The organism is Phyllobacterium myrsinacearum, from assembly GCF_014138285.1.
Taxonomy (GTDB): domain Bacteria; phylum Pseudomonadota; class Alphaproteobacteria; order Rhizobiales; family Rhizobiaceae; genus Phyllobacterium; species Phyllobacterium myrsinacearum_A.
The window spans coordinates 1-56,983 of record NZ_JACGXN010000012.1 but is presented as its reverse complement, the minus strand read 5'-3'; the positions used below and the strand labels follow the sequence as shown (position 1 = coordinate 56,983).

Annotated in this window: 55 protein-coding genes, 1 pseudogene and 1 riboswitch (1 of these 57 cut by a window edge); of the genes and pseudogenes, 33 read left to right on the top strand and 23 right to left on the bottom strand. The window is 57.8% G+C overall.

Features of this window, described 5'->3' with window-relative positions; all coding sequences use genetic code 11:
* Positions 1-550: the 3' portion of a GNAT family N-acetyltransferase gene (locus FHW16_RS23770; RefSeq protein WP_182551774.1), read on the top strand. 125 nt of this gene lie to the left of the window's left edge; only the last 550 of its 675 coding nucleotides appear in the window; its start codon lies beyond the left edge, outside the window; its stop codon occupies positions 548-550.
* 67 nt (positions 551-617) lie between these two features.
* The gene (locus FHW16_RS23765) at positions 618-824 is read left to right on the top strand and encodes a hypothetical protein (protein ID WP_182551836.1); all 207 of its coding nucleotides are present in this window, start codon (positions 618-620) and stop codon (positions 822-824) included.
* A 200-nt stretch (positions 825-1,024) separates the two neighbouring features.
* On the opposite strand, the gene FHW16_RS23760 is transcribed toward FHW16_RS23765, so the two are convergent.
* The 5 genes from FHW16_RS23760 to FHW16_RS23740 all read right to left on the bottom strand — a co-directional run bounded on the left by FHW16_RS23760 (position 1,025) and on the right by FHW16_RS23740 (position 5,427).
* Positions 1,025-2,155 carry a nickel/cobalt transporter gene (locus tag FHW16_RS23760; protein ID WP_182551773.1) on the bottom strand — a complete coding sequence of 377 codons (1,131 nt, stop codon included), beginning with the start codon at positions 2,153-2,155 and terminating at the stop codon, positions 1,025-1,027.
* Between the two features lie 4 nt (positions 2,156-2,159).
* A complete protein-coding gene (locus FHW16_RS23755) occupies positions 2,160-2,774 on the bottom strand; it encodes a DUF1007 family protein (RefSeq protein WP_246711931.1) in 615 nt (204 codons plus the stop codon).
* Between the two features lie 112 nt (positions 2,775-2,886).
* Positions 2,887-3,786 carry a LysR family transcriptional regulator gene (locus FHW16_RS23750; RefSeq protein WP_182551771.1) on the bottom strand — a complete coding sequence of 300 codons (900 nt, stop codon included), beginning with the start codon at positions 3,784-3,786 and terminating at the stop codon, positions 2,887-2,889.
* A 1-nt stretch (position 3,787) separates the two neighbouring features.
* Positions 3,788-4,978 carry an amidase gene (locus FHW16_RS23745; protein ID WP_182551770.1) on the bottom strand — a complete coding sequence of 397 codons (1,191 nt, stop codon included), beginning with the start codon at positions 4,976-4,978 and terminating at the stop codon, positions 3,788-3,790.
* Between the two features lie 287 nt (positions 4,979-5,265).
* Positions 5,266-5,427 (bottom strand): hypothetical protein, encoded by a 162-nt coding sequence (locus tag FHW16_RS23740; protein ID WP_182551769.1) that lies wholly within the window; start codon positions 5,425-5,427, stop codon positions 5,266-5,268.
* 92 nt (positions 5,428-5,519) lie between these two features.
* Here FHW16_RS23740 and odc2 point away from each other — a divergent pair, with 92 nt between their 5' ends.
* The 3 genes from odc2 (at position 5,520) to FHW16_RS23725 (ending at position 8,191) form a co-directional block, all read left to right on the top strand.
* On the top strand, positions 5,520-6,653 hold the full coding sequence (gene odc2, locus FHW16_RS23735; protein ID WP_182551768.1) for an ornithine/lysine decarboxylase: 1,134 nt from the start codon (positions 5,520-5,522) through the stop codon (positions 6,651-6,653).
* Between the two features lie 85 nt (positions 6,654-6,738).
* Positions 6,739-7,368 carry a GNAT family N-acetyltransferase gene (locus FHW16_RS23730; protein ID WP_182551767.1) on the top strand — a complete coding sequence of 210 codons (630 nt, stop codon included), beginning with the start codon at positions 6,739-6,741 and terminating at the stop codon, positions 7,366-7,368.
* A gap of 175 nt (positions 7,369-7,543) precedes the next feature.
* Positions 7,544-8,191: a glutathione S-transferase family protein gene (locus FHW16_RS23725; protein WP_182551766.1), complete on the top strand. Its 648-nt coding sequence runs from the start codon at positions 7,544-7,546 to the stop codon at positions 8,189-8,191.
* Between the two features lie 44 nt (positions 8,192-8,235).
* Here FHW16_RS23725 and FHW16_RS23720 read toward each other — a convergent pair whose 3' ends face one another.
* A complete protein-coding gene (locus tag FHW16_RS23720; protein ID WP_182551765.1) occupies positions 8,236-8,844 on the bottom strand; it encodes an alpha/beta hydrolase in 609 nt (202 codons plus the stop codon).
* A 517-nt stretch (positions 8,845-9,361) separates the two neighbouring features.
* On the opposite strand from FHW16_RS23720, the gene FHW16_RS23715 reads away from it, so the two are divergent.
* Together FHW16_RS23715 and FHW16_RS23710 are read left to right on the top strand one after the other, a co-directional pair.
* Positions 9,362-9,925 carry an isochorismatase family protein gene (locus FHW16_RS23715; RefSeq protein ID WP_182551764.1) on the top strand — a complete coding sequence of 188 codons (564 nt, stop codon included), beginning with the start codon at positions 9,362-9,364 and terminating at the stop codon, positions 9,923-9,925.
* Positions 9,922-10,929, top strand: coding sequence for a GlxA family transcriptional regulator (locus FHW16_RS23710; RefSeq protein WP_182551763.1), 1,008 nt, complete (start codon positions 9,922-9,924; stop codon positions 10,927-10,929). The genes FHW16_RS23715 and FHW16_RS23710 overlap by 4 nt, the downstream gene beginning before the upstream one ends.
* Before the next feature lie 132 nt (positions 10,930-11,061).
* Here the strand turns inward: FHW16_RS23710 and gndA are convergent, their stop codons facing one another.
* Positions 11,062-12,480, bottom strand: a complete 1,419-nt coding sequence (gndA, locus tag FHW16_RS23705) for an NADP-dependent phosphogluconate dehydrogenase (protein ID WP_182551762.1) — start codon at positions 12,478-12,480, stop codon at positions 11,062-11,064.
* 90 nt (positions 12,481-12,570) lie between these two features.
* Positions 12,571-13,404 (bottom strand): MurR/RpiR family transcriptional regulator, encoded by an 834-nt coding sequence (locus FHW16_RS23700; protein WP_182551761.1) that lies wholly within the window; start codon positions 13,402-13,404, stop codon positions 12,571-12,573.
* Positions 13,405-13,530: 126 nt separating this feature from the next.
* Between FHW16_RS23700 and FHW16_RS23695 the strand changes: the two genes are divergently transcribed.
* From FHW16_RS23695 to FHW16_RS23675, 5 genes are all read left to right on the top strand, one after another.
* Entirely contained in the window at positions 13,531-14,331 is an 801-nt protein-coding gene (locus FHW16_RS23695) for an N-formylglutamate amidohydrolase (protein WP_182551760.1), read from the top strand.
* Positions 14,332-14,388: 57 nt separating this feature from the next.
* Positions 14,389-15,969, top strand: a complete 1,581-nt coding sequence (locus tag FHW16_RS23690) for an amino acid permease (protein WP_182551759.1) — start codon at positions 14,389-14,391, stop codon at positions 15,967-15,969.
* 82 nt (positions 15,970-16,051) lie between these two features.
* Complete coding sequence (locus FHW16_RS23685; protein ID WP_182551758.1) at positions 16,052-17,422, top strand: glutamine synthetase family protein; 1,371 nt, start codon at positions 16,052-16,054, stop codon at positions 17,420-17,422.
* A 79-nt stretch (positions 17,423-17,501) separates the two neighbouring features.
* On the top strand, positions 17,502-18,887 hold the full coding sequence (locus FHW16_RS23680; RefSeq protein WP_182551757.1) for an aldehyde dehydrogenase family protein: 1,386 nt from the start codon (positions 17,502-17,504) through the stop codon (positions 18,885-18,887).
* 20 nt (positions 18,888-18,907) lie between these two features.
* Positions 18,908-20,074 carry an iron-containing alcohol dehydrogenase gene (locus tag FHW16_RS23675; protein ID WP_182551756.1) on the top strand — a complete coding sequence of 389 codons (1,167 nt, stop codon included), beginning with the start codon at positions 18,908-18,910 and terminating at the stop codon, positions 20,072-20,074.
* A gap of 62 nt (positions 20,075-20,136) precedes the next feature.
* Here FHW16_RS23675 and FHW16_RS23670 read toward each other — a convergent pair whose 3' ends face one another.
* The 8 genes from FHW16_RS23670 to FHW16_RS23635 form a co-directional block, all read right to left on the bottom strand.
* On the bottom strand, positions 20,137-20,526 hold the full coding sequence (locus tag FHW16_RS23670; RefSeq protein WP_182551755.1) for a type II toxin-antitoxin system VapC family toxin: 390 nt from the start codon (positions 20,524-20,526) through the stop codon (positions 20,137-20,139).
* The gene (locus FHW16_RS23665) at positions 20,523-20,792 is read right to left on the bottom strand and encodes a type II toxin-antitoxin system Phd/YefM family antitoxin (RefSeq protein WP_182551754.1); all 270 of its coding nucleotides are present in this window, start codon (positions 20,790-20,792) and stop codon (positions 20,523-20,525) included. The genes FHW16_RS23670 and FHW16_RS23665 overlap by 4 nt, the downstream gene beginning before the upstream one ends.
* 68 nt (positions 20,793-20,860) lie before the next feature.
* On the bottom strand, positions 20,861-21,928 hold the full coding sequence (locus FHW16_RS23660) for an ABC transporter ATP-binding protein (protein ID WP_182551753.1): 1,068 nt from the start codon (positions 21,926-21,928) through the stop codon (positions 20,861-20,863).
* Between the two features lie 15 nt (positions 21,929-21,943).
* Complete coding sequence (locus FHW16_RS23655) at positions 21,944-22,735, bottom strand: ABC transporter permease (protein WP_210278256.1); 792 nt, start codon at positions 22,733-22,735, stop codon at positions 21,944-21,946.
* Positions 22,732-23,547, bottom strand: coding sequence for an ABC transporter permease (locus FHW16_RS23650; RefSeq protein WP_432652081.1), 816 nt, complete (start codon positions 23,545-23,547; stop codon positions 22,732-22,734). Before FHW16_RS23650 ends, FHW16_RS23655 begins: the two co-directional genes overlap by 4 nt.
* Before the next feature lie 262 nt (positions 23,548-23,809).
* Positions 23,810-24,913: an ABC transporter substrate-binding protein gene (locus FHW16_RS23645; RefSeq protein WP_182551751.1), complete on the bottom strand. Its 1,104-nt coding sequence runs from the start codon at positions 24,911-24,913 to the stop codon at positions 23,810-23,812.
* Positions 24,914-25,598: 685 nt separating this feature from the next.
* Complete coding sequence (locus tag FHW16_RS23640) at positions 25,599-27,188, bottom strand: DHA2 family efflux MFS transporter permease subunit (RefSeq protein ID WP_182551750.1); 1,590 nt, start codon at positions 27,186-27,188, stop codon at positions 25,599-25,601.
* Between the two features lie 26 nt (positions 27,189-27,214).
* The gene (locus FHW16_RS23635; RefSeq protein WP_182551749.1) at positions 27,215-28,405 is read right to left on the bottom strand and encodes an HlyD family secretion protein; all 1,191 of its coding nucleotides are present in this window, start codon (positions 28,403-28,405) and stop codon (positions 27,215-27,217) included.
* 145 nt (positions 28,406-28,550) lie between these two features.
* Here FHW16_RS23635 and FHW16_RS23630 point away from each other — a divergent pair, with 145 nt between their 5' ends.
* The gene (locus FHW16_RS23630; protein WP_182551748.1) at positions 28,551-29,225 is read left to right on the top strand and encodes a TetR/AcrR family transcriptional regulator; all 675 of its coding nucleotides are present in this window, start codon (positions 28,551-28,553) and stop codon (positions 29,223-29,225) included.
* Between the two features lie 19 nt (positions 29,226-29,244).
* Here the strand turns inward: FHW16_RS23630 and FHW16_RS23625 are convergent, their stop codons facing one another.
* Positions 29,245-29,649 (bottom strand): Fur family transcriptional regulator, encoded by a 405-nt coding sequence (locus FHW16_RS23625; protein WP_182551747.1) that lies wholly within the window; start codon positions 29,647-29,649, stop codon positions 29,245-29,247.
* Positions 29,650-29,906: 257 nt separating this feature from the next.
* On the opposite strand from FHW16_RS23625, the gene aztA reads away from it, so the two are divergent.
* The 5 genes from aztA (at position 29,907) to zigA (ending at position 35,159) form a co-directional block, all read left to right on the top strand.
* The gene (gene aztA / locus FHW16_RS23620; protein WP_182551746.1) at positions 29,907-30,743 is read left to right on the top strand and encodes a zinc ABC transporter ATP-binding protein AztA; all 837 of its coding nucleotides are present in this window, start codon (positions 29,907-29,909) and stop codon (positions 30,741-30,743) included.
* 5 nt (positions 30,744-30,748) lie between these two features.
* A complete protein-coding gene (gene aztB, locus FHW16_RS23615) occupies positions 30,749-31,615 on the top strand; it encodes a zinc ABC transporter permease AztB (protein WP_182551834.1) in 867 nt (288 codons plus the stop codon).
* A 22-nt stretch (positions 31,616-31,637) separates the two neighbouring features.
* Positions 31,638-32,573 (top strand): zinc ABC transporter substrate-binding protein AztC, encoded by a 936-nt coding sequence (aztC, locus tag FHW16_RS23610; RefSeq protein ID WP_182551745.1) that lies wholly within the window; start codon positions 31,638-31,640, stop codon positions 32,571-32,573.
* Between the two features lie 108 nt (positions 32,574-32,681).
* A complete protein-coding gene (gene aztD / locus FHW16_RS23605; protein ID WP_246711925.1) occupies positions 32,682-33,887 on the top strand; it encodes a zinc metallochaperone AztD in 1,206 nt (401 codons plus the stop codon).
* 66 nt (positions 33,888-33,953) lie between these two features.
* Positions 33,954-35,159, top strand: coding sequence for a zinc metallochaperone GTPase ZigA (gene zigA / locus FHW16_RS23600; protein ID WP_182551832.1), 1,206 nt, complete (start codon positions 33,954-33,956; stop codon positions 35,157-35,159).
* A gap of 172 nt (positions 35,160-35,331) precedes the next feature.
* Here the strand turns inward: zigA and FHW16_RS23595 are convergent, their stop codons facing one another.
* From FHW16_RS23595 to FHW16_RS23575, 5 genes are all read right to left on the bottom strand, one after another.
* Positions 35,332-36,897, bottom strand: a complete 1,566-nt coding sequence (locus tag FHW16_RS23595; RefSeq protein WP_182551744.1) for a TerC family protein — start codon at positions 36,895-36,897, stop codon at positions 35,332-35,334.
* 342 nt (positions 36,898-37,239) lie between these two features.
* Positions 37,240-37,791 carry a DUF924 family protein gene (locus FHW16_RS23590; protein WP_182551743.1) on the bottom strand — a complete coding sequence of 184 codons (552 nt, stop codon included), beginning with the start codon at positions 37,789-37,791 and terminating at the stop codon, positions 37,240-37,242.
* Positions 37,792-37,813: 22 nt separating this feature from the next.
* Complete coding sequence (locus FHW16_RS23585; protein WP_182551742.1) at positions 37,814-39,658, bottom strand: monovalent cation:proton antiporter-2 (CPA2) family protein; 1,845 nt, start codon at positions 39,656-39,658, stop codon at positions 37,814-37,816.
* 138 nt (positions 39,659-39,796) lie between these two features.
* Complete coding sequence (locus FHW16_RS23580) at positions 39,797-40,630, bottom strand: amidohydrolase family protein (RefSeq protein WP_182551741.1); 834 nt, start codon at positions 40,628-40,630, stop codon at positions 39,797-39,799.
* 17 nt (positions 40,631-40,647) lie between these two features.
* On the bottom strand, positions 40,648-41,451 hold the full coding sequence (locus FHW16_RS23575; RefSeq protein ID WP_182551740.1) for an IclR family transcriptional regulator: 804 nt from the start codon (positions 41,449-41,451) through the stop codon (positions 40,648-40,650).
* A 165-nt stretch (positions 41,452-41,616) separates the two neighbouring features.
* On the opposite strand from FHW16_RS23575, the gene FHW16_RS23570 reads away from it, so the two are divergent.
* From FHW16_RS23570 to FHW16_RS23500, 15 genes are all read left to right on the top strand, one after another.
* Entirely contained in the window at positions 41,617-42,933 is a 1,317-nt protein-coding gene (locus FHW16_RS23570) for an ABC transporter substrate-binding protein (RefSeq protein ID WP_182551739.1), read from the top strand.
* Positions 42,934-43,169: 236 nt separating this feature from the next.
* Positions 43,170-44,066 (top strand): carbohydrate ABC transporter permease, encoded by an 897-nt coding sequence (locus FHW16_RS23565; protein ID WP_182551738.1) that lies wholly within the window; start codon positions 43,170-43,172, stop codon positions 44,064-44,066.
* A 1-nt stretch (position 44,067) separates the two neighbouring features.
* A complete protein-coding gene (locus FHW16_RS23560; protein WP_182551737.1) occupies positions 44,068-44,931 on the top strand; it encodes a carbohydrate ABC transporter permease in 864 nt (287 codons plus the stop codon).
* A gap of 1 nt (position 44,932) precedes the next feature.
* Positions 44,933-46,030 carry an ABC transporter ATP-binding protein gene (locus FHW16_RS23555; protein WP_182551736.1) on the top strand — a complete coding sequence of 366 codons (1,098 nt, stop codon included), beginning with the start codon at positions 44,933-44,935 and terminating at the stop codon, positions 46,028-46,030.
* A 2-nt stretch (positions 46,031-46,032) separates the two neighbouring features.
* Complete coding sequence (locus FHW16_RS23550; protein WP_182551735.1) at positions 46,033-47,145, top strand: mandelate racemase/muconate lactonizing enzyme family protein; 1,113 nt, start codon at positions 46,033-46,035, stop codon at positions 47,143-47,145.
* Between the two features lie 4 nt (positions 47,146-47,149).
* Complete coding sequence (locus FHW16_RS23545) at positions 47,150-47,479, top strand: L-rhamnose mutarotase (RefSeq protein ID WP_182551734.1); 330 nt, start codon at positions 47,150-47,152, stop codon at positions 47,477-47,479.
* Positions 47,480-47,689: 210 nt separating this feature from the next.
* Positions 47,690-48,766 (top strand): Gfo/Idh/MocA family oxidoreductase, encoded by a 1,077-nt coding sequence (locus tag FHW16_RS23540; protein WP_182551831.1) that lies wholly within the window; start codon positions 47,690-47,692, stop codon positions 48,764-48,766.
* On the top strand, positions 48,767-49,216 hold the full coding sequence (locus FHW16_RS23535) for a MaoC/PaaZ C-terminal domain-containing protein (RefSeq protein WP_182551733.1): 450 nt from the start codon (positions 48,767-48,769) through the stop codon (positions 49,214-49,216).
* 38 nt (positions 49,217-49,254) lie between these two features.
* A complete protein-coding gene (locus tag FHW16_RS23530) occupies positions 49,255-49,989 on the top strand; it encodes an SDR family oxidoreductase (RefSeq protein WP_182551732.1) in 735 nt (244 codons plus the stop codon).
* Between the two features lie 166 nt (positions 49,990-50,155).
* Complete coding sequence (locus tag FHW16_RS23525; RefSeq protein WP_182551731.1) at positions 50,156-51,001, top strand: fumarylacetoacetate hydrolase family protein; 846 nt, start codon at positions 50,156-50,158, stop codon at positions 50,999-51,001.
* Between the two features lie 38 nt (positions 51,002-51,039).
* Positions 51,040-52,317 carry an enolase C-terminal domain-like protein gene (locus FHW16_RS23520; protein ID WP_182551730.1) on the top strand — a complete coding sequence of 426 codons (1,278 nt, stop codon included), beginning with the start codon at positions 51,040-51,042 and terminating at the stop codon, positions 52,315-52,317.
* 115 nt (positions 52,318-52,432) lie between these two features.
* Positions 52,433-53,143: a DUF1868 domain-containing protein gene (locus FHW16_RS23515; protein ID WP_182551729.1), complete on the top strand. Its 711-nt coding sequence runs from the start codon at positions 52,433-52,435 to the stop codon at positions 53,141-53,143.
* A gap of 111 nt (positions 53,144-53,254) precedes the next feature.
* A riboswitch (cobalamin riboswitch) is annotated at positions 53,255-53,454 on the top strand.
* Between the two features lie 125 nt (positions 53,455-53,579).
* Positions 53,580-54,824: an aromatic ring-hydroxylating oxygenase subunit alpha gene (locus FHW16_RS23510; protein ID WP_182551728.1), complete on the top strand. Its 1,245-nt coding sequence runs from the start codon at positions 53,580-53,582 to the stop codon at positions 54,822-54,824.
* An 8-nt stretch (positions 54,825-54,832) separates the two neighbouring features.
* On the top strand, positions 54,833-55,924 hold the full coding sequence (locus FHW16_RS23505; protein ID WP_182551727.1) for a hybrid-cluster NAD(P)-dependent oxidoreductase: 1,092 nt from the start codon (positions 54,833-54,835) through the stop codon (positions 55,922-55,924).
* Positions 55,925-55,982: 58 nt separating this feature from the next.
* Positions 55,983-56,882, top strand: coding sequence for a LysR family transcriptional regulator (locus FHW16_RS23500; protein WP_182551726.1), 900 nt, complete (start codon positions 55,983-55,985; stop codon positions 56,880-56,882).
* 2 nt (positions 56,883-56,884) lie between these two features.
* Here the strand turns inward: FHW16_RS23500 and FHW16_RS28935 are convergent.
* A pseudogene (locus tag FHW16_RS28935) lies at positions 56,885-56,983 on the bottom strand (formyltetrahydrofolate deformylase); the annotation flags it as partial.

Genomic DNA, 56,983 nt, shown 5'->3' with positions numbered 1-56,983 from the left:
CGTGGCAGATGCGGGAGATCGTTTCCGCTACCTGTTCGAAACGGCGGCGGGTGATCGTCCGGCATTCGATGCATGGCTTGAAAAAGTCTCGGCCAGCAAGGATCCGCTGTTCTTTGCGGTCATCGACAAGAAGTCCGGCAAGGTTGCGGGGCGGCAGACCCTGATGCGGATCGATCCGACATTCGGCGTCATCGAAATCGGCAACATCTATTGGGGACCGCTGATTTCCCGCAAACCGGCGGCGACTGAGGCGCAGTATCTCTTTGCATCCTACATTTTCGATACACTCGGATATCGCCGCTACGAGTGGAAATGCAACAACGCCAACGAGCCGTCCAAGCGCGCGGCGGAGCGTTTCGGTTTCACCTTTGAGGGCATCTTCCGCCAGCACATGGTGCAGAAAGGTCAGAACCGCGACACGGCGTGGTTTTCGATCATCGACAGCGAATGGCCGACCCTGAAAGCCGCCTATCAGGCATGGCTTTCGCCTGATAATTTCGATGCAGATGGAGCGCAGATCAAGCGGCTCGAGGACTTCCGCTCGATGTAGTGCTTGCGTTCGGGCGTAACGGGGCTAAAAAGGCTGCGACTGTTGTACCCTAGGAAAGACCATGACCGTGAGTGATCCCAAAACCCGCAATGCTGCCATCGCCGCAGCCTGTATCATGCTCGGTTTCGGGTTTGCCGCGTTCTACATGCCCACCATGATGCTTGCGCTGGGTGCCCACTCGCCGGTGCTGGCAGGTATTTTTGCCGCTGTGTTTGTGGTCGGTTTTTTTCTGGTGTTCTGGTTGCGTGGCCGGAGCCAGCGCCGCAAGGATTAGGGCACCTCTGCAGTTGCTTGGGTGTGCGTGGTTCGTGGTTCAACAAGCTCACCGTGAGGGAGAGTGGTGCTGTAAAGCCAATCGGAAACATTGCGGCATGAGCAATCTTTAAAAACTTGACTCCCTGCAATCCTCGCTCTCCCTCATGGTGAGCTTGTCGAACCACGCACCATGCGATTGCAAAAGTTCCCTGGCTTCCCCTAAAAACGGATTGCTGCTGTCAAAAGCAGCACGCCGACCAGCACGATAAACAGCGCACCGCCGACTTCGATCGTGTTCTGGACACGGGTTGAAAGCGCGCCGCCGCCGGAAATCTTCAACGCAACATTCTTGGCGGTGACTGCCAGCGTAGCGAGAGCTGCAACGGTGATGAACGTGCCGAAGGCCATGGCGAACACCGAGAGCACGCCGCCGAGCATCAGTCCGTTCAGCAAGGAGAATGTCAGCACGATCAGCGCGCCGGAGCACGGGCGCAGGCCGACGGCAACGATGGCCGACCATGCGGTCTTCCAGTTGAATTCGCCGCCAAGCATAGCCGGATCTGGCGCGTGCGAGTGGCCGCAGGTGGCGCAGACCTCGCCTGCGGCATGTGAATGGTCGTGATGGGCGTGACTATGCAGATGGGCAACGGGCGCGCGTGCTGTATGGCTGTGGCTGTGGCCGTGATCATGCGTGTGGTCATGATGATCATGCCCGCAACCGCAATCGTCATCATGGCTGTGATGATGATCGTGATGGTGATCGGTCAGAACAGAGCCGTGATCGTGCTTTTCCGGCATGAGATGGGCGACGCGCGGGCCAAACAGGAGCGGCAGCTTGCGCCAGAGCAGGGAAAGGCCGAAGGCGATGATCAGGACAAAGCTGGCGATTTCCATGTAACGGGCCGCGTCGTTCATCGACACGGTGGTGCCACGCAGCACAAGCCAGGCGAGGCCGACGATGAACAGCGCCGTGATTGCCTGCAGCATGGAGGAGGCGAAAGAGAGCAGGATACCACGCTTCAGCGTGGTTTCATTGGCCAGCATGTAGGAGGAAATCACCGCCTTGCCGTGACCCGGACCAACCGCATGCAGAATGCCGTAGAGGAAGGACAGTCCGACAAGGACGGAAGCCTGCCAGGGATCTTCGCGCATGGCTTTGAGCGCATGGGTCATGGCGAGGTAGAAATTACGCTGCTGGAGATTGATCCAGAGGATGATTTCGGCAAAGGGCCCAGTGGGTTGCATGGCCACCTCGTTCGAGCCGATACCCAGCGACGAGGTCTGCGCCAATGCGTGGCCGCCAAACAGCGCTGCGAGAACCAAGGCACAAACGAGGGTTGTTTTCCGCATCATCTTATCCTTTTGCCGGGCAGTCTATTTCCAGCCGGGTGGCGAAGATTTTCGACATATTAGTCCCAGTCGGGTCATTAAAGAAAGAATCCGTCAGCGTGGCCTGATTGGCAGCAATGGCTTCATCCGGATTGGGCCGCACGACTTTGGATTTGCAACTGGCGGGCATTCCATTGACGTGGATATCCGTATCGTTGACGTAGTCGATCGCCGTGTAAAACGTCGGATCATAAACACCGAAACTGGTCACCCCGCCGAGCTTCAGGGGCTGCTTCGGTTTGCTCTCGAATATAATAAGCAACTGGTTGTTCTGGAAATCCGCGATCAGGTGCTCCGGGGGGGCCATCGACACCTTTTTGTTGTCGAGTGTCACGGACTGGAAATAATCAAACTCCGAGATCGACGAATTGATCGTATTGCCGAGTTCCGCCAGCTCCTTGTCATCGAGCTTCAGGTCGCCGTTCTTGTCGAATTCGACGAGAACGGTGCTGGAGAAAAGGTCGTCGAAACGCCAGACATGACCGAGTTTCTGAACAGTTCCATCCGGATTGATCGTGATGTCGAGCCGGGCTTCGGCAAAGACGTGAGGATGCACATACGCCGGCGTGGCGATCAACATTCCGTTAGCGAGGGTTGCGACGAAAATCGCGAATCTTTGATGCATCATGCCGCCCGTATACTCAGCGCAAAGGACATTCCGAACGTGTCGAAATTGGGACGATATAACATATTCACGCCTTGCGGTTGTCCTTGAACCATTTGGCGAGGTAATCCACAAGCACGCGCACTTTTGCCGGGAGGTAGCGGCGGTGCGGATAAACCGCGAAAATGCCGCCATCGCGCAGGGAATACTCGTCGAGAACACTGACCAGCCGGCCGCTCTCGATATCGGGTTTGGCGATGAAATCCGGCATCGAACCGAAACCCAGCCCAGCCAGGACCGCGCGGCGGGTTGAAAGCGGGCTGTTGATTTCCATCCGTCCGGACACCTGCACCGAAATCGTCGGGCCGCTATCATTGTAAAATTGCCAGTTGTTGCGCGAGCGGTTGTTGGTGTCGATGATACAGGGCAAAGACGCCAGCTGTTCGGGACGGGTTGGCCGCCCGACCCGTTCAATCAGATCGGGAGAGGCACAAAGCAGAGTGCCGAAGGGGGCGATGCGTTTGGCAATGAGCGACGAATCCTGCAGGCGGGTAATGCGGATGGCAAGATCGAAGCCTTCTTCGACCAGATCGACAAACCGGTCATCCAGACGCACATCGAGAACAATATCGGGCTGCTCGATACAGAAATCGATCAGGCATTGGCCGATATCCGCGTCGGCGAATGTACGCGGTGCTGAGATCTTTATCCGGCCTTTGATGTCGCTGTTCGATTCGCGCACCGTTTCCTGCAGGCTTTCGACTTCGCGCAGAATTTCGCTGGCGCGCTGGTAGTAGGTATGCCCGGCCTCGGTCAGCGAAAACTGCCGGGTCGTGCGATTGAGCAGCAGTGCGCCCAGCTCGTCTTCCAGTTCGCGGACATATTTGGACAGCAGCGCCTTTGACCGGCCGATCTTTCGGGCGGCGGCGGAAAACCCTTCCGCCTCCACCACATCGATATAGGCGCGCATCCGGGTGAGTGTATCCATGTCAGTTCCTTCTTTCGGCGGCTGACAGAATGGCGCTGCCGAGTCGGATGAGGGCGCTGTCGCTGCCCTTGGGGCCCAGCAGGGAAATACCGAACGGCGCGCCATGGACCTCGCCGAGCGGCAAGGTGATTTGCGGAAAGCCGGAGAGGCCGGAGAGGCAAAGCAATCGCAATGCACGTTCCCGGTAGGCCTGCAGCTCATCGAATGTGGAACCGACCATGGGTGCAGCACCGGGAACGGTCGGCAAAACCATGACGCCATCGTCTTTCAGCACATCGGCAAGTTCGCTGCGAAAGAGGTCCCGGCGATTTGTCTGCGTTGCGTAGGTCGCGGCATCAATGGTCGAGCCATACTCGAAGCGCTCTTTCACGCCGGGGCCGAGATGGCGATCCTTTTCCGATATCCAGATGCCATGGGCAGCCCAGGCCTCGAATCCCTGTATCTGCCGGAAGCAGAGATAAAGATCGTCCATGGAGGCCGTTGACTGGCGGGCGGATTTTGCATGGCCGAGATGGGAGGCAACCGCGCCGTACATGGAGCGAAACGCCGTGTCTTCCGCCTCACCGAGCAGGTAATGTTCCAGAAGCGGGATAAAGAGCGGGCGATTGAGCTTGAAGTTCTGCGCGTCGGGCCCGAGCAGGATAGCGCCGACTTTCTCGTAGACAGCCATGTCGCGGGCGAACCAGCCGAACGTATCGAGCGAGGGGGCGAGCGGCATGGCGCCGGAAAGGGATATGCGGCCATGGGTCGTGCGCAGGCCGATCAGTCCGCAAAAGCTTGCCGGTGCGCGTATCGAGCCGCCGGTGTCCGATCCGATGGCGATATCGGCAAGTGCGCCCGCGACCGCCGATGCGGACCCTGAGGATGATCCGCCGGTTACCCGGTCCGGCGCCCTCGGATTGACCGGAAAGGGATAATGGCTGTTTTGACCCATCAGAGAGAAGGCAAGCTCATCGGTCTGCGTCTTGCCGATGAACCGGGCGCCTGAATCCAGCAATTTTTGTATGGAAGGCGCGGTAATACTTGCGGCTGATTCGTGATTTTTCTCAGGATTGCCACATTGGGTCGGCAACCCCGCGACATCGAAAATGTCCTTGACGGCAAGGGTATGGCCGCTCAGCGGACCTTCCACGGCTGGAAAGGCCCGAAAAGGCAGATCCAGCAGGGCATTCAGGGGTGAAATGGTGCTCATCGTTCAATAATTCTATGTGATTTGGCCCCCTTTGTTCAATGAATAAAAAAAATTCGCAGATGCGAGATTTGTCATTGATTGGACACAAGTTTAGACTTATATCGCCCTTGCCCAAAGTCGCACGTGCCCCATGGGTGTCCGCCGATCTTCATTATGGTGAAGAAACGGTATGGTACCTGGAACTAACCCCTCCAGTCAGTTTGTCGGCCTACCGCCAGACTGAGGACATCTTGAAGCAACGACGGTGCGGGCCTTTCTGGTGTCTTTCGGCTGTCCACAAGCCGGAATTACTGAAGAGGCACACCTTCATTGCCGGTAGTGCGGATGGGATCATCCAAACCAAGGCAGACAAAGCGGATCCACGCTGGCTTAGCGTAGATCCATCGCCGCATGAACTTGTCCGTGTTTCCAGCATCTCCAAAGGCTGGCTTCGCGAGAGATGGATTCATGCACTTTGTCCTGGCGGTCATACGGGGGAGAAACCCCTGCGATCGCGACTTGTTGAGGCGGCCGGAAGTGCCGTCACGATTGGAGACCCAAGATGGCTACACAGCGCATTCTCGACTTCATTAATACACGACGCCCGAATGGTCCTTGCATGGTGCTCGACCTCGAGGTCGTGCGCGAAAATTTCCACAATTTCGAGATGGCGTTGCCGGAGTCGAAGATTTTCTATGCGGTGAAGGCCAATCCTGCGCCTGAGATTCTGCGTCTTCTAGCTTCCCTCGGCTCCAACTTCGACACCGCTTCCGTTGCGGAAGTCGAAATGGCGCTGGATGCCGGTGCATCGGCTGATCGTATTTCCTTCGGCAACACGATCAAGAAGGAGCGCGATATTGCCCGCGCCTTCGAACTCGGCATTCGCCTGTTCGCGGTCGACTGCGTTGAAGAAGTCGAAAAGGTTGCCCGTGCAGCCCCCGGCGCCCGTGTGTTCTGCCGTGTCCTGACCGATGGTGCCGGTGCCGAATGGCCGCTGTCGCGCAAGTTTGGTTGCGTGCCTGCCATGGCTGTCGACGTTCTGCGCGCTGCCCAGACGCTCGGCCTCGATTCCTACGGTGTTTCGTTCCATGTCGGTTCGCAGCAGACGGATCTGGCTGCCTGGGACCGTGCGCTGGGCGATGCCAAGCAGGTTTTCGACGCGCTGGCCAAGGAAGGCATCACGCTCAAGATGGTCAATATGGGCGGCGGTTTCCCGACCCGTTACCTCAAGGACGTGCCAACCGCACAGGCCTATGGACAGGCTATCTTCCAGGCCTTGAGCAAGCATTTCGGCAACCGTCTGCCCGAGACCATCATTGAACCCGGCCGCGGCATGGTCGGCAATGCCGGTGTCATCAAGGCGGAAGTCGTGCTGGTTTCGAAGAAGGCCGCCAACGACAATGTTCGCTGGGTCTACCTCGACATCGGCAAGTTCGGCGGTCTGGCAGAAACCATGGACGAAGCCATTCGCTACCAGATCACCACCCCGCGGGATGGCGATCGCAGCGAACCTTGCGTGCTGGCCGGGCCAACCTGCGACTCTGCCGACGTGATGTACGAAAAGAACCCCTATCCGCTCCCCGTTTCGCTGACCATCGGCGACGAGGTTCTGATTGAGGGAACAGGCGCCTACACCACGACCTATTCCGCAGTGGCCTTCAACGGCTTCGAACCACTCCGATCATACGTCATCTAAACCGGCTTTGAGCCCGGTTGGGAAATACTGCCCGGTAACCACTCCGGGCAGCGATGACACGCACATGACTGGATTGGTTGAGACAATGAGCGCAGCAGAAAATATCGAACAGAACCTGGTACCCGACGGCCTCTATTTTGCCGGTGCGGGTGCCTATACAATCGTCAACGAAGTGGCGCAGGACGAGAAAGCCCGCGAAGACCTGCTGGACCGCGCCATGGGCGAGGGCCGCCGCCGCAAGTCGTCGGAAAAGCTGCGTCGCGGCCGGCTTCCGTCGGAAGGCCTTGCCTTTTCCGCACGCGGCGCCGGTGGTGCTCTGCTTGGCACCGTGCGGCTCTGGGACATTCAGGCCGGTCACGATGCCTCGGGCAAGGGCGTTCGCGCCCTGCTGCTCGGACCGCTCGCCGTTGATCCGGCTTCGAAAGATCTCGGCATCGGTTCGGCGCTGATGCATCATGCGATCAGGCAGGCTGCCCGCCTCGGCCACGGCGCCATCATTCTGGTTGGTGATCCGGAATATTATGAACGCTTCGGCTTCAACGGTGCCAAGACGGCAGGGCTTGCCATGCCGGGTCCGGTCGAGCGCCGCCGCTTCCTCGCGCTTGAGCTGAAGCCCGGTCATCTGGATGGCGCCAAGGGCTTGCTGACGTCGAAGGGTCGCCGCTCGTCGCGGGCCATGCGGATCATTCCGGTGTCGCTGCGGTTCTCCGCTTGAGCTGGATTTTTGCCTTCCAGAGGTTTTCTGATTATCGGGTCCCCGTTGCATGACGGGGACCCGATTGCATTTCGGAAGCGGCGCATTTTTGCTTCCACCTCGCAAAGATACCTTGCACCCCTACCCGTTTCATCCCGATAATTGCGCCTGACGCAATGGCGACGGGACGCAAGCAATGTTGAAAATCTGGGGACGGCGCAATTCGTTCAATGTCCAGAAGGTTCTCTGGCTCGCGGGCGAGCTGGGCCTGCCGCATGAACACATTCCGGCAGGCGGCAGTTTCGGCCAGATCGATTCACCTGAATTTCTGGCTATGAACCCGCACGGCCGTGTTCCCGTCATCGATGATGCCGGGACAATCGTCTGGCAATCCCATGCCATCCTGCGCTATCTGGCGGCGCGGTTCGGGAAAGATCAGTTCTGGTCCGATGATGCCGGAAAGCGTTCCGACGACGATCGCTGGATGGACTGGTCGCAGACGGCTTTGCAGCCCGCTTTCCTCACCGACATTTTTTGGGGCTTTTACCGCACGCCAGAGGCGCGGCGGGATTGGGCGGTCATCAACCGGGGTATCGAGCGTTGCTCCCGGCATTTCCAGCTTCTCGACCGCTGGCTGGATGGAAAAAACTACATGCTGGGTGATAGACTCGGCCTTGCCGATATTGCCGTGGGCACGCATCTTTACCGGTACTTCAATCTGGACATCGAACGCCCGCATGTTCCGAATGTGGAAGGCTGGTATCAACGCTTGCAGGAGCGTGCGCCCTATCGGGAGCATGTCATGATCCCGTTCGATGATCTCTATGGAAAACTGGATTTTTGAGCATGATATCGGACAGAACCGGGCGTTCTGCCCGATATGGAGGCTTAGTCCGCCAGAAATTCCTGGATCGCGCCGATCTCGCTCTGCTGGATCTCATGCCCGCCCGGATGCCAGGCAATTTTGACGCTGGTTCCCTGTGCCGCGAGATAATCCGCCAGTGCCTGCGTGCGATCCGGCGGACAAATCGGGTCGCGTTGTCCGGCGGTAACAAGCACGCGCTTTCCCGCGAGTTTCGGCTGTGGCGCGGGCGTCCATGGTATCAGCGGATGCATCAGAATCGCGATGTCAAACAGTTCTGGCTGTTCCAGCATGACCGAGGCCAGAATGTTGGCCCCGTTGGAATAGCCGAGACCGATGGTCTTTGACGGGTTGGCAACATCCTTGTGCGCCCGGATGAAATCCGCCATCGCCCGGGTGCGCCCGGCCAGATCATCCATGTCATAAACACCTTCTGCGGTACGACGGAAAAAGCGGGAAGCACCGTGCTCCGAGACATCGCCGCGCGGGGAGACAATACCCGCCGATGGAATCAGGCGGCGGGCGAAATCAAAGAACTGGTTCTCGTCGCCGCCCGTCCCGTGAAAGACGAAGAAGAGAGGGCTGTTCGGTTCTTGCGCCGCATGGACGCGATGCTGATAGGAATTTTTGGGCATGTCCGGCCTTTCCACCCGGTGTTTTGGTACCGAGCTTCGTAATTGCGTTGTGTTGGCTGACATATGGAGTGGCGGCAGCTCGCGTGAAAGCTACCTGCTGTTTGATGGATTGTCTTCGTGGTGGAGACAGTGAGGAGGTGTTGGGTAAATGTTGATTGACGTAAAAATCCTGATGCCTGCCTGCAAAACCTTTGGTGCGTGGTTCGCCCTTCGACAAGCTCAGGAAGCTCACCATGAGGGAGAGGGAGGATTGCAGGGAGTTATATTCTGCGAGACTGTTCATACTGCAATGTTTCCGGTTGGCCTTGCAGCATCATTCTCCCTCATGGTGAGCTTCCTGAGCTTGTCGAAGGGCGAACCACGCACCAACCTCAGTGCAAGCGTTGGATTATTGAAGAGCACGAATAATACAGCCATATATCATGTCCTTTTTTGTCCGCTTCTCGTCCGATGCATGCGTATCAGCCGATTGCACCGCATTGTAATGTTGGGTATCAACATACAGGAGAAGCAGAAAATGTCCGCAGATACCGCTCTCATCGTCATTGACGTGCAGGAATCCTTCCGCCAGCGTGGCTACTGGAACGAAGCCGAGGCGCAGCCTTTCATTGCCAATGTCCAGCGCCTGATCGATGGTGCCAAGGCAGCGGGCCTGCCCGTTATTCAGATTTTCCACGTCGACGGCGATGGTCCGTTTGCGCTGGAGTCCGGCTTCATAAAGCCCTTGGCCCCGGTTTCGCTCGAGGCTGATGTCGTGTTCAACAAGGCGCGCCACAGTGCTCTTGTCGGCAGCGGGCTTGATGTCTGGCTGACCGAAAACCGCATCCGCAAGTTGCTGGTGTCGGGCATCCGCACCGAACAGTGCTGCGAGACGACCTCGCGTCATGCCTCGGACCTTGGTTATGCGGTCGATTATGTCTCCGAAGCCACCCTGACCTTTGCCATGACCAATGCCGCCGGCCGTACCTTCAGCGCCGATGAAATCCGTGACCGCACCGAGCTGGTGCTCGCCGGACGTTTTGCCCGTATCGTGACGGTGGATGAAGCGTTGAGCGGGGCGCAATCGGCAATGGCTGCATGAAAACGGACAGCATCCGGCATATCGATGTTCTGGTGGTGGTGCCCGCAAGGGCACTGCTGCTGGATATTGCCGGGCCGGTAGAAGTGTTGCGCAAGGCCAATCTGGAGCAGAGCGCGGTACATTTCAATGTCCGCTATGTCGGTCCGCTTGCAAACGTGACCACCTCCATCGGGTTGACGATCAGCGGGATCGCGCCGCTGCCTGACGTGGTGCCCGATGATGCCATGATCATGCTGGCGGGTGATACGACGATATTGCTGGACACAGTAGCGAGCATCGGGGCGGAAGCCCACGGGTATCGCGACATGGAGATCGTCGACTGGTTGAAAGCCCATGTGGGCGAGACCCACAAGCTCGTGACGATCTGTTCCGGTGCCTTGCTGGCCGGTCGTGCCGGGCTGTTCGATGACCGTGCCTGTACCACGCACTTTGCGTCGGTTGATGAACTGCGCGCGCTGGTGCCGACAGCGCGGGTGCTGGACAACCGGCTCTATGTTGAAGATGGCAACCATTTCTCCAGCGCCGGAATTACAGCGGGTATCGACCTGATGCTGCATCTTGTCAGCCAGATTGCCGGTCCGGCCTGTGCGGTAGCCGTCGCGCGCTATCTGGTGGTTTATCTCAGGCGCAGCGGCACCGATCCGCAATGGTCGCCGTGGCTGGACGGGCGCAATCACATCCACCCGGCGATCCACCGGGTACAGGACCGGCTGGCTGCTGATCCGGCACAGCGATGGACGTTGGAAAGTCTGGCGGATATCGCTGCGACCAGTCCGCGGCATCTGTCACGGCTGTTCAATGAACATGCCGGAATGAGCATTCCTGATTATCTCAACCGCCTGCGCGTCGCGCTGGCACAGGAGATCCTCAGTCATACACGGCTTGATATGGAAGGGGTGGCGGAGCGCACGGGCTTTGCTTCCGCACGGCAACTGCGCCGGGCCTGGGGACGAATTCATGCCACACCGCCGAGCGGCGCGCGCGGGGGGGGAGTGAGCGGGTAGTAAGTCGTGGAGTGGGTGAGCTTGTCGAACCACGAACCACGCGCTACCAATATGCCATGCCCCACGCCATCAGCCCAAAAAGAAACCGCCTCGTTTCAGAAGGCGGTTTCAAAAAATCATCTCAATAAATTATCAGCTGACATCGGACCAGGGGCCGTGGAAGTCGCCTTCCTTGTCCACACGCTTGAAGCCATGGGCGCCGAAGAAGTCCCGCTGGGCCTGAATGAGGTTGGCCGTGCCGCGTGCCTGCCGGTAGCCATCGAAATAGCTGAGGGCTGCGGCGAGCGCCGGAGTTGGCAGACCGGCGAGCGCAGCCTTGGCAACCACGTCGCGCAACGCAGTTGATGCTGTCTTCATGCGTTCGACAAAGGATGGTGCCAGCAGCAGATTGTCCTGACTGCCACCTGTGAAGGCCGAGGCAATCTCGTCGAGGAACTGCGAACGGATGATGCAGCCGGCACGCCAGATCTTTGCCGTGGTGTCGAGCGGGATGTTCCAGCCGTGTTCGGTGGAGGCACCGGCCATGACGGCGAAGCCCTGCGCATAGGCGGCAATCTTGCCGGCCAGAAGGCCCTGTTCGAGTGCGTCGATGAAAGACTGGTCCGTGCCCGCAAGCTTGGGTGTGCCGAGCGAGGCATAGGCCTTTGCGGCCTTGGCGCGTTCACCACCGAGTGCGGAAATGGAGCGCGCGGCAACCGCTGCCTCAATGCCTGTTGCCGGAATGCCAAGCATCTGGGCCTCGATGGCGGCCCAGCGGCCGGTGCCCTTCTGGCCAGCGCTGTCAACGATGATCTCAACAGCGGGCTTGCCGGTTTCCTTGTCGGTGGCAGCGAGCACCTTGGCGGTGATTTCGATCAGGTAGGAATTGAGCGGACCCTTGTTCCACTTGTCAAAAATCTTGCCGATTTCAGCAGGTGAAAGTCCAAGGCCATCGCGCAGGATGCCGTAGATTTCGGCAATCATCTGCATGTCGGCATATTCAATGCCGTTGTGGATCGTCTTGACGAAGTGACCGGCGCCATCGGGACCGAGCAGCGCGGCGCAGGATTCGCCTTCATACTTTGCCGAAATGGCTGTCAGGACCGGCTCGATACGCGCATAGGATTCGGGCGTGCCGCCAACCATGATCGACGGGCCGTGCCGCGCGCCTTCTTCACCCCCCGAAACGCCCATGCCGACGAATGTCGGGTCGTTGGCGCCGAGTTCTTTCAGGCGGCGGACCGTATCGTGGAAGTTGGCATTGCCCGCGTCGATGATGATGTCTTCCTTGGCGAGGAATGGCTTCAGCGCTGCAATCTGTTCATCAACGGCGTCGCCTGCCTTCACCATCAGGATGATCGGGCGTGGTGCACGGATGTTCTTGGCCAGCTCTTCCAGCGTTTCGCAGGGAATGATCTTGTCTTTGAGGGCGCCCGCTTCCTGATGGAAGGCGTGGGTCTTTTCGACCGTTCTGTTGAAAACCGCGACGCGATAACCGTTCTCGGCAATATTGAGCGCCAGATTGGCACCCATGACGCCAAGGCCGATCAATCCAATGTCAGCTTGCTGCATGATTATGTCCTTGCTTTATTCGATTCGAACGCAGGCCCTTAGCCCGGGACAGCATTTGTATATCAATGTGCTTTTCGGGCAATGACAATCTCAGCCATCACGCAACTGTTCCATGTCGCGGATGCGTTCGGCACTGCTGTTCTGCAGCTTCTGTGTCACCCCGGCAATCAGGGTTTCCGCCATCAGAAACAGCGTGGTGGAGGAGTCCCAGGGCGAGGGGACGGCGGTGCGTCCGGCAATCACGTGACGGGCAAAACGCGCGATTGGCGATAGCCACTGGTCGGTGATCAGGACGATCTCGACACCGCGCGCCTGCGCCTTCTCGGCAAAGCGGATGAGGCTATCCTGATAGCGGCGGATGTCGAAGATGACGAGGACGTCCTTCTTGCCCATATCGATCAGCTGATCGCGCCAGTTGCTCTCCTGACCGGTCAGGTGGGTGACGCCGGAACGGATGATCTTCAGATGCGCCGCCATGTAGATGGCAATCGGATCGGTGAAACGTCCACCGAGCAGATAGACATGGGTGCGGGTGCGGCTGAGCGCTTCCGTTACGTCGTCGAGCTGCTGGGCCGAGAGATGATGAAACGTTTCACGAATGTTCTCGATGGCCGCTTCCATCAGGGGATAGGCCGCGCTGCCCTTGGGGGACTGGATAATCGTGGTCCGGTTCAACGGCGATTGAAGCTGCGCCGCCAGTTCCTGCTGCAATACCTGCTGGAATTCGGGATAACTCTGAAACCCCAGACGCGACACGAAGCGCAGAATGGTCGGCGAACTCACCCCGGCCTGAGTCGAAAACTCCGCGACCGTGCGCAGGCCGATAAGCGGATAATTGGCGATGAGTGTCTGTGCCGCCTTGCGCTCCGACGCCGACATGGCATCGATTTTTTCGCTGATCAGTTCGGAAATAGTAGTTCCCATCAGACTTCTTTCGATCAAATGTCATTTTCGGATTTGACAATTTTGTGACTTATGTATCAAATCATACGAGAGTGGAAATAAAAATACAAAATGTAACGTAAAGTACAAGTTGCCGAAGAGGGCAAAATGGGATTATCGCAGGCCACGGAAAGTGTCTGGGAGCCGGTCCGGGTATCCAACCCCGATGGCAGCTCGCCGTTCGTCATTCTGTGCGATCATGCCTCAAATCACATTCCTGCGCCCTATGGCCGTCTTGGCCTTGAACCGGACGATCTGCAAAAACACATCGCATGGGACCCCGGCGCGCTTGGCGTGAGCCAGACGATGAGCGCATTGCTCGATGCGCCGTTGGTCGAATCGCGTGTGTCGCGCCTGATCATCGACTGCAACAGGCCGCTTGAGGCGCCGGATCTCATTCCTGCCACCAGCGAACTCACCACGGTTCCTGCCAATATCGAGCTCGACACGGCGGAAAAGCAGCGGCGCATCGCGCTGTCGCACCAGCCCTATCACGCCGCTATCGAAAAACTGGCAAGCAAGCGCGCGAGGAAAGGGCTTCCTGCGCCGATCTATGTGGCGGTGCATTCTTTCACGCCGGTTTACCGGGGCATCGAGCGGCCCTGGCACATCGGTATCATCCACGATGAATATGATCATGTTGCGGCGCCATTGATATCGGGGCTGCAGGCACTTGACCAATTCTGTGTTGGTATCAATGAGCCCTATTCGCCTGCCGATCGCGTCTACTATACGCTTGAACGCCATGCATCGGCGCAAGGGCTTGCTGCCGTGATGATCGAGATCCGCAATGATCTGATCACCAAACCCAAAGAAGAAAAAGCATGGGCCGGGATACTCTCGGCCATTCTGAAGGAAATTGCTCAAGGGCAGTTTTCCGCAACGAGGAAAGCTGCAAACAGGATCTGATTGACACTGGTATCTGACGTTAGAAATCTCTCAAAAATAACGGGGAACGTGAGTACGATGACACACCAAGATTATACGGACGTTGATAAATCGGAGGACGTCAAAGCCCTCCACGGCATGGGATATGCCCAGGAACTGGAGCGGCGCATGAGCCGCTTCTCGAACTTCGCCATTTCATTCTCGATCATCTGCATCCTGTCCGGCGGCATCAATTCGCTGGCGCAGGCAACATCCGGTGCCGGCGGTGCAGCGATCGGTATCGGCTGGCCACTGGGCTGCCTCGTATCGGCGGTCTTTGCCATCGCCATGGCCCAGATCAGCTCCGCCTATCCAACGGCAGGCGGTCTTTATCACTGGGGCTCGATCCTCGGCAATCGCGGCACGGGCTGGCTGACGGCCTGGTTCAATCTTCTCGGCCTGATCACGGTTCTCGGTGCGATCAATGTCGGCACCTATTACTTCTTCGTCGGTGCTTTCGGCGGTTACCTCGGCATGGAAGACACGACAACGGTGCGCATTCTTTTCCTCGTTGTCCTGACGGGTATTCAGGCCCTGATCAACCATATGGGCATCGGTCTTACGGCCAAACTGACTGACTTTTCGGGCTACCTGATCTTTGTCACGGCAATTGCCCTTTCCGTGGTTTGCCTTTCTGTGGCCGATACCTATGATTTCGCCCGGCTCTTTACGTTTGCCAACTATTCGGGCCAGCCAACCATGGCCGCCGATGGATCGTTGACCGGCGCCTCCGTCTGGCCAAGCCTGTCGCAGAGCTGGGTTTTCCTGCTTGGCCTGTTGCTGCCGATCTACACGATCACCGGTTATGACGCTTCCGCGCATACATCGGAAGAAACCGTCAAGGCCGCCCACTCGGTTCCGCGGGGCATGATCTCGTCAGTGCTGTGGTCGGCTGTTTTCGGCTACATCATGCTCTGCTCTTTCGTGCTGATGCTGCCAAGCATGGATGCTGCCGCTGCCCAGGGCTGGAACGTTTTCTTCTGGGCGATGGGCGAACAGGTCAACCCGCTGGTGAAGGATATTCTCTATTTCCTCATCTTCATCTGCCAGTTCCTGTGCGGTCTTGCGACAGTGACATCCGTCTCACGCATGATCTTCGCCTTTGCGCGTGACAAGGGGCTTCCGGCTTCGAGCGTCCTGTCCAAGGTCAGCCCGAAATACCGCACACCGGTTGCCGCCACATGGACAGGTGCAATTCTTTCCGTCCTGTTTGTCTGGGGCTCTTCGCTGGTCTCGATCGGCGATACGCCGGTTTATACGATCGTGGTTTCCTGCACGGTCATCTTCCTGTTCTTCTCCTTCGCTATTCCGATTGCGCTGGGTCTGTTTGCCTGGGGCACGCCGAAATGGAACAAGATGGGACCATGGAATCTGGGTGAGGGCCTGTTCAAGCTTTTTGCAGTTCTGTCGATCCTCGCCATGGCGCTGATCTTCATCCTCGGCATCCAGCCACCGAATGAATGGGCCTTGTACATCACGGTCGGCTTCCTGATCGTGACAGCCATTGTCTGGTTCGGCTTTGAGCGCCGCCGCTTCCAAGGTCCGCCCATTGGCGATGCCGTGGCCAAGCGCGCTGCCGATATTGCCGCTGCTGAAAAGGCCGTCGGTGAGAGAAGCTGATTTCAAAAACAGGGGCGACCGGCTTCGGTCGGTCGCCCTGTCTTTTGACCCTGATCACATTTCTGCTTGAGGATAGATGATAATGCCCGGACATTGGAGTTTCGACGAACTAAAGCGCCACGTAACCAATGGCGAAATTGACACGGTGCTGGCCTGCTTTGTCGATATGCAAGGCCGCCTGATCGGCAAGCGCTTCCACGCAAGTTTCTTCGTCGAATCCGCCCATGATGAAACCCATGGCTGCAATTATCTTCTGGCCAATGATATCGATATGGAACCGGTACCCGGCTACAAGGCTGCCAGCTGGAAACAGGGGTATGGCGATTTCGTCATCAAGCCCGACCTTTCGACGATCCGGCATATTCCGTGGCTGGAAAAGTGCGCGCTGGTTCTGTGCGACATTCTCGACCACCATCATCATGAAGATCTGGCCCATTCGCCGCGCGCTATTCTCAAGCGCCAGCTGGCCCGGTTGAAGGAGCGGGGCTATCTCGCCTACTTCGCATCCGAGCTGGAATTCTATCTCTTCGACGAGACCTACGAGAGCGCCCGCGCCAAGCACTGGAAGGGGATGACGACCGCGTCGCCCTATATCCAGGACTATGTGATCCAGATGACTACGAAGGAAGACGCCGTCATGCGCGCCATCCGCAATGGTCTGTTTGATGCGGGCATTCCCGTCGAGAACTCCAAGGGCGAATGGGGTCCGGGTCAGGAAGAGATCAATGTGCGCTATGCCGAAGCACTTGAGATGGCGGATCGCCATGTCGTCATGAAAAACGGCTGCAAGGAAATTGCCACCCAGATGGGCAAGGCGATCACCTTCATGGCCAAGTACGATTATTCGCTGGCCGGAAGTTCAAGCCATGTCCACAATTCCCTGTGGAGTGCCGATGGCAAGACGCCGTTGTTCTATGACAAGAGCGCGGAATACACCATGTCGCCGCTGATGCGGCAGTGGGTGGCCGGGCAGCTGAAATATGCCGACGATTTCACCTTTTTCCTGGCGCCTTACATCAACTCCTATAAGCGCTTCCAGGCGGGTACGTTTGCGCCAACGAAGAACGTCTGGAGCCTCGATAACCGGACGGCGGGCTTCCGTCTGTGCGGGGAAGGCACCAAGGGTATCCGTATCGAATGTCGCATCGGCGGCGCGGACCTCAATCCTTATCTGGCCTTTGCCGGTCTGATTGCGTCGGGGCTGGCGGGCATTGACGAGAAACTGGAACTCGACAAGCCGTTCCAGGGCGATGCCTATGGCGGGGCGCGCCTGCGCGAAATCCCCAAGACCCTGCGCGAAGCGACCGAAACGCTTGCCAAGTCGAAAATGCTGAAAACTGCTCTCGGCGAGGATGTGGTCGAGCACTATGTGCACACCGCCAAGTGGGAGCAGTTCGAATATGACCGCCGCGTTACCGATTGGGAGTTGCATCGCGGTTTCGAACGGTATTGAAGATCACATCAAAAACCTGTCCCGCAGCTTGGCGCGGCGGGACAGCGCCGATTTTAAAACATAGCCTAGAGGTTTACCCATGACCGAGACGGTCAAACTGATTACCCCCATCGACGGCTCCGTATATGCGGAACGTCCTGTCGCAACGGACAAGGCTATAGACGCGGCCGTGGAAGCGGCAAGGCAGGCGCAGGCCGGCTGGTCGCAGACCAGCATTGCCGAGCGTGGCCGGCTCTGCCTTGCGGCGCTGGATGCACTGCTGGCACTGAATGATGAGATTGTGCCTGAAATTGCCTGGCAGATGGGCCGCCCCGTGCGTTATGGCGGTGAAAAAGGCGGTGTGGAAGAGCGCACGCGCTACATGGTCCGGATTGCCGAACAGGCACTCGCGCCGGTCATTGAAAATGACAAGCCGGGCTTTCGCCGTTATATCAAGCATGTGCCGCTGGGCGTCGTCATGGTCATCGCGCCATGGAACTATCCGTATCTGACCGCCGTCAATACGATCATTCCCGCGCTCATGGCGGGCAATACCGTCATCCTCAAGCATGCGGCGCAGACCCTGCTGGTCGGCGAGCGTTTCGCCCAGGTTTTTGCCAAGGCCGGACTGCCGAAGGGCGTTTTCCAGAATATCGTTCTGGGTCATGCCCAGACCGAGAAACTGCTGGGTTCAGGCCGGATCGATCATGTCAATTTCACCGGCTCGGTCGGCGGCGGGCGGGCCATCGAGAAAGCGGCAGCCGGAACATTCATGTCGCTCGGGCTTGAACTCGGCGGCAAGGACCCGGCCTATGTGCTGCCGGACGTCAATCTGGACCACGCCGTTGCCAATCTCGTCGATGGCGCCTTCTTCAACTCCGGCCAGTGCTGCTGCGGTATCGAGCGCATCTATGTGCATGCGGATGTCTATGACCGCTTCGTCGATGGCTTTATCGACCTGACCAAGCAGTATGTGGTTGGCAATCCCCTCGATGCGGCCACCACCATGGGCCCGATGGCGCAGACACGTTTTGCCGAACTCATTCGCGAACAGAAGGCGGAAGCTCTGCGCAAGGGTGCAAAGGCCCACGTCAACATGAGTGTTGCCGATGACAAGGCGGGATCACCCTATCTCGCCCCCGAAGTGCTGACGGGCGTCGATCACCAGATGAGTGTCATGCGCGAGGAAAGTTTCGGCCCTGTTGTCGGCATCATGAAGGTGCGCAATGACGAGGAAGCGCTGGCTCTGATGAATGACAGCCAGTATGGCCTTACGGCTTCGCTGTGGACCACGGATACGGATCGGGCAGCCGCCATCGGCGACCGCATCGAAACCGGCACAGTCTTCATGAACCGCTGCGATTATATCGATCCGGCGCTGGTGTGGACCGGCGTCAAGGAAACCGGCAAGGGTGCCGCCATGTCTGCCATCGGCTATGGCAACCTGACCCGTCCAAAATCCTTCCATCTGCGCGAAGCGATCTGACTTTCTGAAAGAGACACACCATGAGCAAGCTGATTTCCAAATGGAACTATCCGACCACCGTTCGCTTCGGTGCAGGGCGTATCAAGGAACTGCCCGAGGTTCTCGAGGCAACCGGCATTAAGAGGCCGCTTTTTGTCACCGATCCCGGCTTGGCAAAACTGCCCGTTGTCGCGAGCACGCTGAAAATCCTTGACGATGCGAAAGTGCCCTACGGCGTCTTCTCCGAAGTTAAACCCAACCCGGTTGAATCCAATCTCACCGCCGGTATTGCCGTGTTCAAGAAGGGCAAGCATGACGGTGTCATCGCCTTCGGCGGCGGCTCGGCGCTGGACCTCGGCAAGCTTATCGCCTTCCAGGCGGGCCAGACCCGGCCGGTATGGGATTTCGAGGATGTGGGCGATTGGTGGACCCGCGCCAACAGTGATGTGATCGCGCCGATCATTGCCGTGCCGACAACGGCGGGGACGGGTTCGGAAGTCGGCCGTGCTGGTGTCATCACCAATGAAGAGACCCACACCAAGAAGGTGATCTTCCATCCGAAACTGCTGCCGGCGATTGTCATTGCCGATCCGGAACTGTCGGTCGGCATGCCCGCCTTTATCACAGCCGGTACGGGCATGGATGCTCTGGCGCATTGCCTCGAAGCCTATTGCGCGCCGGGTTATCATCCGATGGCCGACGGTATCGCGGTTGAAGGTATCCGTCTTGTGTTCGAAAACCTGCCCAAGGCCTATGCCAACGGCAAGGATCTGACTGCACGCGCCCATATGATGAGCGCGGCAGCCATGGGCGCGACCGCCTTCCAGAAAGGTCTCGGCGCGATCCATTCCCTGTCACATCCCATCGGTGCCCTGTACGACACCCATCACGGCATGACCAATGCAGTCTTCATGCCCTATGTGCTCGCATTCAACCGCGATGCGGTGGAAGAGCGTATCGCGCGGCTTGCCAGCTATATCGGCATCAAGGGGGGCTTCGACGGTTTCGCCAAGTCGATCATCAAGCTGCGCAAGGAGCTGAAAGTGCCGCACACGCTGCCGGGCCTGATCAAGGATCTCAACATGAGCAAGAAGCAGAAGGAACTGGTTGCCGACATGGCCATCGTCGATCCGACTGCCGGCGGCAATCCGGTCAAACTGACAAAGAAGGCAGCGCTCAAGCTGCTGGATGAAGCGATTGGAGGATAGGCTCTGAGCCTGCTTTCAACCGTCAAATTGAAAGGCGCTGGAAACAGCGCCTTTTTGCTGGTTTATGCAGGGATGACCAGCGTTTGATGATAGCGCCAAAGCTTCTTGTCGGCGGTCAATAGCGGCATCGCTTCATATAGAGCTTGGGCAATCATTATGCGATCAAACGGGTCAGCATGATCCGGGTATTGGGCCAACGAAGTAAGGGCCAGCGTGTGGTCAATGCTGATTGGCAGTTCGATCATTCCTGTCTGATGAAACGATGCCCTGGCCTCAAGTGGGTGAAGAGCTAACTGCCCCTTGCCGTGCATGATCGCGATTTCCCATATGACAGCGCTGCTGATGAACAAGGAATTTTCGGGATCGTCTGCAATATCCTTGATTTTCTGTGAAGCGTTGGGGTTGCCCGCAGCAATCCAGATGGCGATGTGCGTATCGAGCAAAACTTTCATGGAAAGATGTCTTGCTCGCCACTTACTTCAAAGTCAGCTGCTATCTCGCCATCGCCTGCATTAAACTCCTCTACCGTTTCAGGCAGGTTCAAGCCGGCAAGAATATGGTGGGCTGCGCCGAAGCGCTTCGGAGCACTATAAGGCACAAGCCTGGCAACGAGCTTGCCATTACGTGCCAGAACTATCTCGTTTTCGCGGCCCGATTCCAAACCCTCCACCAAGCTTGAAAGCCTGGTTTTTGCATCGTGCATATTCACGGTGACCACGACACTATCCTATTAGCTAATGCAGCTTAGCTAATAGGACATTTGCTGATTGCAAGCAACGTTGCTTGTCAGTGCTCCAGAACCAGCAGATCCTTGGCGGCAAGGCTGACCTTGACGTCTTCACCCGGTACAGGCGGTGGCGCGCTTGGGTCGTTGAACGTATCGAATGAGACCGTATTTTCGCCGAGCGATGCGCGGATGCGGATAACCGAGCCGAGGAAGTGCACGCTGTTTATCCTGCCGTCCAGCGTTGTTTCGCGGCTGCCGGTTGCCGCGCCGAGGCTGACGGCCTCGGGGCGCACGGCAAGTGAAATCTTGTCGCCGGTCTTGTGACCATTGAGTCGCTTCAAGCCAATCGAGACATCCTTGCCGTCAACCGTGATCATGCCTGTGGCCGCATCGCGCACGACCGCGTCCAGCGTGTTGAGCGTTCCGACAAACGAGGCGACAAACCGCGATGAGGGGTGATTGTAAATCTCGAATGGCGCTCCGACTTGCTCGGCTTTGCCTTCATACATGACGACGATGCGGTCGGAGATCGACAGGGCTTCTTCCTGATCGTGGGTGACGAAAATCGTGGTGATGCCAAGCTTGCGCTGGATCGCCCTGATTTCTTCACGCAGCGAAACACGGATCTTGGCATCGAGCGCTGACAGGGGTTCGTCGAGCAGGAGGACCTGCGGCTTGGTGGCAAGGGCGCGCGCAAGGGCAACGCGCTGCTGCTGGCCGCCGGAGAGCTGATAGGGAAAGCGTTCGGCCAGATGGTCCAGCTTGATCAGCGACAGCATCTCATGCACCGTCGCATTGATCTCCGCCTGCGGTTTCTTGGCGACCTTGAGACCGAAGGCAACATTCTGTGCCACGGTCATGTTGGGAAAGAGGGCGTAAGCCTGAAACACCATGCCGATATTGCGCTGGTTGGGCTTGAGGTTGACAACATCCTTGCCGCCAATGCTGATCGTGCCTGACGTCGGTGTTTCAAAGCCGGCGACCATGCGCAGGACGGTGGTCTTGCCGCAACCGCTGGGTCCGAGGAAGGAGATGAATTCGCCTTTCTCGATGTTCAGATTGAAATCATGAACGACCGTTGTCGCTCCAAAACTCTTTTTCAAATGGCTGATAGTGAGAAATGACATTGGCAAGGTTCCCGATTATCGCTTGGTTGCAGCGAGGGATTTGTTGAAGCGAGTGACGATCTGGATCAGCCCCATACAGACCCAGGTTATGGCAAAGGCAATGACTGAAAGCGCCGCTGGCTCATAGGCGCGGTTGGCGCCGAGCAGCTGCAGGAACGGTCCGAAAGCCGGGCGGTTCAGCAGGGCTGCCATGGTGAACTCACCAATGACGATGGCGAAGGTCAGAAACGCGCCTGAGAGAACCGCAACGAGCACATTGGGTAGAATGATGCGCGACATGATGGTTATCCGGCTTGCCCCAAGGCTTTCAGCGGCTTCCGTCATGGTGCGGATATCAATCGCGCCAAGCCCGGTATCCACGGCACGGTACATGTAGGGCAGGGCCAGCGTCGTGTAGCCGAAGCACAACAGGATGTTTGTTCCTATTGCGGAGCCGGTCAGCGGCAGGATGGAAGATGTGTTGTAGAGCCTGATGTACCCGAACACGATGACAATCGCGGGAATGACCAGCGGCAGCAGCGTGATGAATTCAATAAAGGGCCGCCAGCCCGGCAGACGCAGACGCACCCAATAGGCTGTTGGAACCACCAGCAGGACGCCAACCAGGATGGTGGCGATTGCCATCACGACGGAATAGGCGAAGGTCGCCTGAAAACCGGGATCGCTCAACACAACCCAGTAGGCATCGAGCGAATAGACACCGCGCCGCATGCGCAAGGAAAATTCAAACAGGCCTATCAACGGCAGGGCAAAGTAAAGAATGCCGAACGCGAGCGCGATCCAGGACCAGAAGCGATTGATCTTCATTTGAGCCACCGTTCACTGCGGGCGCGCATCCAGATGTAAATCCCATTGGAAATGCCTGTTATGACAATCATACCGAAGGCCAAGGCATAACCGAGCTGCGGATCCTGCAGGACATCGCCCCGAATCTGGGCATACAGAACGATTGGAACGATGCTCAGGGACGAGCCGGTCAGCGCATAGGCCGTGGCAATCGCACCGAAGGAATTGGCGAAAAGCAGAAGAATGGTACCAAGCAGCGCAGGCCAGAGGATCGGGAAAGCAACCATGCGCCAGTACTGCGGTCCGGTCGCGCCAAGAATGGTGGCGGCTTCCTTCCATTCGCGTTTCAAACCGTCAAGCGCCGGCGTGATGATCAGGACCATCAGCGGAATCTGGAAATAGAGATAGGTGATTGTCAGGCCCCAGAAGCTCAGGAGATTGAAACCGTGGGCGTAGAGGTTGAACCCGAAGACATTGACCAGCAGATAGGTAACGAGGCCCGTACGTCCGAGTGTGAACAGGAAGGCATAGGCGAGGGGAACACCGGCGAAATTCGATGCCACGCCCGAAAACGTCATCATCGGTGCCCGGATCCAGCTGGGCAGGCCGCCCAACGTAATTGCCGCAGCAATACAGAAGCCGATGAATGCACCGAGAAGCGCCGATGTCAGCGAAATCTTGATCGAGATCAAGTAGGCATCCATGATGGATGGCTGAAACAGGTTTGCGAGATTGGCTAGGGTCAGATTGCCCTGCGCGTCCTGGAATGCACCGGCAACGAGATAGATCGTCGGCAAAACCAGAAACATCACGGCAAACAGGAAGAACGGCATGACGCCGAGCCAGTCGAGCGACAAGCGCTTGCGCTCCTGGGCAGCGACAGGCGGAACAGAGGGGGTGCTTGCTTCTGAAATCGCGCTCATGAGATTTTGGAAACCGCTTTCTTGGATACAATATAGCCGCTACCGCAAATTTTGCGAAGCGAACAAACTGACCGTCAATTCAAGCAATAAATGTCTGGTCAAGCAATAAACGTCTGGTCTCTGAATAAGGGAATCCCCGCGGATGTTTCCACGGGGATTCGATCTTCAGAGATTATTTGACGTTCGCGCCGACAACCTTGTCCCAGCCCTTGGTGATGACGTCCTTGGCCGCAGCCTGTTCATCAAGCGTCGGGAAGAATGCCTTTTCGTAGGCCGCTGCTGGTGGCAGCTTGTCGAGGACTTCCTTCGGTACCTTGTTGTTCTTTACCAGATCCTTGAAGCGCGTCGGATGGCAATAGCCCTTGAGGTAACCAATCTGGCCCTCATCGGAATAGAGATATTCCATCCAGAGCTTGGCTGCATTTGGATGCGGTGCATAGGCGCTGATGGCCTGGACGTAGACGCCGGCGAGAACGCCGGAGGTCGGAACGACGACTTCAACTGGCGGGTTGCCCTTGAGCGTATCGCGGCCCGAAAGCGCGTTGTAGTCCCAGTTGATGATGATCGGGGTTGCGCCCTGTGCGAGTGTACCCGACTTGCCGATAACCGGAACGAAGTTACCAGCCTTGTTGAGGTCGGCAAAATACTTCAGGCCAGCTTCGGCAGCGGCTGCACCGGGCTTGGCGCCCGTGGATGCACCGGCCGCTTGCACGGCCAGAATGGCCTGGTTCGAAGCGCGCGGATCACCGGCAAGCGCAACGGAATTTGCATATTCCGGCTTGAGCAGATCAGCCCAATCTTTCGGAACATTCTTGACGATATCGGTGTTCACTTCGAGTGACATGACGCCGTAGTAGTCGCCATACCAATGGCCGTCAGCGTCTTTCAGTTCGGCCGGGATCGAATCCCAGGTGGAAACCTTGTAAGGCAGTGTCAGGCCGTCTTTCTTGGCATCGGGGCCAAAGGAAAGGCCTACGTCGATGACGTCAGGCGCCTGCGGCCCCTTGTTGTCCTTGTTGGCCTTGATCGCTTCGACTTCGTCCTTCGATCCGGCATCCGGATTGAGTTCGTTGACCGTCAGGCCATACTTTGCCTTGAAGCCGGCAATGATATCACCATAACCACACCAGTCGTGCGGCAATGCGATCGTCGTCAGCGAGCCTTCCTTCTTTGCAGCGGCAACCAGATCAGCCGGTGCGTCCGCGAAAGAAAGCGTTGTGCTTGCGAACAGCAGAGCTGTCGATAGAGAGAGCAAGCGTTTTGAAGAAACAACCATTTTAACACCCCTGTTTAAGCGACAAACGTCATTGGCTCTTTTTTCGACGTTCCTGCCTCCCGATATAGGGCTCTCATGTCAGTTAGATGACAGGCCCACGAACGTCTTTTCCTGAGCAGTGGAAAGAAGTGAAACATTTTTTTGGTGGCTTAGCAATTCGCAGTTAGTGGAATTCTGGCGTTGCTTCGATCAACGGCTGTATTGCTCTCATAACGACAAAAACATTGGCATGCGCGGCAGTTAGCCGAATAATGAATGTCGCATTTGATTTCCTGCGACATGCTCATCCACAAGGGTCGATCGCGTCATGAAAAATTCTGTTAGGGGACTAATATTATTTTTCATGAATCCGGCGAATGAGCTGCTGTGAAAATCACGCCGTTGCCAGTTTCGGCTGGGCCGGCGTGGCCGGATTCGGGTCGCAATTTCGACCAATCCCTGCTAGGAAATCAGGCGTCATGACGATCAAGGTAGGGACTATGCAGCAGACTTCTGCAGCTGATGGGTTCGTGGTTCGACAAGCTCACCATGAGGGAGAGTGGTGCTGTAACGCTAATCACAAGCATTGCGGGAGATGGCAATCACCTGTGTTGCAGAATATAGCTCCCTGCAATCCTCACCCTCCCTCATGGTGAGCTTGTCGAACCACGAACCGCGCCTCATGCACCGCAACCGCGATGGGATGCTAGTGCCCGCCACCACCACCGCCGCCTGCGGCTGCCGGTTTGCGCATGAGCACGGATAAAAAGGCAAGCGTGGCGAACAACATTGTCAGGATATAGAAGACATCTATAAACGACATCAATGAGGCCTGCCGGTGAACCATCGCGGAAATCTGGCTGAGCGCGGCGGTGGAGCCATCAATGCCGTGGGACGCGAAATTCTTGCTCATGCTGGCCATCAGCTCTTCCGCTTCCGGATTACCCCAGCGGACATTTTCGGAAAGCTGGGCATAATGCAGGACACCGCGATCTGTCAGAACCGTGTTGATGACGGCAAGGCCAACGGCGCCGCCGAGGTTGCGGGTGAGGTTGAACAGGCCCGATGCGTTCTTGAGCCGGGACAGCGGCAAGGTCCCAAGTGCCAGATTGTTGATTGGTACCATGCACAGCATCAGTGAGCAGCCGCGCAGGATCTGTGGCAGCAGCAATTCATAGAAATCCCAGTCGGCGGTGAGGCCGGTCACTGTCCACGTACCTGCGGCAAAGCCGGCAAAGCCAATCATCATCATGAGGCGCGGGTCCATCCGGGTGGACAGGAAACCGGCCACTGGTGCCGTCATGAACATGGCCAGGCCGCTGACAAACAGCGCTTCGCCGATCATGAGTGCGTCATATCCCCTGATCCGGCCGAGATAGACCGGATAGAGATAGGTCAGGCCATAAAGACCGACACCCATGATGAAGGAAAATACAGATCCAAAGGCGAAATTCAGGTTCTTGAAGGCGCGCAGGTCGACGATCGGCTCTTCGGCGGTGAAGGCGCGATAGAAGAACAGCAGGGCACCCATCACAAGAACGATGGCGAAGAAGAAGATCGTGCTGTCCTGCAGCCAGTCGTTGCGCGGACCCTCTTCAAGCACATATTCGAGCGATCCGAGGAATGCGGCCATGCCGGCAAGGCCCCACCAGTCGAACTTGCTGAACAGCGACTTGTCGCCCTTGTCGAAGTCGATGAGGTTCCACGCGGCAAAAGCAACGATGATGCCGGGAATAACGTTGACGAGGAACAGCCAGTGCCAGGAAAAGGCGTGGCTGAGATAGCCGCCGACGGTCGGTCCGATGGTTGGCGCGAGCGTTGCCACAAGGCCGATGATCGGTGAGACGATCGAGCGCTTGGATGGCGGGAAAATAGTGAAAGCCGCAGCGAACACGCTGGGGATCATGCCACCGCCGATAAAGCCCTGAATGGCGCGGTAGACGATCATCTGATCAATATTCGTGGCCGTAGCGCACAGGATGCTGGCGGCGGTGAAACCCGCGGCGGAAACCGTGAAGAGGACACGTGTCGACAAAAGCCGTCCGAGAAAGCCGGACAGCGGGATCATGATGACTTCGGCGATGAGGTACGAGGTCTGCACCCAGGAAATCTCGTCGGAACTGGCGCTCAGGCCCGCCTGAATTTCCGCAAGGGAGGCCGAAACGATCTGGATGTCGAGAATGGCCATGAACATGCCGAAGACCATCGCCACGAAGGCGATGGCTTTCTTCCGGTCAATATGATCGGACGGCACGGCCGGTGCCGCTGGCTTTCCACTGATGGTCGTGCTCGACATGATACCGGATCCGGTGCTGGTTGTGCTTACTTGGCCGGAGCCGTGCGTGTATCGACGTCAACGATGACGCTCAAACCGGCCTGGAGCCTGCCTGAAGCCAGAACGTCGGCGGGCAGGGCTATACGGACGGGCACGCGCTGAACAACCTTGGTAAAGTTGCCCGTCGCGTTTTCAGCCGGAAGCAGCGAGAATACGGCGCCCGAGGCCGGCGCAACTGACGCGACGGTGCCTTCGAACGTGTCGCCGGACAGCGCATCGACACGCACCCGGACTTTTTGGCCCGGTACAATGTCACGCAGCTGCGTTTCCTTATAGTTCGCGTCGATATAGAGCTCGTTGACAGGAACCAGAGCGGCAAGGCGCTGGCCGGGACTGACGAGATCGCCCTTCTTGGCCGAGAGGTTGCCGATGACACCGTCAATCGGTGCGCGGATGACCGTGAAGGCGAGATCGCGCGCCGCCTTGTCCTTGCTCAGCTGCAGCGAGGCAATGGAGCCCTCGGCTTCCTTGAACTGCGCCTCAAGTACGCCGACATTGGCAACGGCTGCCGCAATTTGCGCGTCGGCGGAAACGAGATTGGCCTTGGCCTGATCAAGGGCGGCGGTCGCATCATCCAGCTGTGACTGGGAAGCAAAGCGCGTCGCATGCAACTGGCCTGCGCGGGTTGAAGCAGCTTGTGCATTGGTCAGAACCGCCTGTGCGGCCACTTTGCCGGCTTCGACCTGCTGCACGGAAGCCTTGGCGGCCTCCGTCTGGGCCTGAATACGCAGAAGCGTCAGGCGCTGGGTCGCGATTTGCGCCTCGGCTTGTTCTTCCGCAATCGTATAGTCGCCATTGTCGAGTGTGATCAACGGATCGCCTGCCTTGACGCGCTGATTGGCAACGACATTGATCGTATCGATATAGCCGGTGATCTTCGGAGCAATGGCCGTGATGTCGCCCTGAATATAGGCGTCATCGGTGGAAACCATGAAGCGGCCCGTTGTCCACCATTCGTGGCCATACCAGGCACCGGCGCCAACAGCAGCGATAATAATGACGGGCAAGACAAAGCGCCTTACCGAACGCTTGGGCGGAGCAGGGGTCGCGGTCACGGGCGATGCAACTGCATCATGCTGCGGGGCCTCATCTTTCACCGGTGCTTCCACCTTGGAAGCAGGAGCGGGTGATGGGAACTGGCGAATCTCAGCCTCGTTAGTGGATTTCGGCGCGGACATGAAGAGCTCTTTCTAGAGACGGTCAATCTGAAATCTGATTGAACCAATCGGTTCGATCGTTGACATACCTCAAATGAGAGCGCATATCAAGTGGATCGAACCGCTTGGTTCGAAAAAGAATCGAAAACGAGGAAACTTGACTAATATGTCGTCTACCAAGGCATCTGTTGTTGACCCCGACATGACTCCCATAGAGCGTCCCGGCCGGCTGGCCGCCGGTCAGGACCCGGTCAAACGCCAGCAGATTCTGGATGGGGCCAATCGCGTCTTTTCGCAGATGGGCTTTGATGCGGCCAGCATGAACGACATTACCCGTGAAGCGGGCGTGTCTAAGGGCACGATCTATGTCTACTTCAGCAACAAGGAAGAGCTGTTCATCGATCTGTGCCAGCAATACAAGATTGCGCTCTTTGACGGTATCTATCAGGCTCTGGAGAGTAACAACGGCGACCTGCGCGAAGCTCTGATCCAGTTTGGTATCTCGCTGTCGACGCTGATTACATCGAATGTCGGCATTCAGGCGCAGCGGGTTATCATAGGCGTGGCGGAGCGTATGCCTTCGATGAGTTGCAGCTTCTACGAAAAGGGCCCGAAAAAAGGCCTCGCTCTCGTGCGTGCGCTGCTGGACAAACACGTCGCAGAGGGAATGCTTGTCATCGAGGATACGGAACTGGCAGCCTATCAGCTTTCAGACCTTTTTCATTCGGGTCTGCTGCGCCGGCGTCTGTTCGGCCAGATGGAACGGGAACCGGAACCGGAGCAAATCCGCAAGACGGTGACCGCGGGCGTTGATATGTTCCTGAGGGCCTATAAAGCCTGATCGGGTGGTCCGATAAGAATCAGGCTGTTCCGCAAGCGGCACAAACGCCGCGGATTTCAATCGTCGTCTTGGTTTGCTTGAAACCGTTGTCGGTTGTCCACTGACGGACCCGCTGGGTTATGACGTCGTCGGAAAATTCTGAAACCTGCCCGCATTTCTCGCAAATGGCGAAAGCAGTCATGCCGTGACTATGGCTGTGATTATGGGGATGGGCGCAGGCGACGAAGGCATTGATGCTCTCGAGGCGGTGCACCATGCCATAGTCAAGCAGCTTTTCCAGTGCACGATAGACCTGCAGCGGCGCCCGAAAACCATCACCGCGCAACTGGTCGAGAATCGTATAGGCACTGAGGGGCCCGTCGGCGCGAGACAATGTATTGAAAACCAGCGTCTGGTTTTTTGTCAGCTCATGGGCGGTTGTCATTGCCTTCGGTCTCCTGAAAGTACACTTCCAAGCAGCTATCGCGTGAAACGGCCGCAAACAAGTGTCTTTTCGCTAAAATCTGCTCTCTTTAAAGATAGGCAATGACGGCATTGGCTGCCAGTGGATAAATTAATTTCGCCTGTTCTCAAATTCGCCATTGTTGACTAATGTAATAACATCACATATCGAGACGTCAAGAAAATGCTGGATGGGCGTAGGCGACCGAGTTTCTCCCATCCGGAGCATGCGGATAGACAATGACTGACCAATGCCTGACATTTCGTGACCTTACCCTTGGGTATCGCAGTCACCCCGCCGTTCATCACTTAAGCGGTGTGGTCGAGCGCGGTTCGCTCACGGCCGTCGTCGGTGCGAATGGTTCGGGCAAGTCGACCCTCATGAAGGGCATTGTCGGTGTTCTCAAGCCGATGTCCGGGTCGGTCGTGGTCGAAAAAGGCGTCCGTGTCGCCTACCTTCCGCAGCAATCGGAACTGGACCGGTCCTTTCCGGCCCGTGTCATCGATCTTGTTTCGCTGGGGCTCTGGCCCAAGCGCGGCCTGCTTGGCCGTTTCACCGCCGAGGACCGCGAACAGGTTTCCCGCGCGCTGATGGGCGTCGGGCTGGGCGGCTTTGAAAAGCGCCCCATCGACAGTCTTTCGGGCGGGCAGTTGCAGCGTGCCCTGTTTGCCCGTGTGCTGGTACAGGACGCTGACCTCATTCTGCTGGACGAGCCGTTCAATGCGATCGATGCCAAGACGGTCGGCGATCTCATAGCGCTGATCAAGCGCTGGCATGGCGAAAAGCGCACGATCATGGTTGTGGTTCACGATCTCGATCTGGTGCGGGAGCATTTTCCCGAGACTTTGCTGCTGGCCCGCAAGCCGATTGCCTGGGGCGCTTCCAAAGAGACTCTTCGCGCAGAAAACCTGCTGCATGCCCGGCAGTTTCACGAGGCGTGGACCGAGAGTGCCCCCTGGTGCGAGGATGACGCACAGTCGTCTCCGACCGGTGGCCATAGTCACGATCATGCGCATGATCATAAACACCATGCGCATAATGATGATCATGACCACAGCCGTTCGAGCGGGGCGTGACCCGGATGTATGATTTCCTCATTGCTCCGTTCGTCGACTACAGCTTTATGCAGCGTGCGCTGCTGGGCTCGCTTGCCCTGTCGCTGAGTTCGTGCCCGGTGGGCGTGTTTCTGATGCTGCGGCGGATGAGCCTGACGGGGGATGCCATGTCTCACGCCATCCTGCCCGGCGCCGCTGCGGGTTTCCTGCTCTATGGATTGCAGATCGTACCGATGACCGTTGGTGGGCTGATTGCCGGTGTGATCGTGGCGCTTGGTGCCGGAGCCGTTTCACGCTTTACGATCCAGAAGGAAGACGCCTCCATGGCTGCCTTCTATCTGATATCTCTTGCGCTCGGTGTGATGATCGTTTCCCTGCGCGGGTCGAATGTCGATCTGATGCATGTGCTGTTCGGAACGGTGCTGGCATTGAACAATGATGCATTGAGTCTGATCGGATTGATCAGCGCCGTCAGTGTCGTGACGCTTGGCATATTCTGGCGCGGTCTGGTGGCCGAGTGCCTTGATCCGCTGTTCCTGCGTTCGGTCAGCCGGATCGGCACGCCGGTGCATTTCATTTTTCTGGCACTCGTGGTTCTCAACCTTGTCGGTGGCTTCCAGGCACTCGGGACACTTCTGTCTGTCGGCCTGATGATGCTCCCTGCAGCCGGTGCGCGCTTCTGGACAACCCGTGTTGGCCCCATGTGTGGCGTGGCCATACTGATTGGCATGGCGTCCTGCGTCTCGGGTCTGCTGATTTCCTATCATTTCGCCCTGCCGTCAGGCCCGGCGATTATTCTTTCCGCCGGGGCGATCTACATCGCCTCCATTCTCGTCGGCTCACGCGGCGTTCTCAGTAGCCGCATGCGTTCCCACCGCCACAGAACTGCCTAAACCTAGACAAAGGAGACTACCAATGCGCAAAGCTCTCAAACTTGCTACGGCCTTGAATGTTATACTGTTACTTGGCGCGGGTTCATCCGCCGCTTTTGCTGCTGAGTTGAAGGTGGTTTCAAGTTTCTCGATCATCGAGGATTTTGCCAAAAATGTCGGCGGCGACAAGATTTCGCTCGTCAATCTGGTTGGCCCGAACGGCGACAGCCATGTCTATGAGCCCAAGCCATCGGATGCGGCCGCGCTGGCAAAAGCTGATGTCGTTCTGGTCAACGGTCTCGGATTTGAAGGCTTCCTGCCGCGTCTGGTTGAAGCCAGCGGTACAAAGGCGACCATTGTCGAGCTGACCAAGGGTGTCGAGCCCCTGAAGGCACAGGAAGAGGAAGAAGGTCATGCCGAGGCCGGCGCCGAGCACCATGATCATGGTGCCTTTGATCCGCACGCGTTCCAGTCGATCGCCAACGCCAAGATTTACGTCAAGAATATCGTTGACGCCTTCTGCAGTGCCGACAAGGCGAATTGCGATACGTTCAAGAAGAATGGCGCGGACTATACGAAGAAGCTTGATCAGACCGAGATCGATGTGAAGGCCGGTATTGCTGCGATCCCGGAATCCAAGCGCCTGATCATCACTTCACATGATGCGTTCGGCTATTTCGAACATGCCTATGGGCTGAAGTTCCTTGCCCCTGAAGGCCTGTCGACTGATGCGGAACCATCCGCTGCCGATGTCGTCGCGCTGATCAAACAGGTCAAGGAAGACAAGGCATCCGCGATCTTCGTTGAGAACATCACCAATCCACGGCTGATTGAGCAGATTGCCAGCGAGACCAAATTGAAGGTTGGCGGTACGCTGTTTTCCGATGCCCTTTCCGAGCCGAGCGAAGGTGCCAGCACCTATATCGACATGATGCACCATAATATCAGCGCGTTCAAAAAAGCCATTATCGGCAGCTGATCGACCGAATTGGAAAAAGCGGGGGACGACTCCGCTTTTTTCATTGGCATTGATGTAATGTTATTACATTATATACGCAGGACTCCTACGACGCATGAAGGAACAAGCATGTCACGACATCTGAAAAAAGTGTTGCCCCTCGCCATGGTCTTTGGCTTTGCCGCCTTGCCTGCAATGGCCAACGAGCAGACCGCCTGGCGCGTTTTCGTCTCGGACCATGTGGAGCCGACCGTCCGGGTGCTTGACCCGCAGACGGGCAAAATCACCGACACGTTCAAGGTGAAGGCGCCGGCGGGCCTGTCGCTTTCCGATAGCGGAAAATCGATCTTCGCCGTGCAGCGGGATGGCGGCGAGGTGGCAATCCTGTCGACCGGGATTTCCGTTGAGGACCATGGTGCCCATGGTGATCTCAAGGTGGAGGCGCCGAAGCTGCTCGATCTGAAACTGGAAGGCCAGCGGCCTTCGCATTTCGTCGATCACAACGGCAGTATCGCCCAGTTCTTTGATGGCGACGGCGTGGTCAAGGTTGTCAGGGAGAAAGATATTCTCACGGGCAAGAACGACATTCGCAGTATCAAGCTGGCTTCACCGCATCACGGCGTGGCCATCGCCTTTGGCGACACGGTTCTGGTAACGGAGCCGCATCCGGAAAAGCCGGTGGACGAACTCCCCATCGGGATCAAGGTTCTCGGCGGCGACGGCTATCCGATCGGCTCGCTGCATGCATGCCCTGACCTGCACGGGGAAGCATCATCCGGCAATATTCTGGCCATTGCCTGCAAGACCGGGCTGCTTCTGGTGACATCCGGTTCTGATGCGCCCGAGATCAAGCATCTCGCCTATTCGGCATCGCTGCCGGATGGAAAGATCACCACGCTTCTGGGTGGCAAAGGCCTGCAATATTTCCTGGGCAATTACGGTCAGCAGGCGGTCGTACTGGTGGAGCCGGGTAATGCTGAACCGTTCCGCCGGATCGAACTGCCCGCGCGCCGCGTGCATTTTGCCGTGGATTCGTCGCGCCCGCGGTTCGCCTACATCTTCACCGAGGATGGCCAGCTGCATCAGCTGAACGTCATTACCGCCAAAATCGAAAAGTCGATCCCGCTGACAGAGCCCTACAGCATGGACGGTCACTGGAGCCTGCCGCGGCCGCGCATTGCCGTTGCCGGTGATGAAATCATTGTCAGCGATCCGCTGAAGAGCCGCCTGCACGTGATCAAGGCGGCCGCATTCGAGAAGGACCGCGAAATCGCGCTCGAAGGCAAACCTTTCAATGTCGTGGCCGTTGGCGGCTCTGGCGAAGTTCACGACTGATTTTATCTGGCCTGTCCTTCAGGGACAGGTCATTTTTTGAGGGCAATAGCCATGCAAAACACAGCCATACTCAACCGCCTTCCTGTTACGGTTCTCTCCGGATTTCTCGGAGCCGGCAAGACCACCCTGCTCAATCACATTCTCAACAACCGTGAAGGGCGGCGTGTCGCCGTCATCGTCAACGATATGAGCGAGGTGAATATCGACGCCGCGCTTGTACGCGACGGCGGCGCCAACCTTTCGCGCACGGACGAACAGCTGGTTGAAATGACCAATGGCTGCATCTGCTGCACATTGCGCGACGACCTTCTGCAAGAGGTCGAAGCCTTGGCAAAGCAGGGGCGCTTTGATTATCTGCTGATTGAATCGACCGGTATTTCCGAACCTTTGCCCGTGGCCTCGACCTTTGATTTCCGCGATGAAAATGGTCGCAGTCTGTCCGATGTGGCCAAGCTCGATACGATGGTGACCGTTGTCGATGCGGCCAATCTCCTGAAGGATTATGCCTCGGCGGATTTTCTGAGGGACCGGGGTGAATCGCTGGGTGATGCCGACAACCGGACGCTGGTGGATCTGCTTGTCGACCAGATCGAGTTTGCCGATGTCATCATCCTCAACAAGATTTCCGATTCGTCCCTGTATGACCGCGATCTGGCGCGCAAGATCATCCGGGCACTCAATCCCGATGCAAAGCTGATCGAGACGGACTTTGCCGATGTGCCGCTTAACGAGGTGCTCAATACCGGCCTGTTCGATTTCGACAAGGCACAGGAACACCCGCTCTGGTTCAAGGAGCTGAACGGCTTTGCCGATCATGTGCCGGAGACCGAGGAATATGGTGTTCGTTCTTTCGTTTACCGGGAACGGCGCCCCTTTGACCCTCAGAAGTTCCAGGCATTTCTCGACAAGAACTGGCCGGGGGTTGTCCGCTCCAAAGGTTTTTTCTGGCTGGCGACGCGGCCGGACTATGTCGGTGAACTCAGCCAGGCCGGTGCGCTGGTGCGGGCGGAAAAACGCGGCCTCTGGTGGTCATCGATCCCGCGCAACCGCTGGCCGGAGCACCCGGAGTGGCTGAAATCCATGAAGCCTTATCTGCACAAGATCTGGGGTGACCGGCGGCAGGAGATTGTCTTCATCGGTATGGACCCGATGAATGAGGTGCATCTGCGGGCGCAACTCGATGCCTGTCTGGTGGATGCCGATGAATTCACACCGGGCAAGTGGGAAGATCTGTTTGACCCGTTCCCGAGCTGGGTGCGGCAGGCCGCCTGATTTCGGCCGGATTAATGGGTTTATCGCTGGATATTGAACGATAATGCGACGATTCCACCGTTGGGACGATAGGCCAAATCCATCGGGTTGTGTTTTCGAACGATGTTCCATTCCCGCTCCGGGGTCAGCCGGGGCGGGAATATTTTTTGACACGGATTAATGGGTCCTGACCCTAGATATAGGCGGCGGTCTCGGTCGGTGATATCCGCACCTTGCCTATGTTGCGGCCATCCATTTCAACGATCTCGTACTCGTAATCATCCACTTTCAGCTTCTCGCCCTGGGCGGGAATGTGGCCGAGATTCCACAGGATATAACCGGCAAGCGTCGTGTAGCGGTCGCCATCGTCGACCAGATCACGTTCGATCAGACCACCGAGACGGCGGATGTCTATATAAGCGTCCACGACCATGCTGCCATCGTCTGACCGTTCGAGGATCGGGCTTTCGTCGCCTTCGTCGGGGAAGTCGCCGGCGATTGCTTCGAGAATATCCGTCGGCGTGACAACACCTTCAAACGAGCCATGTTCATCGAGAACGATCGCCATCTGCACCGTCGTTCCGCGCAATTGCTCCATCACGCGCAATACATTGGCATTCTCGTGCAGGATCAATGGCTGGCGGGTTACTTTTTCCCAGTCGATCTTGCCGCCATCGAGAATGGCGAACAGCAGATCCTTGGTCAGGGCGACGCCGACAAACTCGTCGACACGCCCGTGAGCCAGCACCACCCGGCTGTGGGTGAGCGTCCGGATTTCCGCCAGCAACTCTTCGTTTGTCTCGTCAAGGTCGAGCCATTCGACCTCGTTGCGCGGTGACATGATCGAACGCACGGGCCGCTCGACCAGATCGAGCACACCGCGGATCATCTCCTTTTCTTCCGGATGGAAGACCTCACCCGCGGCGGTCTGCTCGGCGATCACATCCAGCGCGTCCGAATGATGGCTCGCATCGCCGGAACGGCCGCCGCCGAGGAGGCGCAAGACCGCACCGGCTGTCCGGTCGCGCAGATCCATCGATGTGATGCGCTTGTCGCGGTTGCGCCGTCCCAGCTGGTTGGCAGCCTCGATCAGAACCGAGAAGCCGATGGCGGCGTAGAGGTAGCCCTTCGGAATATGGAAGCCAAAACCTTCGACGATCAGACTGAAGCCGATCATCATGAGGAAGCCGAGACACAGGATCACCACGGTCGGATGGCGGCTGACAAAGTTCATCAGCGGTTTGGAAGCAAGCATCATGACGCCCACGGCGATCACGACGGCGATCATCATGACTTCCAGATACTTGACCATGCCAACGGCGGTGATCACGCTGTCGAGCGAGAAGACGGCATCGAGAACGACGATCTGGGCAATGACCTGCCAGAACACCGCATGGGCGGTATTGGATTCCTTGGCCGACATATGCCCTTCAAGGCGTTCGTGCAGCTCCATCGTGCCTTTGAACAGCAGGAACAGACCGCCAACAATCAGAATAAGGTCACGTCCGGAGAAGCCGAAACCTGCGACGCTGAAGAGCGGCGTCGTCAACGTTACCACCCAGGAAATGGAAGCGAGCAGCAGCAGGCGCATGATCAGCGCCAGCGAAAGGCCGACCAGACGGGCGCGGTTGCGCTGGCTCGGCGGCAGCTTGTCGGCGAGGATGGCGATGAAGACAAGGTTGTCGATCCCGAGTACGATCTCGAGCACGATCAGCGTGGCGAGACCAATCCAGGCATTGGGGTCGGCAATCCATTCCATTGGGAAGTCGGTTCCTTCTAAGAAATATAGTTAGGGCGCAACATCACGTGCGGATGCGGCTGAAGAAGACAGCGCAAATCCGCCTGCGATGCAGGCCAAATCAGATTTTGGGGAGATGAACGGGAGTTGTTGCTGACGCTGCGTGTGCAGAGTCAGCTTGCTTCGCAAGTCCGGACTTGGAGGCTCTTCAGATTGTTCGTCCGGCATTGATGCGCGGTCAGTCCCTGTTTGACTGGCGTCATTGGTGAAATTTACGGCTGCCAGATGCGCTTATAATGGCAGTCTGCAAGGCCCCGTTCAAGAGGATATGGCGAAAATTCAGCGGGCAGACAGGAAATCTGCCTATCCGGCGAAGCCGCCAGCATCGAGGAATGCCTGTTCTTCCGGCGTGGATTTGCGCCCGAGAATGGCATTGCGGTGGGGAAACCGGCCAAATTGGCGAATAATGTTGTAGTGGTCTTCCGCCCATTCCAGTTGGCTCGGTGCTGATGCCGTATAGAGTTTCACGCAGCGCAGTTGTTCGTCGATGTTCTCCGAATGCATGAACGGGAGATAGAGAAAGCCGCGCACCGACGGCTCGAGGGAAATGTCATGCCCCTTCTCGAGTACTTCCCCTGCATAGTGGCGGGCAAGTGAATCCGTTGCATACATGTGGCCGGTGCCGCGAAAGCAATTGCGCGGAAACTGGTCGAGCAGGATCATCAGGGCCAGCGCCCCTTCGGCGGTTTCGGTCCAGCTGTCATACTCGCGGCGGGCGGCAGCAAAATGCCTGTCGAGAAAGGTCTGGCGGAATGTTTCATCAAACGCCTCATCCTTTTTGAACCAGGCATCGGGTCCGGCCTTGCGCCAGAAGCTCACGATGCCGTCGATGATCGCCTGATCCGTTTCAGCCATTGTGTTTCCTCCTTATTGACAGTCAGTTTGCGGTATCAGCCGTTTGGGCGGCGGGCAGTACGCGCGCGGTTTCCTCGCTCAGGGCTCGTCCCGATTGGCGTGGTTTGACCAGCGGTCCGGGAACCGGCGCATTGCCTTTCATCAGATCATTGCCAGCGCGTATTCCACCCGCAAGCTGCAGGTCGAGGCGGTCCGCATCACGCCGCCGCACATCCTCGATGATTTCTGCGGCTTCCTCCGGCGTAACGCCAAGCCCGACAAGCGTGTTTTCGCCGAACGACAGGGCGGACTCGAATGTCTCCCGGATCTGATAATCGACACCGGCCTTGATGAGTGCCAGCGTATTGCCACGATCGAATGAGCGCGCATAGATCTGCACGAGGGGATATTCCGCTTTGATATGCTGGGCGATGGCAAGACTGGTGTCGGCCTTGTCGACGCAGATCAGGACCGCCTGCGCACGCCCCGCACCGGCGGCATGCAGAATGTCGAGACGTGTGCCATCGCCGTAATAGACCTTGAAACCGAATTCCGCGGCCGCCTGGATCATCTCGATGTCATTGTCGATAATCGAGACGTCGACACCGCGTATCAGCAGGGGCTGGCTGGCGATCTGGCCAAACCGGCCAAAGCCGATGATGAGCACACTGCCGGTCAGGCCCTCGGCCACGTCAACACCATCCAGAGATTGCTTTTCGCGTGGCAGGATATACCGCAGGCCGATGATGGCAATCGGGGTCAGCACCATGGAAATGATGATGATGGCCGTCAGCATGGCGTTGGCGCGGCCATCGAGAATGCCGACGGATGTGGCGGTGGAGTAAAGCACGAAGGCGAATTCGCCGCCCTGGGCCATGACAACGGCACGCTCCAGCGCTTCCGAATGGCTGGATTTCATCAGGCGGGCGACGATGTAGATCGCAATGGCCTTCACCACCATGAAGGCGACGACATAAAAAAGAACAGTCTGCCAGTTTGCGGCGACGACGCTGAGATCAAGCGACATGCCGACCGCAAGAAAGAACAGGCCCAGCAATATGCCGCGGAAGGGTTCCACATCGGCTTCAAGCTGGTGCCGAAAGGTGGATTCGGACAGGAGTACGCCGGCAAGGAAAGCGCCCATCGCCATGGAGAGGCCGCTGACCTGCATGACCAGCGCTGCGCCGAGCACGACCAGCAGGGCTGCTGCGGTCATGACTTCGCGCGCCCGGGATTGGGCGAGAAAGCCGAAGAGGGGGTTGAGCAGGTAACGGCCTGCCACGATTAGGCCGACCACAGCGCCAACGCCGATGCCGATATCCATCCAGCGCAGCCCTGTCGGCGGAGCGTCAGTGGCGGCTATCGGTGCAAGAAAGGCGACAAGGGCGAGGAGGGGAACGATGGCGAGGTCTTCAAGCAGCAGGATTGAGACCATGCGCTGGCCCTTGGTGCTTGACATCTCGCCGCGCTCTTCCAGCAGCTGCATGACGATGGCGGTGGAGGTCAGGACGAACCCGGCTCCGGCAACAAAGGATATGGCAACGGGAAAACCGGTAGCGATGCCGACACCGGTGAGCAGCAGGGCGCAAACACCCACCTGCAGGGCGCCAAGGCCGAAAATCTCCTTGCGCAGGCCCCAGAGCCGCGACGGCTGCATTTCAAGGCCGATGATGAACAGGAACATGACGACGCCGAGTTCGGCGACATGCAGGATCGTCTGCGGGTCGGAGAAGAATTTCAGACCGAAGGGTCCGATCACCAGTCCGGCAGCGAGGTAGCCGAGGACAGAGCCAAGTCCGAGCCGCTTGAAGACCGGTACAGCGATAACGCCTGCACCCAAAAGCACGACAGCACTCAGAAGGTCCGGTCCGTGAAGCTCCGCTGCCATTGTATCTCCCGCTATTGTTTGTGATGCCTGGTAGCAGAGGTAAAGCGCATGGGGCTGGCAGGCAAGGGCTTTGACGGCGGGGAGGAGTATTCACCCCCTCTGCCCTGTCGGGCAGAGGGGGTGATAAACAACCGATAGCTACAGCTTCCACACTCGCTTTGCATTGCCGGAAAACAGCTTGGTCTTTTCGCTCTCGCTGCATCCGGACAGCAGTGCATGGGTTGCCGCGACCCATGTTGCAAGGCCGCCGCCCAGCGTGCAGACAGGCCAGTCGCTGCCCCAGACAATCCGGTCCCAGCCGAAGCTGTCTATGACATGATGCACATAGGGTTTCAGCGTCGCGGCGCTCCATTGCCCGTCGGCATAGGCGACCACGCCGGAGATTTTCGCGATGACATTCGACCGCTTGGCGATCTCCGTGATCCTGCCGTGCCATGTCTCGAAATCATTGCCTTTGATATCGGGCACGCCGCAGTGATCGAGGATGAACGTCACGTCAGGCGCGAGATCAACCAGAGCGATTGCCTTGTCCATCTGGCGCGGCAAGACACAGAGATCGAAGGTCAGGCCGGAGCCGCCAATGCGTCCGATATTCTCGCGGAAGAGGGCGCCCTCGGAGAGTTCATCCGGCATGGTATGCAGAATACGGCGGAAACCTTTGATAAATGAATTGGCTTTCTGCTGCTCAAGATAAGACGCGAAGCCGTCGTCCTCTGGGCGGCATGCGGCAATTGCCCCGGCGATCAGGCTGTTTTCGCGCTTCGACAGCCCGGCAACATAATCGATTTCCGTCTGGATTTCGGCTGGAGCAACGTCCACCTCCATGTGCAGGGCCTGGACTATTCCGGCGCGGCGGGCCTGAAGGGCATAATCCTCGTAGAGAAAGTCACGGTTGAGTGCCTCGACACCGGATAGCCATGGATAGTGCAGGGCTGACTGGTCGATAAGGTGGAGATGCGTATCAATCAACATGCAGAAATCTCTCCCGTCTACGTATGCTTCACAACGCTGGAATGGATGACGTCGGCACCCGCCAGTTCTGACAGTTTTTGCGCCGTTGTCACCAGCATCTCGCGAGCCTCATCCACATCGGGCGCGTCGGGGATATTCAGGAGCTTGATATAGGGGCAGGTCAAGGCGGCGATGGAGCGGCCGTCCGGTCCGAGAATAGGCGCGGAAATATTGAACACACCTGCCGTTTGGGCGCTGGGCATGATCTCATAACCGCGCTCGCGGATATGGTCGAGACGCTCGCGAAAATCGGATGGCTGCGCAATGTCATCGGCATGTTTTTCGTATTCAGCGATCATCATCGCGCGTTCCTCGTCGGAACGGAATGCCAGAAGAACATGACCGGAGCCAGTGTTGAACAGGCTGATATGAGAGCCGACGCGGATGGAGATGCCCCAATAGTCGGGCGCTTCCTGCTGGGCAATGACGACGGCGGCGCCTCGGTCGAAGACACTGAGCTGGTTGGCCTGCTTGGTCAGCACCGCCAGGTCGCGCATCAGCGGTGTGGCATAGGATGCGAGCCGTCGAACGGGGGCATGAAGCTGGGCGAGGCCGAAGAGCTTCAATGTCAGGGAATAGCGATCACCCTCAAGCCGCGTGACATAGCCGCGCCGGACGAGCCGGTCCAGCATGCGGTAGAACTCATTGGGGCTGCGGCCCAGATGTTTGGCGATTTCAGCCTGGGTGAGACCGCCATCGATTCCCGAAAGCAGCTCGAGAATGTCCAATCCCTTGTCGAGTGCCGGGGCGCGATACCGGTCGCTGTCGTCTTCTTCTAACATGGCTATCCCCTCGTTTCACTCAATGCATATACGAAGATTATCTTCATAGGAAAGCGTTTCCGCGCTTGACGGTCAAGCCGCATAATGTTTGTATATGAATGACACGCCCATATATGGGTGAAAGAAAGTGCCGGGAGGCGGCACTGTGGGATCGGGAGGAATAACATGAAGAAGCTTTTGGCCAGTGTTTCGGCGGGTGCCATCGCGCTTTTGAGTACAAGTTTTGCCATTGGCGCGGAGTTGCCGGGCAAGTTTGAAGGCGTGACCATCGATGCCAAGCTTATCGGCGGACAGCAGTATGAACCGCTTTACGAGCGTATCGGCGAGTGGGAAAAGCTGACCGGTGCCAAGGTCAACATCCTGTCGAAGAAGAATCACTTCGAGCTCGACAAGGAGATCAAGTCAGACATCGCTTCGGGCAGTCTGAAATGGTGCGTCGGTTCAAACCACTCCTCCTTTGCGCCGCAATATCCCGATATCTATACGGATCTGACGCAGCTTATTCCCGCCGAGGAAATTGCAGCTTTCGTTCCCGCCAACATCAAGGCCTCGACGCTTGACGGCAAGCTTGTCATGCTGCCGCGCGCCCAGTTCGATGTTTCGGCGCTGTATTATCAGAAGAGCATCTATGCCGATGAAGCCAACAAGACGGCGTTCAAGGCAAAGTATGGTTATGATCTGACGCCGCCGGATACCTGGCAGCAGGTGTCGGACCAGGCGCTGTTCTTCACCAAGGCGCCGGATTTCTACGGCACGCAGTTTGCCGGCAAGGAAGAGGCGATCAACGGCCGATTCTATGAAATGCTGGTTGCCGAGGGTGGTGAGTACATCGACAAGGACGGCAAACCCGCCTTCAATTCGCCAGCAGGCGTCAAGGCGCTCGACTGGTTCGTCAATCTCTACAAGGCCAAGGCAGTTCCCGCCGGAACAACCAACTATCTCTGGGATGATCTCGGCCAGGGCTTTGCCTCTGGTTCCATCGCCATCAATCTGGACTGGCCGGGCTGGGCAACGTTCTTCAACGACCCGAAATCCTCCAAGGTCGCGGGAAATGTTGGCGTCAAGGTGCAGCCGGCTGGGTCTTCCGGCAAGCGGACCGGCTGGTCCGGCAGTCACGGTTTCTCGGTGACCGAGGCCTGCGCCAACAAGGAAGCAGCCGCTTCCCTCGTCTGGTGGCTGACGAATGAAGACAGCCAGAAGCTGGAAGCCAAGGCTGGTCCATTGCCGACGCGCACGGCTGTCTGGGCCTGGGATATCGAGCAGGCCAAGGGCGATGCCTACAAGACCGAAGTTCTGGCCGCTTTCCAGGAAGCAGCGAAGAACGCTTTCCCGGTTCCGCCACTTGCCGAATGGATCGAGATTTCCAACGCTGTCTATCCGGAACTGCAGGCTGCCATTCTTGGGGACAAGACCTCCAAGGAAGCACTCGACACCGCTGCCCAGAAGGCAACCGACATCCTGAAGGATGCCGGCAAGCTCTGATGCGATTTGAGATGGGGCATTGAATATCTACCCCCCTCTGCCCTGTCGGGCATCTCCCCCGCAAGGGGGGAGATCAGCCTTCACCGTGGTTTCGAATAGTCCTGAGATGTTGCAATAAAAGCGAAAGTGTTGATGTCGATGTGATCTCCCCCCTGCGGGGGAGATGGGCGACAGCCCAGAGGGGGGTGACGCATGACACTTACCCGAGAACAGAGATTAAAAGGCCCATATTCCAGATGAAATTTCCCAAACTATCAGCGCCGACGCTCCTGCTGTTGCCTGCGATCATCGTTCTGGCTGCGGTCATCGTCCTGCCATTGCTGTTTTCGCTCTATTCCAGTTTTACGCCGTTCCGGCTGACCAAGCCTGAGACGATCTGGATTTTCATCGGTTTCCGCAATTATGTGAGTGCGCTAACCAATATGGAATTCTGGACGGCGTTCGGGCGCACTGTCCTGCTTCTGACCGTGGCGCTGAATGCGGAGATGTTTCTCGGTCTCGGGCTTGCCATGCTGGTCAACAAGGCGACGCGTGGCCAGCGCCTTTTGCGCACGCTGATGATGTTCCCGATGATGTTCTCGCCGGTGCTCGTCGGGTTCCAGTTCAAGTTCCTGTTCAATGACAATATCGGCTTCGTCAACAATGTGCTGCAGTCGCTGGGGATAACCACATCGGCCATACCGTGGCTGATCGACGGCAATCTCGCGCTGTTCTCCATCATCGTCGCCGAGGTCTGGTCCTCGACTTCGGTTTTCGCGATCCTGATCCTGGCTGGTCTGCTTGCCATGCCGCAGGAGCCTGTCGAGGCGGCGCGTGTCGACGGCTGCACGCCGTGGCAGACCTTCCGCTATGTCACCTGGCCCTATCTCATGCCATTCGCAATGATCGCCATGACCATTCGGTCGCTCGACGTGGCCCGCGCCTACGACATCGTCAAGATCATGACCGATGGCGGTCCCGCCAAGCGCACGGAGCTTTTGTGGACGCTGGTCGGCCGGACGGCCTACAGCGATGCGCGCATGGGTATGGCCAATGCCATGGCCTATATCTCGATCCTGCTCTCCATCGTGTTCACCGTGTATTTCTTCAGAAAGCTCGCAGCTGCGCGCCAGCAAATCGGAGCGGAGTGGTAAGATGGACAACAACGCACATCGCCTCAAGCGCCGCGGTCTGAAAGCCCTGCATCTCGTCGGTCTGTTTCTTGCCATGCTGGTTATCTGCCTGCCAGGCCTGTGGATCGTGTTGAATTCACTGCGCCCGACGGTGGAAATCATGGCCAAGCCGCCCGTCTGGATTCCGCAGGATATTTCGCTCGATGCCTACCGCAATATGTTCGGCGGTGCCGGGCAGGGCGGCATTCCGGTCTGGGAGTATTTCCGCAATTCGCTGATCATTTCTGTTACCTCGACCATCATTGCGCTCATCATCGGCATGGCTGGCGGCTATGCGTTTGCCCGTTACAAATTCAAGGGCAAGTCGGCGATCTTTCTCGGCTTCATGCTGACCCGCGCGGTGCCCGGCATTGCGTTGTCGCTGCCGCTGTTCATGATCTTCGCCCGCCTCAATATTATCGACACCCACTTTTCCATGATCCTGATCTATGTGGCCCTCAATGTGCCTTTCACGATCTGGCTCATCGACGGTTTCTTCCGTCAGGTGCCGAAGGATCTGGCGGAGGCCGCGCAGATCGACGGCTGCACGCGCTGGCAGGCTTTCTGGCAGGTGGAATTTCCGCTGGCCGGCCCGGGTATTGCATCCGCCGGTATTTTTGCCTTCCTTACCTCGTGGAATGAATATGCGCTGGCAGCGCAGATCACCCGCTCGGTCAATTCGAAGACACTTCCCGTTGGGCTGCTCGACTATACGTCGGAATTCACCATTGACTGGCGCGGCATGTGCGCGCTTGCCGTGGTCATGATCGTTCCGGCGCTGACACTCACATTCATCATTCAAAAGCATCTTGTGTCCGGACTGACGTTCGGCGCGGTGAAAGGTTAAAATGGCACCCGTAACCCTGAAAAAGCTGGTCAAGCGCTACGGCAATGTGGCCGTCGTGCATGGCATTGATCTTGAGGTGAAGGACCGCGAATTCATCGCGCTGGTCGGGCCGTCCGGCTGCGGCAAGTCGACGACACTGCGCATGATTGCCGGTTTGGAAGACATCAGCGATGGCGTGATCGAAATCGGTGGCAAGCCGGTCAACGACCTGCCGCCGCGCGCCCGCAACATCTCGATGGTGTTTCAGTCCTACGCGCTCTATCCGCACATGACCGTGCGCGAGAACATGGGCTTCTCGCTGAAGATCGGCAAGGTCCAGCAGTCCGAGATTGACCAGCGTGTCAACGAGGCCGCTGCCATTCTCGATCTGGAAAAGTACATGGACCGGCGTCCGTCGCAACTGTCAGGCGGACAGCGCCAGCGTGTCGCCATGGGCCGCGCCATCGTGCGCAAGCCGGAAGTGTTCCTGTTCGACGAACCCCTGTCCAATCTCGATGCCAAGCTGCGCACGCAGGTGCGGACCGAAATCAAGCGTCTACATGCCAAGGTGCAGGCGACGATGATCTATGTGACGCACGATCAGGTGGAGGCCATGACACTGTCCGACCGCATCGTCATTATGCGGGACGGCCATATCGAGCAGGTTGGCACGCCGGAGGAAGTGTTCAAGCGTCCGGCCACGCGCTTTGTTGCGGGTTTCATCGGCTCGCCGCCGATGAACCTTAACGAAGCCACCGTCGATGGCGGCAGGCTGGTGCTGAAGGGCGGCCAGAGCCTGCCTCTGCCCATCGAATTCCGTAACAAGGTGGTTGCGGGCGAAAAGGTCATTTTCGGCCTGCGCCCTGATGATATCTATCCGACCGGCCATGGTCTCAGTTCCGGTGAAGCAACCGACGTACATGAGCTTTCGCTGCCCGTGTCAATCACTGAGCCGCTCGGCAACGAGACACTGGTGTTCATCACACTGGGTGAAAAGGAATGGGTGTCGCGCATGCTCAATCCGCGCCCGCTGGCGGCGGGCGAGACCATCAAGCTGAGCTTCGACCTGTCGCAGGCGCATCTCTTCTCGGCTGAAACCGGCAAAACACTGCGGAGCTGATCATGGCCAAAATTGAACGCGTTGAATTGCGAATGGTAGATCTGCCGCCGAAAGTGCTGCGGACCGATGCCATCCAGAGCTTTGTCTCGCAGGAGACGCCGATTGTCACCATAACCGACAGCGATGGTGCCGTTGGCACGGGCTATAGCTATACGATCGGCACTGGTGGGTCCTCGGTGATGCGGCTGCTGTCGGATCATCTGGTACCGCGTCTGCTCGGCAAGGATGCCGACCAGATCGAAGCTATCTGGCGCGACCTTGAGTTTGCCACCCACGCGACGACCATCGGCGCGATCACGGCCATTGTGCTCGCCGCCATCGATATTGCCCTGTGGGACTTGCGGGCGAAGAAGCAGAACCTGCCGCTGTGGAAGCTCGCGGGCGGGGCGAAAGATCGCTGCCCGCTCTACACCACGGAGGGGGGCTGGCTGCATATCGAAAAGCAGGCGCTGGTGGATGATGCCTTGCAGGCGAAAGCCAAGGGCTTCAAGGGTGCCAAGGTGAAGATCGGCCGTCCGCACGGGTCCGAAGACCTTGACCGCCTGTCGGCGGTGCGTGATGCCGTCGGAGCCGGTTTCGAGATCATGACCGATGCCAATCAGGGCTTTACGCTGGATGAAGCTATCCGGCGCTCGCATGTGCTGCGTGACATCGATCTCGCCTGGTTGGAAGAACCGCTGCCGGCTGATGATATTGATGGCCACGTGCGGCTGTCCTCGGCAACGCAGACACCAATTGCCGTGGGCGAGTCGCTCTATTCGATCCGGCATTTCCGCGAGTACATGCAAAAGCGCGCCTGCTCCATCGTACAGGTGGATGTGGGCCGCATCGGCGGGATCACGCCATGGCTGAAAGTGGCGCATACTGCTGAAAGTTTCGACATGCCGGTTTGCCCGCACTTTCTCATGGAGCTGCATGTCAGCCTCACCTGCGCGGTGCAGAATGGCAAGTATGTCGAATATATTCCGCAACTGGACGACCTCACACGGACTCAGATGCGCATCGAAGATGGCTATGCCATTGCCCCGTCCGAACCGGGCATCGGCATCGACTGGGATTGGGATGCGGTGAAGGCACGCAGCATCGATGAATTCACCACGGAAATCCGGAGCTGAGAAAATGCAGCGCATGGGCATGATGATCGGGCTGAACGGTGACAAGGTGGCGGAATACAAGCGCCTGCACGCGGCCGTTTGGCCGAAAATCCTCGCGCTTATTTCAAGCTGCAATATCCGCAACTACACGATCTTCCTGCGCGAACCGGAGAATATCCTGTTCGGCACGTGGGAATATCACGGCACAGATTTTGACGCGGATATGGCCAGAATGGCTGCCGATCCGAAGAACAAGGAATGGTGGGACGTCTGCATGCCCTGTCAGGTGCCGCTGGAAACGCGCGCGCCGGGCGAATGGTGGGCGATGATGGATGAAGTCTTCCATCTGGACTGAGGAATACAAATGAACAATCGTCCTTTCACCCCCCTCTGCCCTGTCGGGCATCTCCCCCACAAGGGGGGAGATCAGCCTTCATTACTGTTTCGATCGGTTCTGAGACATTGCAAAGTGGGCGAAAGCTTTGATGTCGATGTGATCTCCCCCCTTGCGGGGGAGATGGGCGACAGCCCAGAGAGGGGTGTCTGAGGCTTGGAAACACTCGCTATAAAACCCTTTAACCCAATTACCCTGCAGCAGAGCTGGCCGCTTCCGGCCAAGCCTCGCCCCATCGTGACCTTCGGGGCGGGTAGCATCGTCGGTGATGCGCATTATCCGGCCTACAGAAAAGGCGGCTTTCCGATTGCCGGCCTGTTCGATCCCGATCAGGCCAAGGCGGCGAAAATTGCCGCTGAATGGAATGTGACCGCCTATGCATCGGTGGCTGAAGCTGCGGCAGTGGAGAATGCCATCTTCGATCTGGCCACGCCTCCCGCGCGCCACGCGGATGTGCTGAAGGCCCTGCCGGAGGGCTCCTTTGCCCTGATCCAGAAGCCCATGGGCAGCGATCTGGCGCAAGCCTCGGAAATTCTCGGCATATGCCGGGACCGGAACATCACCGCTGCCGTCAATTTCCAGCTGCGGTTTGCCCCGATGATGCTGGCGCTGAAAGATGCGATCGCGCAGGGCTGGCTGGGCGAGGTTGTCGATTTTGACGCCTGGCTGGCGCTGGACACGCCATGGTCGCTGTGGCCATTCCTGGCCGACTTGCCGCGTGTCGAGATTGCCATGCACTCGATCCATTACATCGATGTGATCCGTCAGATACTCGGCAATCCGCTGGGCGTACATGCCAAAACGCTGGGACATCCTGGTCACACGGTGGCGCAGACACGGACGAGCGCGATCCTCGACTATGGCGATCAGGTGCGCTGCTCGCTGTCGATCAATCATGACCACAAATTCGGCCGAAGATTTCAGGCCTGCGAGTTCCGCATCAGCGGCACGGAAGGCGCCGCCTATGTGAAGCTCGGGGTCAATCTCGATTATCCACGCGGCGAGCCGGACGAGCTGATGATCTACCCGAAAGGTGGCTCCGATTGGATCAACGTTCCCTTGCAGGGTGCATGGTTCCCCGATGCCTTTGTCGGGCGCATGGCCAATCTGCAGCGGTTTGCCAGCGGCGAGGACAAGGAGCTGGTCAGCTCGGTTGAAGACGCCTGGCATACCATGGCGCTGGTCGAGGCCGCCTATCAATCAAGTGCATCGCCAGCGACACCGCTGGCGCGAAAGCCGGAGGCTTGAATGTCTGAGCAAGCCATCTATTTCGAGGATTATGAAATCGGTCACGTCCGCATGACAACTGGACGGACAATAACGGAAACTGATTTCGTTGTTCATGCGGGCCATACCGGTGATTTCTTCCCGCATCATATGGATGCGGAGTTTGCCAAGACCACGCCGTTCGGCCAGCGGGTCGCCCATGGAACGATGATCTTCTCCATCGGTGTCGGCTTGACCGCAAGCCTCATCAATCCGGTGGCGTTTTCCTACGGCTATGACCGTTTGCGCTTCGTGCGTCCGGTTTTCATCGGCGATACGATTCGCACGCGCGTGACCATCAGCGCCAAGGAGGATGATCCGAAACGGTCAGGCAGCGGACGCGTGGTCGAGCGCTGCGAGGTTCTCAATCAACGTGACGAAGTTGTGCTCGCGGCAGATCACATCCTGATCGCCGAGCGCAAAACAAATTGATATGACGGGCACCTTGATGTGCCAAATGGAGGTTTGAAATGACAGGTAAGCTTGCAGGCAAGCGGGTTTTGATCACAGCTGCAGGGCAGGGCATCGGCCGGGCTTCGGTACTGGCTTTCGCGCGAGAGGGCGCGATCGTCCATGCCACTGATATCAATCAGCAATTGCTCGATGCGCTGCCAAAAGAAGCAGGCATCAAACCCCGTAAACTGGACGTTTTGAAAACCGAGGAGGTCAATCAGGTCATCGGCGAGATCGGCCCGATTGACGTCCTCTTCAACTGCGCCGGTTTCGTCCATGGCGGTTCCATCCTCGAAATGCCCGATGCGGATCTGGATTTTGCCCTCGATCTCAATGTTCGCGCCATGATCAGGACAATCCGCGCCGTTCTGCCTGGGATGATCGAGCGCCGGGATGGTGCGATCGTCAACATGTCGTCGGTTGCCAGCAGCGTGAAGGGCGTGCCGAACCGTTTCGCCTATGGTGTTACCAAGGCCGCGGTGCTCGGCCTGACCAAATCCGTGGCGGCCGAATACATTACGCAAGGCATCCGCTGCAACGCGATTTGCCCTGGCACGGTGGAAAGCCCGTCGCTGGAACAGCGCATGCGCGCTGGCGGCGACTACGAAACCGCGCGCGCTGCATTTATTGCACGCCAGCCGATGGGCCGTCTCGGCCTGCCGGAAGAAATTGCCGACCTTGCCGTTTATCTCGCCGGTGCGACCTATACGACGGGGCAGGCCTACAACATTGATGGCGGCTGGACCGTCTAGGAGACTTTGCCAATCCACCCTGATGGGCATCTGATGCGGTTGTCTGCGCTTCCGGTGCTCATGGACGAAAATGTCCACTGCGCTCCGGTTCTCGAAAACCGCACCAGCTCCCTCATCAGGATGAATTGTCAGAAGCCTCCTCCCATGCAATCGGAAGGAACAGACGATGAAATTTCTACGTTATGGCGAACCGGGACAGGAAAAGCCGGGTGTGCTTGATGCCAAGGGGCAAATCCGCGATCTCTCAGGCAAGGTCAGCGATCTTGCGGGCGCTGCACTTGATCCAGCGGCGCTGGCAAAGCTGTCGACCTCGGATGTGGAGAGCCTTCCACACGTCGGGGGCAATCCGCGGCTTGGTGCCTGCGTTGCCGGAACAGGAAAATTCATCTGCATCGGTTTGAATTACGCCGACCACGCGGCGGAATCCGGCATGGCAGTTCCGCCGGAGCCGGTCATTTTCATGAAAGCCACATCGGCGATATCAGGCCCGAATGACGATCTGGTCATTCCGCGCGGTTCCGAGAAGACCGACTGGGAAGTTGAACTTGGCGTCGTCATCGGCCGCACGGCAAAATATGTCAGCGAGGCCGAAGCGCTGGATTATGTCGCGGGCTACTGCACCGTGCACGATGTCAGCGAGCGCGCCTTCCAGACGGAGCGTGCAGGACAGTGGACCAAGGGCAAATCCTGCGACACATTCGGTCCGACCGGCCCGTGGCTGGTAACCAAGGATGAGGTAGCCGATCCGCAAAATCTCGGCATGTGGCTGAAGGTCAATGGTGAGACCATGCAGAATGGTTCGACCAAGACGATGGTCTATGGCGTTGCCTTCCTCGTCTCCTATCTCAGCCAGTTCATGTCGCTGCATCCGGGCGACATCATCTCGACCGGAACGCCGCCCGGCGTCGGCATGGGCATGAAGCCGCCGCGTTATCTCAAGGCAGGTGATGTGATCGAACTCGGCATTGACGGTCTTGGCACCCAGAAACAGGTGGCGCGCTCGGACGTTTGAGCCGCGCCGACCCCGCAACATTATTCAAGAGGCATATTGTGACCCGCATTACCGATCTTCGCGTCTTTGACGTCCGTTTTCCCACTTCGCAGAGTCTGGATGGATCGGATGCCATGAACCCGGACCCGGATTATTCCGCCGCCTATGTCATCCTCGATACGGATAGCAAGGGCCTGTCCGGTCATGGCCTGACCTTCACCATCGGTCGCGGTAATGAAATCTGCTGCCTCGCGATTGAAGCGATGAAGCACCTCGTTGTCGGGCTGGAACTCGACTGGGTGAAGGAAAATCCCGGCCGTTTCTGGCACTTCATCACCGGCGACAGCCAGTTGCGCTGGATCGGGCCTGACAAGGGCGCGATGCATCTCGCAACGGGTGCCGTGGTCAATGCGGTCTGGGATCTCCTCGCCAAGGAAGCCGGCAAGCCGGTCTGGCAGCTCGTTGGCGAGATGACGCCGGAAGAGATCGTCAATATCGTCGACTTCCGCTACCTGACCGACGTGCTGACACGCGAAGAAGCGCTCAACATCCTGCGCACGGCAGAGAAGGGCAAGAAGGAACGGATCGCCACGCTGCAGGCGGAAGGGTATCCCTGCTATACCACATCGGCAGGCTGGCTCGGCTATTCCGATGAAAAGCTACGCCGCCTCTGTCAGGAAGCCATTGATGCCGGTTTCAACCACATCAAGATGAAGGTCGGGCGCGATCTTGAAGATGATATCCGCCGTTTGACCATTGCCCGCGAGGTGATCGGGCCGGACCGCATTCTGATGATCGATGCCAATCAGGTCTGGGAGGTCAATGAGGCCATCGACTGGGTTAACAAGCTTGCCTTCGTCAAACCGTTCTTTATTGAAGAGCCGACTAGCCCGGACGATGTGGCAGGTCACCGCAAGATCAGGCAGGCCATCAAGCCAGTCAAAGTTGCGACGGGCGAGATGTGCCAGAACCGCATCATGTTCAAGCAGTTCATTGCCGAAGGCGCCATCGATGTGGTGCAGATCGATTCATGCCGTATGGGCGGCCTCAACGAAGTGCTGGCCGTGCTGCTGATTGCCGCGAAATATGAACTTCCCGTCTGGCCGCATGCGGGTGGCGTCGGCCTGTGCGAGTATGTGCAGCATTTGTCGATGATCGACTATATCGCCGTATCCGGCACGAAAGAGGGTCGGGTGATCGAATATGTCGACCATCTGCACGAGCATTTTGTCGATCCCTGCAATATTCAGGATGCCGCTTATATGCCGCCGTCGCTGCCGGGTTTCTCGATTGAAATGAAACAGGCGTCGATCGAGGAATATCTCTACCGGCCATAAAAGGGGTTTGGCTTCATCTGCCTGACAAAGAGCTGTCTTATGGCCATGGAATCCGTTGCATGCCGGTGAGTCCCGCTGGCATGCGGTACCAGTATTCTCTCGTCACGGGGTTCCCATGCTCGACCTGATCAAACCTTCACTTGCCCGCTTTGCTGCCAGCCTGCATTCGGAACCGCCTGTCCATCTCGGCAGGCGCTACGACACCGCAGGCACTTTTCAGGTCGAACCGGGCAATACGGTGGTCTGCCATCTGGTGAAAGGCTCCGAGTCGGAAGCTGCCGTCATTGCCGTGCGCGAACGGATGCTGGCGATGCCTGATTCCGGGCAACTTGCCTTTACACCTGTCTCCAGCCTGCATATGACCCTGTTTCAGGGCATTATAGAGTATCGCCGACGCCCGCTTTTCTGGCCGGATAACGTGTCGCTTGAAACCAGCATCGATGACATGACACAGCTTTATGTGGATCGCCTGCAGAATTTCGAGGGATGCGGGCCGTTCAACGTGCAGGTCGTCGACGTCACGCCTGCCGGTCTGACGGTGGCGGGTGCGAGTGAATATGACGAGCGTCTCATGCGTGCATGGCGTGACGAACTGGCGGTGCCGTTCGGATATAGGCATCCTGATCACGACACCTATGTGTTTCACATCACCCTGGCCTATACGATCGAGCGTTTTCCCGACTCAAGGCTGGGCGCATGGCAGGAACTTCTGGACGATTGTCTTGCTACGATAAAGCGTGATGCACCGATCATTGCGCTCAACCCGCCGGCCTTCTGCAGTTTCGTGGATATGAACCACTTTGAAGAACTGGTCGTTCTGGATTGAACCAGAGGTAATTTGATCGCCAATCTGCGACATAGTGTACACTGCCTTTGAGTGTCGTCTTACGTAAATGGGATGTCGTTTCCGCACCTATTCTTTTTTCATGCCGAATGCTTTTATCAAGCTACTTGAGGTGCCGCTTTTTCTAGGGAAGCGGAGAATTGGGAAGCCGGTCGGAAACCCGGCGCTGCCCCCGCAACGGTAGTGGAGTGAAACACGGCATAACAGCCACTGGGTCACAGCCCGGGAAGGCGTCGTGATCGCCGAAACGGCAACTCCAGAGCCCGGAAACCAGCCTCGGTACTGAAAACCGACTGATCGCGGTGGGCGATCAAGGAGCATGATTCTGTGCGGGTATTGGCCAATGGCTGACCGTGTAGGCGTTCTTCCTCCGTCACCACCAGTCAGTTCTTTCGCAACATTGAGGCGAGGACACGACATGGATATACGCAACGAACTGCTCCGGAACCTGAAAAACCGGAAACCCGGCTACGGCCTCGAACAGGCATTCTATTCCGATCCGGACTATTACCGCCTGGATATGGAGAATATCTTCTATCGCGACTGGTTGTTCATCGGCCATGATTGCGAAGTCGCCAAGCCCGGCAATTTCTTCACGGTGCAGGTTGGTGACTATCCGGTTGTCATCGTGCGTGACCGTCAGGGCCAGATCCGTGCCTTTCACAATTCCTGCCGTCACCGCGGTTCGCGCGTCTGCGCGGCCGAGCGCGGTACATCGGCGAAGCTCGTCTGCCCCTATCACCAGTGGACTTATGAGCTGGATGGCCGCCTGTTGTTTGCGCGCCAGATGGGCGATGATTTTGACCCGAGCCAGCACAGCCTGAAGCCGGTCGCGTGTGAAAGTGTCGGCGGCTATGTCTTCATCTGCCTCGCTCAGAATCCGATCGATTTCAGCGCAACGCGCGCATTGATCGAACCCTATCTTGCGCCGCATCGCCTCACCGAGACCAAGGTTGCCTATCAGAGCACCATCGTCGAAAAGGGCAACTGGAAACTCGTCTGGGAAAACAATCGCGAGTGCTATCACTGCGTCGCCAATCATCCGGAACTGTGCAAGACGTTCCCGGAAGCGCCCAGCGTGACCGGTGTGCAGGGTGCAGGTGATGATCCTGAGATCGCACAGCATTGGCAGCGTTGCGAAGCTGCGGGCCTCCCAAGCACTTTCCGCATGTCCGACGATGGCCAGTACCGCGCCACCCGTGTGCCGCTGCTGCGTGATTCGGAAAGCTATACAATGACCGGACGCCGGGCCGTCGGCAGGCAGCTCAGCGATACCGTCAACGAGAAGCAGATCGGTTCGCTGCTGCTGTTCCATTATCCGACCACCTGGAACCACATTCTTGGTGACCATGCGATCTCATTCCGTGTATTGCCGCTCGGCCCGGATGAAACGCAGGTCACGACCAAGTGGCTGGTGCACAAGGATGCCGTCGAGGGCGTGGATTATAACCTTGAAGAACTGACGCACGTCTGGACGGAAACCAACGATCAGGACCGCCGCATCGTTGAAGAAAACGCCTTCGGCATCCGCTCGCCCGCCTATGAACCCGGTCCCTATTCGACCGAGCATGAAGGCGGTGTGCTGCAGTTCCTCGAATGGTACTGCAGGTTCATGGAAGAACGCCTCTCCGGCGGCGATACGCGGCTCAGCAAGGTAGCATAAGGTACACAATGAACATGGGCGTTCCTCAGTCTTACCCGCACCTCGACCAGATGCAGCCGTGGAATGACCGGCTGCATCTGCTGGAGTGTCTGTCGATCATTGAGGAAGCGCCGAATGTGAAGACCTTCACATTCCGTTCCGACAACCAGAACTGGTTCCGTTACGAGCCGGGCCAGTTCATGACCTTCGAGCTGCCGACGCAGCCCGAAGCTGTCCTGCGCACCTACACGCTGTCATCCAGCCCGTCACGGCCATTCACCATTGCCGTGACGGTGAAAGCGCAGGAGGGCAGCATCGGCACCCGCTGGATGCTGGATCACCTGACGCCCGGTGTCCGCCTGAAGGCTTTTGGCCCGCTGGGCGATTTCTCCATGCGCAAGCATCCGGGTGAAAAGTACCTGTTCATATCCGCGGGGTCCGGAATCACGCCGATGATGTCGATGACCCGCTGGATGCATGATTGCGCACCGCAAAGCGATATCAGCTTTGTCACCTGCGCCCGCCGGCCCAGCGATATCATTTTCCGCAAGGAACTCGAATATCTCACGAGCTGCATGCCCAATCTGAAACTGTCGTTCCTCATCAAGGAACATGAGATGGGGCAGGTCTGGACCGGAATTCGCGGGCGGCTGGAAGCACCCAAGCTGCCGCTGCTGTCGCCTGACTTCAAGGACCGGACAATCTTCTGCTGCGGACCCGAGGGTTTCATGCGTGATGTGCGCACCATGCTCGAAGCCAATGATTTCGACATGGCGCAGTATCATCAGGAGAGCTTTGGCCCGGCTGCCGAGCCGGTTCTGCCTGCATTCGACGTGATTTCCACTGACGCCGTGGAAGCTTCGGCGATGATCACCTTTTCCATGTCGGGTATGGACGTGCCGTGCATGCCGGGCGATACGATCCTCAAGGCGGCACGCGGCGCAGGAATCCGGATTGCCGCCGCCTGCGAATCCGGCCTATGCGGTACATGCAAGGTGATGAAAATCTCGGGTAAATCCGAAATGGATCACAATGGCGGTATTCTCGACGAGGAAATCGATGAGGGTTTTGTCCTCGCCTGCTGCACAAAACCTTTGGGCAATGTGGAGATCGAAGCCTGAGCGCTTGGTCGTCCGATATTCTTCATTTTGATAAAATATCTGTGCTACTATCCAGCACATGAATTTACGTTCCGTCGACCTCAACCTGCTGGTCGTGCTCGATGCGCTTTTGGATGAAGCGCATGTGTCACGGGCAGCGGAGCGGCTTGGCCTGTCGCAGCCCGCCACGTCGAGCGCGCTCGACCGCTGCCGCCATCTTTTCAGCGATCCATTGCTTGAACGCGGCAAGGGCATGATGCGGCTGACGCCAAAGGCGGAATCGCTGCGTGTACCGATCAAGAACCTGTTGGTGGGCATCACCGTTGTGCTCGATCCTCCCGTGGTTGGTCTGGCAACAGTGCGTCAGACGGTGCGCATCATCATGTCGGATCATCCGGCTGTGACGATTGTCGGCCCGCTGCATAAGAAGTTGACAGAATCGGCGCCAGGTATCGATCTGGTCGTCCAGCCCTGGCATAGCGCGGCTGAAGCGTTGGATGGATTGGCCAAGGGCGCGATTGATCTGGCTATTTCCGTGTTTCCGAAGGTGGATGTCTCATTCCAGCGCCGGAATTTGCTCGACGTGCACTATGCGGTGGTGATGCGTAAGGATCATCCGGCGGCAATGAGCTTTACTTTGGATCGCTGGCTCGAATTCCCGCATGTGCTTGTATCAGGCCGGGGCGAGACACGCGGTGCGCTGGACGAAGCACTGGCCAAATACAACAGGGAGCGCCGGGTCGGTATCGTTGTTCCGAGCTTCCTGCTTGTGCCACCGTTGGTGGCTGAATCCGACCTGATTGCCATGATCCCGCGGCTGTGTCTTCCGGCCAATGCCGAGGAAAGTTTTGCGGTGTTTGAGCCGCCTATCCCTGTTGAGAGCTTCATGCTGCATCTGGCCTGGCATGTGCGGCGCGATCAGGATCGCGCCGTCCAGCATGTTGGCACTCTTATCACGCAGATGTTCGAAAAATTTTAGGTCTAAAACACCACTGTCTTGTGCCCATTGAGCATGACGCGGGATTCGAGGTGTTTCTTCACCGCCCGTGCCAGAACCCGGCTTTCAATATCGCGGCCGGT

Bases quoted from the DNA above. Each gene is read 5' to 3' on its own strand.
- FHW16_RS23675 (WP_182551756.1), top strand. From the start codon at position 18,908: ATGAGCAAGCTGATTTCCAAATGGAACTATCCGACCACCGTTCGCTTC.
- FHW16_RS23730 (WP_182551767.1), top strand. From the start codon at position 6,739: ATGAGCGCAGCAGAAAATATCGAACAGAACCTGGTACCCGACGGCCTC.
- aztD (WP_246711925.1), top strand. From the start codon at position 32,682: ATGTCACGACATCTGAAAAAAGTGTTGCCCCTCGCCATGGTCTTTGGC.
- aztA (WP_182551746.1), top strand. From the start codon at position 29,907: ATGACTGACCAATGCCTGACATTTCGTGACCTTACCCTTGGGTATCGC.
- FHW16_RS23685 (WP_182551758.1), top strand. From the start codon at position 16,052: ATGCCCGGACATTGGAGTTTCGACGAACTAAAGCGCCACGTAACCAAT.
- FHW16_RS23690 (WP_182551759.1), top strand. From the start codon at position 14,389: ATGACACACCAAGATTATACGGACGTTGATAAATCGGAGGACGTCAAA.
- FHW16_RS23590 (WP_182551743.1), bottom strand. From the start codon at position 37,791: ATGGCTGAAACGGATCAGGCGATCATCGACGGCATCGTGAGCTTCTGG.
- FHW16_RS23745 (WP_182551770.1), bottom strand. From the start codon at position 4,978: ATGAGCACCATTTCACCCCTGAATGCCCTGCTGGATCTGCCTTTTCGG.
- FHW16_RS23710 (WP_182551763.1), top strand. From the start codon at position 9,922: ATGAAAACGGACAGCATCCGGCATATCGATGTTCTGGTGGTGGTGCCC.
- FHW16_RS23755 (WP_246711931.1), bottom strand. From the start codon at position 2,774: ATGTTGATCGCCACGCCGGCGTATGTGCATCCTCACGTCTTTGCCGAA.
- FHW16_RS23570 (WP_182551739.1), top strand. From the start codon at position 41,617: ATGAAGAAGCTTTTGGCCAGTGTTTCGGCGGGTGCCATCGCGCTTTTG.
- FHW16_RS23635 (WP_182551749.1), bottom strand. From the start codon at position 28,405: ATGTCCGCGCCGAAATCCACTAACGAGGCTGAGATTCGCCAGTTCCCA.
- FHW16_RS23545 (WP_182551734.1), top strand. From the start codon at position 47,150: ATGCAGCGCATGGGCATGATGATCGGGCTGAACGGTGACAAGGTGGCG.
- FHW16_RS23670 (WP_182551755.1), bottom strand. From the start codon at position 20,526: ATGAAAGTTTTGCTCGATACGCACATCGCCATCTGGATTGCTGCGGGC.
- FHW16_RS23565 (WP_182551738.1), top strand. From the start codon at position 43,170: ATGAAATTTCCCAAACTATCAGCGCCGACGCTCCTGCTGTTGCCTGCG.
- FHW16_RS23640 (WP_182551750.1), bottom strand. From the start codon at position 27,188: ATGTCGAGCACGACCATCAGTGGAAAGCCAGCGGCACCGGCCGTGCCG.
- FHW16_RS23530 (WP_182551732.1), top strand. From the start codon at position 49,255: ATGACAGGTAAGCTTGCAGGCAAGCGGGTTTTGATCACAGCTGCAGGG.
- aztC (WP_182551745.1), top strand. From the start codon at position 31,638: ATGCGCAAAGCTCTCAAACTTGCTACGGCCTTGAATGTTATACTGTTA.
- FHW16_RS23625 (WP_182551747.1), bottom strand. From the start codon at position 29,649: ATGACAACCGCCCATGAGCTGACAAAAAACCAGACGCTGGTTTTCAAT.
- FHW16_RS23585 (WP_182551742.1), bottom strand. From the start codon at position 39,658: ATGGCAGCGGAGCTTCACGGACCGGACCTTCTGAGTGCTGTCGTGCTT.
- FHW16_RS23660 (WP_182551753.1), bottom strand. From the start codon at position 21,928: ATGTCATTTCTCACTATCAGCCATTTGAAAAAGAGTTTTGGAGCGACA.
- FHW16_RS23630 (WP_182551748.1), top strand. From the start codon at position 28,551: ATGTCGTCTACCAAGGCATCTGTTGTTGACCCCGACATGACTCCCATA.
- FHW16_RS23510 (WP_182551728.1), top strand. From the start codon at position 53,580: ATGGATATACGCAACGAACTGCTCCGGAACCTGAAAAACCGGAAACCC.
- FHW16_RS23725 (WP_182551766.1), top strand. From the start codon at position 7,544: ATGTTGAAAATCTGGGGACGGCGCAATTCGTTCAATGTCCAGAAGGTT.
- FHW16_RS23760 (WP_182551773.1), bottom strand. From the start codon at position 2,155: ATGCGGAAAACAACCCTCGTTTGTGCCTTGGTTCTCGCAGCGCTGTTT.
- FHW16_RS23645 (WP_182551751.1), bottom strand. From the start codon at position 24,913: ATGGTTGTTTCTTCAAAACGCTTGCTCTCTCTATCGACAGCTCTGCTG.
- FHW16_RS23695 (WP_182551760.1), top strand. From the start codon at position 13,531: ATGGGATTATCGCAGGCCACGGAAAGTGTCTGGGAGCCGGTCCGGGTA.
- aztB (WP_182551834.1), top strand. From the start codon at position 30,749: ATGTATGATTTCCTCATTGCTCCGTTCGTCGACTACAGCTTTATGCAG.
- FHW16_RS23750 (WP_182551771.1), bottom strand. From the start codon at position 3,786: ATGGATACACTCACCCGGATGCGCGCCTATATCGATGTGGTGGAGGCG.
- FHW16_RS23655 (WP_210278256.1), bottom strand. From the start codon at position 22,735: ATGAAGATCAATCGCTTCTGGTCCTGGATCGCGCTCGCGTTCGGCATT.
- FHW16_RS23500 (WP_182551726.1), top strand. From the start codon at position 55,983: ATGAATTTACGTTCCGTCGACCTCAACCTGCTGGTCGTGCTCGATGCG.
- gndA (WP_182551762.1), bottom strand. From the start codon at position 12,480: ATGCAGCAAGCTGACATTGGATTGATCGGCCTTGGCGTCATGGGTGCC.
- FHW16_RS23595 (WP_182551744.1), bottom strand. From the start codon at position 36,897: ATGGAATGGATTGCCGACCCCAATGCCTGGATTGGTCTCGCCACGCTG.
- FHW16_RS23525 (WP_182551731.1), top strand. From the start codon at position 50,156: ATGAAATTTCTACGTTATGGCGAACCGGGACAGGAAAAGCCGGGTGTG.
- FHW16_RS23515 (WP_182551729.1), top strand. From the start codon at position 52,433: ATGCTCGACCTGATCAAACCTTCACTTGCCCGCTTTGCTGCCAGCCTG.
- FHW16_RS23680 (WP_182551757.1), top strand. From the start codon at position 17,502: ATGACCGAGACGGTCAAACTGATTACCCCCATCGACGGCTCCGTATAT.
- odc2 (WP_182551768.1), top strand. From the start codon at position 5,520: ATGGCTACACAGCGCATTCTCGACTTCATTAATACACGACGCCCGAAT.
- FHW16_RS23550 (WP_182551735.1), top strand. From the start codon at position 46,033: ATGGCCAAAATTGAACGCGTTGAATTGCGAATGGTAGATCTGCCGCCG.
- FHW16_RS23535 (WP_182551733.1), top strand. From the start codon at position 48,767: ATGTCTGAGCAAGCCATCTATTTCGAGGATTATGAAATCGGTCACGTC.
- FHW16_RS23720 (WP_182551765.1), bottom strand. From the start codon at position 8,844: ATGCCCAAAAATTCCTATCAGCATCGCGTCCATGCGGCGCAAGAACCG.
- FHW16_RS23575 (WP_182551740.1), bottom strand. From the start codon at position 41,451: ATGTTAGAAGAAGACGACAGCGACCGGTATCGCGCCCCGGCACTCGAC.
- FHW16_RS23560 (WP_182551737.1), top strand. From the start codon at position 44,068: ATGGACAACAACGCACATCGCCTCAAGCGCCGCGGTCTGAAAGCCCTG.
- FHW16_RS23740 (WP_182551769.1), bottom strand. From the start codon at position 5,427: ATGAATCCATCTCTCGCGAAGCCAGCCTTTGGAGATGCTGGAAACACG.
- FHW16_RS23505 (WP_182551727.1), top strand. From the start codon at position 54,833: ATGAACATGGGCGTTCCTCAGTCTTACCCGCACCTCGACCAGATGCAG.
- FHW16_RS23555 (WP_182551736.1), top strand. From the start codon at position 44,933: ATGGCACCCGTAACCCTGAAAAAGCTGGTCAAGCGCTACGGCAATGTG.
- FHW16_RS23700 (WP_182551761.1), bottom strand. From the start codon at position 13,404: ATGGGAACTACTATTTCCGAACTGATCAGCGAAAAAATCGATGCCATG.
- FHW16_RS23650 (WP_432652081.1), bottom strand. From the start codon at position 23,547: ATGCCGTTCTTCCTGTTTGCCGTGATGTTTCTGGTTTTGCCGACGATC.
- FHW16_RS23715 (WP_182551764.1), top strand. From the start codon at position 9,362: ATGTCCGCAGATACCGCTCTCATCGTCATTGACGTGCAGGAATCCTTC.
- FHW16_RS23580 (WP_182551741.1), bottom strand. From the start codon at position 40,630: ATGTTGATTGATACGCATCTCCACCTTATCGACCAGTCAGCCCTGCAC.